This is a genomic window from Acetatifactor aquisgranensis (genome assembly GCF_943193215.1).
Classification (GTDB): Bacteria; Bacillota; Clostridia; order Lachnospirales; family Lachnospiraceae; genus Acetatifactor; species Acetatifactor aquisgranensis.
Genome location: NZ_CALPDH010000002.1, coordinates 230,686 through 288,356 on the forward strand (window position 1 = coordinate 230,686; position 57,671 = coordinate 288,356).

Genomic DNA, 57,671 nt, shown 5'->3' on the forward strand with positions numbered 1-57,671 from the left:
ATCGATCAGGAGAAATGCATCAAATGCGGGAAGTGCAAGGCTGTGTGCCCCTATGACGCCATCTGCCACAAAGAGCGCCCATGCAAGGCGGCCTGCGGCGTAAGCGCCATCAAGTCTGACAGATTCGGCCGCGCCTGTATAGACAACGATATGTGCGTATCCTGCGGGATGTGCATGGTCAGTTGCCCTTTCGGAGCCATTGCGGACAAGTCCCAGATATTCCAGCTGATCCGCGCCATGCAGTCAGGCCGGGACATCGTCGCCCAGGTGGCGCCCGCTTTTGCCGGCCAGTTCGGGCCCAAAGTCACGCCGGAGATGTTCAAGACGGCTTTGAAAGAGCTCGGCTTCAAGGATGTATATGAGACGGCCATCGGCGCGGACCTTGGCTGCATGGCGGAGGCAGAGCACTATGTCAAAGAGGTGGCCACCGGGAAACAGGACTTTGCCCTGACTTCCTGCTGTCCCTCCTGGTCCGTGATGGCGAAGCATCTCTTCCCGGAGACCATTGACAAAATCAGCAACGAGCTGACCCCCATGGTGGCCACGGCCAGAATCATCAAGCAGGAGCACCCGGATGCCCTGGTGGTGTTCATCGGCCCCTGCGCCTCCAAGAAGCTGGAGGCCAGCCGCAGGACGGTGCGATCCGATGTGGACTTTGTCATTACCTTTGAGGAACTGACGGGAATGTTCGAGGCGAAAGGGATTCTTCTCGAGGAAATCAAAGCCATGGACGAGATGACGGATGCCACCGGCGCAGGCCGCGGTTACGGCGTGGCAGGCGGCGTGGCCGGAGCCATCGAGGAGTGCATCAGGACCTATTACCCCGGCACGGAGGTAAAAATCGAGCATGCGGAAGGGCTCACAGAGTGCAAGAAGATGCTCCTCCTGGCGAAAGCGGGCAGGAAGAACGGCTGCCTGATAGAGGGGATGGCCTGTCCCGGCGGCTGCGTAGCCGGAGCGGGGACCAATATCGCCATAAACCAGGCTATGAAAGAAGTGGCGAAATTCAAGGCCCAGGCCAAAGAGAGCGTGCCCTCGGAATCGGATAATCCATAAAGGCGGATTTCAGCGCTATCCGGAATAAAATAATCCCTGCCTTTATAAATGCTGCCAGTGCAGTCGTTTATAGAAGCAGGGATTTTTTCAGCAAATCTGAGGAATCAGCTCCGCCAATTTCTCGGCGAGAAGCCTGTGGCTTTCCAGGCTTAAGTGCATATAGTCATAAGGGTACATCCCCATGCCGGGAATAGAGGCCGCATCCAGGAAATGACAGCCCAGGCGCTGGGCTACGCTGCGGAAAAGGGGTACGATGGCCCTGGACTTTTCTACGCAGTCAATTCCCATTTCTCCCTGGATTTCGGTTCCGTTATAGCCCTCTTCGATGGGGGGCGGCGCAATGACGAGAATGTTTGCCTTTTCCCGCCAGGCTTCGGTTGTGTGCAGGGCCTTTGTCACAAGGCGCTCCATACCCTTTGCTATGTTCGCCGGGGTAGCGGCAAAGCGCTGCTTTACATCGTTGGTGCCCAGCATGATAATCAGCAGATCAAGGGGCTCATGGGTCATCATGCAGGAATGGATGGCCGAGAAACCGTTCAGTCCCTCGAAAAGGGGATCTTCGAAGGATGTGGTCCTGCCGCTTAAGCCCTCCTCCCGGACAAGGTATCCTGAACCCAGCAAATCTGCCAGTATGCAGGGCCAGCGCTCTGCTTCTGTGAACCTTCCCATATTGGATGAATTGTAGCCATGTGTGTTGGAATCGCCGAAACATACGATTGTCTTACTTGTGCTTCCCATTTTTTCCTCCAATGCCAATGAATTTTCAGATAGATTTTCCGCCGGACACAGTGGTGAATTGTAATTAGGCCAGCGCTTCGGCGAAGCTTTTCGTGATAAGCTGCGGCCTGGTGATGATGGATCCCACTACCACGCTGAAAGCGCCCAGTTCGATTACCCGTTTTGTTTTCTCCGGCGTATTGATATTCCCTTCTGCGATTACCCTATGCTTTGCGGAAGTAATGATTTTTCTCAGAATTTCAAAGTCGTTCGCCTCGATTCTGTCCCCTTTGCTCTGTTCCGTATATCCCACCAGAGTGGTGCCTATGAAATCAAAGCCCAATTCGTCGGCATGGAGAGCCTCCTCCACCGTGGAGCAGTCTGCCATCCAAAGCTGATCCGGATAGGCCTCCTTAAGCTGTCGGAAGAAATCGTCCAGGGTGACGCCGCCAGGCCTGATGTCGCTGGTAGCGTCCAGAGCGATGATTTCCGGCTTTACCTCCATCAGTTCCTCCACTTCCCTCATGGTGGGGGTTATGTATATTTTGCTGTCTTCGTAATCGCGTTTTACGATGCCGATGATGGGCAGGTCCACCTGGGACTGGATTTCTCTGATATCTTCTTTTGTGTTGGCGCGGATGCCCAGGGCGCCGCCCTGCTTCGCAGCCAGGGCCATTCTGCCCATGATGAAAGAGGAGTGCAGGGGCTCATGTGGGAGCGCCTGGCAGGATACGATTAATTTTCCGTGCAATTGTTCTACTTTTGGATTCATGATTTTGATTGCTCCTTTCGCTTCTCATATTCTTTCAGCGCCGCTTCTGCCGCACCCAGCATCCCGGCCACATTTCCAAGAGCCGCGGGGAGGATCTCCACGTTCAGGAAAGAGGGGATAAGCTGGGTCTGCAGCATACGGCGCACTTCGCCTATGACATATTCCTGTTCCATGACGCCGCCTCCCAGGATGATAAGGGATGGGTTAAAGATGTGGGTGAGGCTAATTAATCCGCAGACAATCTCAGCAATCCACTCGGTGATAAGTTCCCGCACGCCGGAGTCGCCCAGGCGGGCGAAAATTTCCCTCCCATTGTTCAATTCAGGAAAGCGGGAACGGACGCGCTGCACCAGGGCTGTGGTGGAGGCATATCTTTCATAGCATCCGCTGAACATGTCGAGGGCAGGATTCCTGTCCTCAGGATGGGTCACGATGCCGCCGAACTCCCCCGCGGAATATCCGGATCCCACATAGACCTGGCCGCCCATGACGATAGCGCCTCCTACACCGGTTCCGTAAGTGAGGCAGAGGAAATTGTCGTGCCCCTTTCCTGCGCCATAGCGGGCCTCGCCCAAGGCGGCGCTGTTCACGTCGTTCAGTACCGCCGCGGGGACATGAAATTTATTTTCAATCATCTCTCTGATCCTGGTTCCGGTGTAGCCGGGGATGTTCTCATTTGCGTATAAAATCATACCTTTTTCCGTGTCCACCTGGCCGGCGCTGCTGATGCCTATGGCCTGGAAATTGTGGTATCCATCCAGTATTTTCAAGACTTTTTCCATCACATGGGCGCCTCCGCGATGTGCCTCGGTATCCTGCTCACGGATGTCTTTGACAGTACCGTCCTCCCACAGGCCCGACTTGATGCAGGTGCCTCCGATATCTACTGTCGCGATTCTGATATTTTCTTTATTCGGAATGTTTGTTGACATGATTTCGTTTCCCTTTCGAGCAATCATTTCCGTGAATGCTTTTCTTCATTTATATAACATGACAAGAAAAATGTCAATAGCGGGATGGAAGATGGCATGATATTGTCAAAATGCCTGCGTACCGGAATAAAGAAGTGCCAAAAATCGTGAAGACGCCCTTTGACATACGAAAATGAAATTTATTTTCAAAAACTTGACGAATATTATTGTAAAAATGTTGTGGATCTGATAAAATAGAAAAAGATTTACAATTTGATTAAATATGGATTTCAAAGGAGCCGATATGAAGAATTTCAAAAAAATGACATTTCCTATGCTGAACGAGATATGGGTCTTTACAGGAGGGAGCCATGCCGCAGGAGGATTCGCCGAGAACAGGGGATTCAGGAACAGCGCGGGGCTGTTTGAGGAAGTGATCCGCTGGGACATGTGCGGACAGGAACTGGCCGGCAGAGAGAATTTCGTCATCAATACGGCCAGGGCGGGATACAGTATAGTCGATATCGTGCGGGAATTCGGCAAGAAAGTGGCCGATTACCGTCCTTCCGTGGTGGTCTATCTATCGGGAGATGAGGACGCGGCGCTGTCGGCGGAGGCGCTGCGGGAGGGAACCGATAAGCTGGAACGTCTGACAGAGGAGATTGGAGCGCAGCTGATTGTGGTTTCGGAAAAAGAGGGGGAGCGGGATTCTCTCACGGAGGCGAACAGACTGCTGACATTGATAGGCGCCGGAGAATCGAAAGCGGGAGCGGAGGACAGAGGGCGCCTGACCCTGACGCAGGCTGCGGAGACCTTTGAGCGAAAGGGAAACATCGTCCTCAGGAAAGAACCCATGAAATGGCTTTTCGTGGGCGACAGCATCACCCATGGGGCGTTACATACTTTTGGCTACGACAGCATGTGTCAGCTGTGGGAGAAATACATCCGGGAGGACTGGGGGCGCGTGGACGATGTCGTCGTCAATACAGGAGTGTCGGGCGCCACCGCCAGGGAATTTCTGGAAAGGCTGGACGTGCGCTATGAGCCATATGCGGACGCGGACGTGGTCGTCATCATGTTCGGGACCAACGATTGCTGTTTCCCGGGTGTCATCGACAGGGCACAGTTCAAGGGCCATCTGGGCGAGATTATCGACCTTGCCCGCGGACATGGCAGCCAGATCATCCTCCGGGCGCCGCAGCCTCAGCGGGAGGACGCGGGGGAACGTGCCACGGCAATCGTGCCTTTCGTTCAGGCGGTGAGAGAGGTGGCCCTGGAAAAGGATGTGCTGCTGGTGGATCATTTCCGGAATTTCACCGAGCTGAGGGAGAAGGACCCACAGGCTTTTCTGTCCTGCATGAGCGACGCGGTCCATCCCAATATCCAGGGACATTACCGGATGTTCCGCGAGATGGCATATGCAATAGATATGATTTTGGAGGATTCCATGGTGTCACTGGACTATCCTGTTTCGGCAAAAAGCTAATAAAATGGAAAATGAGACTTTATTTTTGGGCATTGCGCATAATAAACAATTTTGACCATGGGAATTTGTTAGTAATTTACAAAAATAGAAAATCTGAAAAGATTTTTCATTTTTTTATTGAAATTTCGAAAAAATTAAAATATAATAAATTTACTATTAAGAAAAGCGGAGGGATCTATGAAAATGGAGTCTTGAAAGCCGAAAAAATAAGGCCTGGAGATTCCGGGAGTAAATCCAAAACAAAAGGAGGGAATCCAATGAAACAAGACGCTTCAAAAAAACGAAACCAGCGTATAAAGCAGATGAAGCATTACCTGCCATTCTACTTATTTACGCTCCCGGCTGTGGTTCTTCTGATTCTGTTCAGCTATATGCCCATGCCGGGAATTGCCATCGCCTTTAAGGATTTCAAGATGGCGCGGGGAATCTGGGAGAGCGACTGGATCGGCTTTAAGCAGTTCCAGAAAGTGTTCACCGACCCGAACTTTTCCAGGGTGCTGCTGAACACGGTGAAGATCAGTCTGTTGTCGCTGATTACGTCCTTCCCGGTCACCATCATATTTACCCTGATGGTGAACGAGCTGATGAACCTGAAGTTCAAAAAGGTTGTACAGACAATCACCTATATGCCCCATTTCCTGTCCTGGGTTGTGGTAGGTACCTTTGTCTACCAGATACTGTCCCCGACCAACGGCATCGTGAACGCGGTTCTGGTGGGGCTGGGTATCTTTGAGAAGCCGCTGTACTTCATGGTGCAGCAAAAGATGTTCATCCCGATTTACCTGATCGTGAACCTGTGGAAGAGTACAGGATACAGCATCGTCATCTACCTGGCGACGATTTCCGGCATCGATACCCAGCTCTATGATGCGGTCATGATCGATGGGGCCAACCGTTTCCAGAAGATTCTCTATGTGACGCTGCCGGCCATGATGCCTACGATGTGCACCATGCTGATCCTCAGCATCGGCAGCCTGATCAGCGTAGGATTTGACCCGATTTTCAACCTGTATAACGATGCGGTATATTCCACGTCCGATGTTATTTCCACGTTCGTATACCGGAAAGGTCTGGTGGACAGCCAGTACGCGTTCTCCACGGCGGTGGGCCTGTTCCAGAACGTAGTCAGTCTGTTGCTGGTGATGTTCGCCAACTGGTTCGCGCGCAAGGCGAATCCGGAATACAGGATTATTTAGGAAGGGGGATATGAAAATGGCAAAAAAGAACAAAGAAGAGCAATATAAGCCGCAGAAGATGCAGCAGTCAGTCTACAGCAAGGCGTTCGATATCTTCAATATCACGTTCATGGTTCTGTTCTGCATCACGATCCTCATCCCTTTCTGGGATATGATTGTGCGCTCCTTTTCCAGAGCTCAGGACATCTCTTTCATGCATGTGAACTTTTTCCCGAAGGTATGGTCGATAGAGGCCTACGCCTACTGTTTCAGGGATTCTGAGATTGTGCACGCTTTGTTTATATCAGTGGCCAGGACGATATTGGGAACCGCGTTCCACATCATCGTCACCTGTCTGGCGGCCTATACGCTGACCAGGGATCAGATGCCTTTCCGGCGCATTATAACGGGCATCCTGCTGATACCTATGTTCTTTTCGGGCGGCCTGATTCCCACTTATATTAATATGCGCAATCTGCACCTGACGAATAATTTCCTGGTGTATATACTGCCTACCGGCTTTTCGATTTACAATTGCATCATTATCCGCAACTATTTCTTCTCCATCGACAAGGGGATGGAGGAGGCGGCCAGCATCGACGGCGCTTCCCCGCTGCAGGTGTTCGTCCGCATCATCATGCCGCTTTCCAAACCGGTGCTGGCGACGGTCTCCCTCTGGCAGATTGTGGGTCAGTGGAATTCATGGTTCGACAATATGATTTATACCCGCAGCGAGGCGAAGCTGACTACCCTGCAGTACCTGCTGCGCAGGATGCTGGACACCATGCAGAAAAAGGATGCCCAGAACCTGATAGACGTGGCCGGAAGCAATATGGACATCAACCCGGAGACAGTCAAGGCCGCCACCACCGTAATCGTGGTGCTTCCGATCATCATGGTATATCCGTTCCTGCAGAAATATTTCGTAAAGGGTATCATGGTGGGAGCCGTGAAAGGCTGATGCCGGAAAATGGTTGATAATAATGTTTTGGACGTAAAATCGTCCGCAAGAGAAAGGAGAGAATGATATGAAAGACGGAATGCGGTATCAAAATCTCGGCGTGGTTGCGGCGGAACTGCCGCCGTCGGGCGGCAATCCGAGGAACAGCGAGGGGACTTTTCTGGAACTTGCGGACGGAGAACTGATTTTCGTGTACAGCAGGTTCAGGGGGGATTCGCCCAATGACCATGCTTTTGCGGATCTGGCCCTGATGCGCTCCGCTGACGGAGCCTTAAGCTGGACGGACGAGGGCGTGATTCTGACCTGCGATGGAGAGGGCGGCGTGAACATGATGTCGCCGGGCCTGCTGATGATGGAGGACGGAGAGGCGGGACTGTTCTATCTGGTGCGCATCACTTATGCCGTAACCAAGATATTCCTGCGCCGCTCCTCGGATGGAGGCCGGACCTGGGGCGAAAGGATCCTATGCACGGAACAGGAGGATTTCTTTGTCATCAACAATGACCGGATCGTGCGCCTGGCAAGCGGCAGGATTATGGTACCTGTGGCAAGCCACCGTTCCTGGGGAGGGGACGGGCGCATGGACGGCAATGCCAGGGCGATGTTCTTCTATTCGGACGACGACGGGCGGACTTGGGCCTGCTCCCGCTCCAGATGTTCGCTGCCCTGGGCCAATACCACTTCGGGGCTGCAGGAGCCGGGGCTGGTGGAAGTGGCTCCCGGAATCCTCTGGGCGTGGGCCAGGACCGATTTGTGCGCACAGTACGAGATGTTCTCCCTGGACAACGGGGAGACCTGGACAGCCTGTCAGCCATCCCGGTTCACTTCACCCTGCAGCCCTTTGAGCATGAAGCGGGACGGGGACGGAAAGCTGTACGCGGTGTGGAACCCGATTCCGGAATATAACGGGCGCGGGAGATCGGAGCGGGCTTTTACAGGAGGCAGGACGCCCATGGTCATCGCGTCCAGCGCGGACAATGGGAAGAACTTTTCCGTGCCTGTGGCCTTTGAGACGGATGAAACCAGCGGATATTGCTACTGCGCCATGTATTTTACGAAGGACGCGCTGCTGCTGGGATATTGCGCGGGAAGCGAGGCAGACGGGAGCTGCCTTGTCAAGACCCGCATCAGACGTGTGGAACGGCGGGAACTGGAAGAGATTTGAACTTTCCGGTTTCAGCGTTGCCATAAAACAAAAAACCAATAAGGAGGAATTGGTATGAAGAGAAAGAAGATAGTCAGTCTGCTGCTGGCGGGGCTGTTGACGGCCGGGATGATGTCCGGCTGCGGCGGCCAGTCTGGAAATGATGCGTCAGGGGGGGCAGAGTCTAAGGGAGACGCTTCTGCTGATACAAAAGAGGAAGATGCATCGTCGGAAGATGATGCGGCTGGGGATGACGCAGGGGCGTCGGCGGACAATGCCGCGGACGATGACATCCCGGCTCCCGACCCGAACGAGCATTACAGCATTACCTATACGGGGTACTGGAGCGACTCCACCTATGAGGACGGCAGCTACTGCGAGACCCTGCTGGAGGATGCGCTGGACTGCGACATCACCGTCATCAAGCAGGAGGGCAACGATGCGCTGAACGTTATGCTGGCATCCGGAGAAATGCCCGACTGTGCAACGCTTTCAGGCAAATCAAGCGCCTGGATGTACGAGCAGGAGCTGGTCCGCACCATCCCCAGAAAGATGGTGGAGAAGTACTGCCCCAGCCTGATTAAGGTCTATGACGAGAACCCGCTGCTGTACGCGCAGACCCTGAATCAGGACAATGACCAGGAGTTCAATTATCTGACAGGCGTGACTTTCCAGTTCGTGGGTTATTATCTGAACTGCGACTACTATCGCTATGACTGGATCCAGAACCTGGGCATCGACCTGGGCGTGAACGTGGAGCAGGTCTCCGACAGGCTGTATGTGGCGGACGACGGCATTGAGCTGAGCAAGTTCATCGAAATCATTGATGCTTTCGTGAACCAGGATCCCGACGGCAACGGCGAGAACGACACCGTGGGCATCACAGGACAGAACCTGACCCATGGCCAGTATTACAGCGCCTACGGTTTCCACAGCGGCGTCAATGACGTGGACGGCAAGGCCGAAATGTATTATGTGCTTCCCGAATACAAAGAGTTCTTAAAGGGCTTCGCAGAACTCAATGCCCGCGGCCTGGTGGATCCGGATATCATCCAGGGCAACCGCCAGCTCATGTGGGACAAGGTGAACAGCGGAAACGCCGGCTATTACATCGTCTCCACCAACGCGCTGCAGTCTTCCTGGGCTTTGGACCGCCCGCCTCTGCAGCTGCTGGAGAGAATCCCTGAGGCGACCATCCTGGCTACCCCTGGCATCAAGCCTGACGGCGGCACGGTGCAGTCCGTTGTGAACGCGTCTCCCGCTTATGAGAATTTCTTTGTCAGGGCGGACATCGACGACCAGAAGCTGGCCAAGATTCTGCAGTTCGTGGAGCTGGCCTGGTTTGGCGGCGGCGACAGGGATTTCCATGCATCTATGATTTATGGCGAGAAAGATGTTGACTGGAAGTGGAATGATGAAGGGACGGCTCCTGTGAAAATCAACAACCTGGCGAACGGTGAAAGGGGAACCTGGACGTTCGGTCAGCTGGGTCAGGATGCGGATGTGAGCGGCTGGATTGCGGACGATCCGCTGTTCAATGCGGGCGCTAAGTACTGGACCGGTCCCGACGGCTCCTGGATGAAGTTCCAGCATCCGGAGTACAAACAGGACATCTCCAATGTGACAGACTTGGCCGCCATCGGCGCGGAGGTTTCCGGGGACATCGACGCCTATGTGGGCGAGTACCGCACACAGGTCTTCCTGGGGCAGAAGGATTTGGATGCCACCTGGGACGAGTACCTGGCGGAGCTTGAGCGCCTGGGCTACAGCAAACTGATGGACGAATACGAGAAGCTGGATTCCCTTGAGGACATCATCGCCAGCTATAATTAATTGCGGTTCGGAACGGCTCCGGCCACAGAGGATTCTGAATGGAGCTGACTCCGGGACGCGGCCCTGACGGGCAGCTGGCCGAAGGTCTGGCCTGGGGGCCGATGGAGGCATAGAACCTATGTTGAGTCCCTGACAGATTTCCGTTTTGTCAGGGACTTTTCAGTGTTCCGTTTTGCAGGCTGATCGACTGTGGCATGACGGCAGAAAGACAGCCTGTAGAGAAAGGAGGCCTATATGAATTATGTAAAAGAGGGGGAGTTGGGAGTCGTGACGGCCAGCATAGGCCCGAGGGAGAACAACCCCAGAAACAGCGAAGGGACATTCCTGGAGCTGCAGGACGGTGAAATCATATTTGTGTACAGCCGGTTCCGGGGAGACAGCAGCTCCGACGAAGCCTTTGCGGATCTGAGCCTTATCCGTTCCACGGACGGCGGCAGGACCTGGGGCGAGGATGAAATCATCCTGACCTATCAGGGGGAGGACGGCGTCAACATGATGTCGCCGGCGCTGCTGATGATGCAGAACGGGGATGTGGGCCTGTTCTACCTGGTCAGGCTTACGTACAAGCGCACACAGATTTTCCTGCGCCGTTCTTCTGACAGGGGAAAGACCTGGGGGGAGAGGGTGGTGTGCACGCCCCAGGAAGACTTCTTCGTCATGAACAACGACAGGGTCGTAAGGCTCGCAAGCGGCAGGATCATCGTCCCAGTGGCCAGCCATCGCACCGGAGATCATTATATGGACGGCCGTTCCCTTGCAATGTTCTTCTACTCGGACGATGATGGAGCTACCTGGAACTGCGCCAGGGACAAATGCGCCATGCCCTATTCGTCGTTCTGCTACTCCGGCCTTCAGGAGCCGGGGGTGCTGGAGCTGGCGCCCGGGATACTCTGGGGATGGGCCAGGACGGATCTGGGGAACCAGTATGAGATGTTCTCCATGGACGAGGGGGACAACTGGACGGCATGCCAGCCGTCGCGTTTCACTTCGCCCAACAGTCCTTTAAGCATGCGGCGGGACAAGGACGGAACCATATACGCGGTATGGAACCCAATCCCCATCTACAATGGCCGCTTCGAGGCCTGGGAGCCTGTCACGGGCGGGAGATTCCCTCTGGTGATTGCGGCCAGCCGTGACAACGGCAAGACATTCTCCCATCCCGCCATCGTCGAGGGAGACGAGACCAGGGGATACTGCTATACGGCGATTCTGTTTACGGAAGAGGCCATGCTGCTGGCTTACTGTGCGGGAAATAAGGAGGACGGGCACTGCCTGACGAGGACGCGCATCCGGCGCATCGAGAAGAGCCAGCTTAAGGAGCTCTGCACAGGCGCATGGCTGAATCGCAGATGACAGATAAAATACTCAATTTTAAGTCATTATAATATATGTCAGAAAAAAGCGATCAAAGAAAGAAGGTAAACGATGGAAAATAGCAAAATAAAGTATCAGGGGATTATTCCGGCGTTCTATGCGTGTTATGACGGGGAAGGAAATGTGAGTGCGGAAAGGGTTGAGGCCCTGGCGGCATATTTCGTGGAAAAAGGCGTGAAGGGGCTCTATGTTGGGGGATCTTCGGGCGAATGTATCTATCAGGATGTGGAAGAGCGGAAGCTGACTCTGGAGCATGTGATGAAAGTGGCTGCAGGGAAGGTCACGGTCATAGCGCATGTGGCCTGCAATAATACCAGGGACAGCCGAGCGCTGGCCGCCCATGCGGAGAGCCTGGGGGTGGATGCGATTGCCGCCATACCGCCTATTTATTTCCGTCTTCCCGAATATGCCATCGCACAGTATTGGAACGACATATCCGCAGCGGCTCCCAACACGGATTTCGTGATTTATAATATCCCTCAGCTGGCCGGCGTGGCCCTGACGGTGCCCCTGTTCAGGGAGATGAAGAAGAACCCGAGAGTGAGGGCCGTGAAGAACAGCTCCGTGCCGGTGACGGATATCCAGACGTTCCGGATGGAGGGCGGCGAGGGATTCGTGGTGTTCAACGGTCCCGATGAGCAGCTCATATCGGGGCTGGCCATGGGGGCGGACGGAGGAATCGGCGGTACATATGGAGTCATGCCGGAGCTTTATAAGAAGATTATGGAGAGCTTCCAGGCAGGCGATATGGAGACTGCCATGGCGGTTCAGGATGAGGCTACCAGCATCATTTATGCCATGGGAGGATGCCATGGCAATCTGTATGCGGTGATGAAGGAAATCCTGAAGATTCGGACAGGAATCGACATCGGCACCGTGCGCAGGCCCATGCCCTGCCTGGCACCTGAGGACATGCCGCAGGTGGAGAAATGCGCGGCTATGATAGATGCCGCCATAAAGAAATATTGTTAAAGATGCCGCAGTCCCTGACAGTTTTACACTCTGTCAGGGACGTTATTTTGATAATGATTTCAATGGGAAAAGCAATGTTTTGAAAAAGCTATAATAATTTTCTGGAGACGGCTTCCGAGACTGCCACACGCATCGCCAGGGATTGTTCCGGATTCCGGAGGCAATATGCATGGAACAGGCAGTCGATGAGCAGTAGCTGTCCCATTTTCGCGGCAACCGATCCGGCATGGATAGGATTTTCGTTATAACCGCAGAACAGTACCACCTCTGCCAGCTCTGCGGCGGGGGAATTGCGGAAATGTGTGATGAGGATGATGGGAACCAAACGTTCCTTAGCCAGATTCAGGATTTCCTGGATATCTTTTGTAGAACCAGAATAGGAGAAGAATAAAATGACATCTTCCTGAGTGGCCAGCGCCGTGTGCACCATCTGCAGATGGGAGTCTGCGATATGAACGAAATTCTGTGAGACAGTGGAGAACAGCGCAGTAGTTTCCATTGCCATGACCATGCCGGCGCCCTGTCCGAAACAGTAGATATGTTTGGCAGAGGAGAGCAGTTCCACGGCGCGATGAAAGGAATCCGGCTCCAACTGCTCACAGGTTTCCTGCAGGGATACGCGGTAGGCATTGCATAATTCCCGGCAGACAGAACCAAGGTCATTGCCTGGGTCGGAGTTGTTTGAATCATCATCAGGGGGGCCCGAATGTATGGTGCGGTCAGATTTTGCCAGGGCGATTTTCAGGTTATTATAACCTGAGAGCCCCATTTTCTGGCAGAAGCGAGTGATGGTAGCCTCGGATACGCCGCTGCTTTCCGCAAGGGAGTTGATGGACAGGTACTGCACCTCCGTAGTGTTGGCGAAGATGTAACCGGCCAGTTTCTTTTCAGAACGGGTCAGGGTATTGTAACGTTCGGTCAGGGAGTCAAGAAAGGATTCCGCCATGTCTGAATTCTCCTTAATATTATGCTGAAAATCGCTCGTAAGTATAATTGGAACAATAGGAAAATCGTAAAATTTATGCTCTGTTATTGTATAAAACGACACATGCCATTATAATATAAGTCGTCACAAAAAGCAATCCCGAAAGAAAGAAGGTAAAGAAGTGGAAAAAAGCAAAGAGAGATATCAGGGAATCATCCCGGCGTTTTATGCATGTTATGATGAGGACGGTGAAGTCAGCGCCAAGAGAGTGGAGGCGCTTGTTTCCTATTTCGTGGAAAAAGGTGTGAAAGGGGTTTATGTGGGCGGTTCTTCGGGAGAGTGTCTTTATCAGAGCATTGAGGAGCGGAAACTGACACTGGAACATGTGATGAAAGTGGCTGCGGGAAAGCTGACGGTCATCGCCCATGTGGCCTGCAATAATACAAGGGACAGTCAGATATTGGCTGCCCATGCCGAGAGCCTTGGCGTGGATGCGGTTGCCGCGATTCCGCCTATTTATTTTCACCTGGCCGAACATGCCATCGCACAGTATTGGAATGACATATCGGCAGCGGCTCCGAACACGGATTTCGTGATTTACAATATACCGCAGCTGGCAGGAGTAGCCCTGACCATGCCGCTGTTCAGGGAGATGAGGAAGAACCCCAGAGTGAGGGCAGTAAAGAACAGTTCCGTGCCCGTGACGGATATCCAGATGTTCAAGATGGAGGGCGGCGAGGATTTCATCGTGCTCAATGGGCCTGACGAGCAGCTGATTTCCGGGCTGGCCATGGGGGCCGACGGCGGAATCGGAGGTACATATGGCGTCATGCCGGAGCTTTACATAAAGATGATGGAACTGTTTAGGGCAGGGAAGATGAAGACGGCCATGAGCCTCCAGGATGATGTGGACCGCATCATATACGCTATGTGCGGCTGTCATGGGAATCTGTACGCAGTGATGAAAGAGATTCTGAGGCGGCGCACAGGGATTGACATCGGCAGCGTGCGCAAGCCCATGCCGGGGCTGATAGAGGAAGATATGGCTCAGGTGGAGAAATGCGTTGGGATGATTGACGATGCGGTGAGGACATACTGCTGAAAAAATGCCGAGAAAATAAATGCTGAGAAAATAATAAAAAAATATTGACATCATTTCCGAAGTGGAGTAATATAATAAATCAGTTACAGGAATTTGTGACTTGTAAAACAGAATAGCGGAACCAAACCGAAGATGTGGAGATAAAAACGGATCGTGCACTCACAGAGAGACCGGATGCTGAGAAAGGTCAGGACGCAGGCTGTTAAATGGACCACGGAGGGTACAAGGAACGAAGCGATTCGCTTTTAGTATTTTGTAACGTAGGGCATACGTCAGTTGCCGGGGATATGATGGTATCCTGTTAAGAGCGCCTGGAGCACAGGTGAATCAAGGTGGCACCGCGGGAATTAGATATCGTGATAGAGATAATCCCGTCCTTGACAAAATTGTTATATTTTGTCAGGGGCGGTTTTTTATTGTATAAGCGATTCCTGCGAGGCATGGCAGTGCCGTTCACGGGGGCCTGACGCTTGCCATAGGGGAGGGAAAGCTGCGCTTTGGAAAGGAGCAGAATGTTATGAAGACACAGCCTACGCTGGAGGAATGCAAGAAGCTGGCGGAACAAAAAAGATATGGGGTCATTCCCGTCAGCACGGAGATTTTCTCGGATATCTTCACCCCTATCGAGGTATTGCGGATATTGAAGCGGGTCAGCGCCCACGTGTATCTGCTGGAGAGCGCCGAGGCGGATAAGAGATGGGGGAGATATTCTTTTCTGGGCTATGACCCGCTGATGGAGCTGACCTGTTACAATGGAAAGATTCGGGTCAAAACGCCTATGATGGACCTGGAGCCCGCACAGGACGTCCGAAACTGCATCAGGGAAGTGGTGGAGGAGAACCGCAGCCCGAAATTCGACTATCTTCCCTCTTTCACCGGCGGCCTGGTAGGATATTTCTCCTACGATTATATCAAATACAGCGAGCCTGGGCTGAAGCTGGACGCAAAAGACGAGGAGGGATTCCAGGATGTGAACCTGATGCTGTTCCACAAGATGATAGCCTTTGACAATTACAGGCAGAAAATCGTCCTGATCGTCAATGTGAAGACAGACGACATAGAGGCCAATTACAGCAAGGCGCTGCTGGAACTCCGGGAAATGAGCCGCCTGATCCGCTGCGGCGAAAAGGCGGCAGACGCTCCCCTGAAGCTGAAATCCGCATTCAAGCCTCTCTTCGATGAGGAGGAATATTGCAGGATGGTGGAGAGGGGAAAATATTATATCAAAGAGGGAGATGTTTTCCAGGTGGTGCTGTCCAACCGTCTGGAGGCGGAGATGGAGGGAAGTCTCCTGGGAGCCTATCGTGTGCTGCGCACTACCAATCCCTCCCCGTACATGTTCTATTTCTCCGGCACGGACGGTGAGATAGCGGGAGCGAGCCCTGAGACGCTGGTAAAGCTGGAGGATGGGAAGCTCCACACCTTCCCGCTGGCGGGCACCCGCCCCAGAGGCGCCAGTGAGGAAGAGGATGCCAGGCTGGAAAAAGAGCTTCTGGCGGACGAAAAGGAACTGGCGGAGCACAATATGCTGGTGGATCTGGGGCGCAATGATATCGGGAAGATCAGCAAAGTGGGAACGGTGGAGGTGGAGAAATATATGTCCGTGGAGAGGTATTCCCATGTGATGCACATCGGTTCCACGGTCAGCGGGGATATCCGGGAGGACAGGGACGCCCTGGACGCGGTGGATGCCATCCTGCCCGCTGGCACCCTCTCGGGAGCGCCGAAACTGCGGGCCTGTGAAATCATCAACGAGCTGGAGAACAACAAGAGAGGGATATACGGCGGAGCGATTGGATATGTCTCCTTTACCGGCAATCTGGACACCTGTATCGCCATCCGTCTGGCATTTTCAAAAAACGGCAAGGTGTTCATCCGCTCCGGCGCGGGAATCGTGGCGGACAGCCGGCCGGAAAAGGAGTACAGGGAGTGCATCCAGAAGGCGGCGGCTGTGAAGAATGCCATCCTGGCGGCAGCGGATTCCGAAAGAATGGAAGAATTTGAGTCAGAGCCTGAAATATGCCCTGATCGCAGTAAACTGGTCTGACATGGAGGATTAAAATGATTCTTTTGATTGATAATTATGACAGCTTTTCTTATAACGTATATCAGCTGACGGCTTCAATCGATCCGGATGTGCAGGTAATCCGGAGTGACGAGAAGACAGCGGAGGAGATTGAGGCCATGCATCCTTCCCACATCATCCTGTCGCCCGGGCCGGGCAAGCCTGCGGATGCCGGAGTCTGCGAAGACGTCATCCGGCGCTTTGCGGGGAGGATTCCCATTCTGGGCATCTGTCTGGGTCATCAGGCTATCTGCGAGGTGTTCGGCGCTGCCGTCACCTATGCGGGTCAATTGATGCACGGTAAACAGTCCATAGTGAAACGGGATACGGACAGCGTGCTTTTTGCAGGGATGAGCAGGGAGATTACTGTGGCAAGATATCATTCGCTGGCGGCAGCTCCGGAAAGCATTCCTGATGCGCTCCGGGTGACGGCTGTCACGGAGCAGGGGGAAATCATGGCGGTGGAGCACAGGCAGTATCCGGTTTACGGGGTACAGTTCCACCCGGAATCGATTCTGACGCCAAAGGGGAGGAGCATCATGGAGAATTTCCTGCGGTATGCGGGTAAGCCGGGAAAGCCAAAGGATATTCCGGAGCCTTTGGAAATACAGAACAGCGATGCCCGGGGACTTAAGGAGACGCAGGACGGGAAAAAGGGGGCGGAGACGATGTGGGAGATGGCTGGATCCGCGGCGGTGAAGACAGAAGAGAAGAGCGCAAGGGCAATCGCGGGAAGAAAGGAAAAGAGGATTGATGAGGCGATTGTGAAATTGACAAAGAAAGAAGATATCGGCTATGACATGGCGAAACAGGTCATGAATGAAATCATGAACGGAGAGGCTTCAGAAGTGGAGAAGAGCGCCTACCTGACGGCTCTTGGCATGAAAGGGGAGACCATTGAAGAAATCACAGGCTCTGCGGAGGCCATGCGGAGCCATGCCCTGCCTGTCAGCCATGACCTGGAGGTGATGGAAATCGTAGGCACAGGAGGGGACGGTTCCGATTCCTTTAATATCTCCACCACGGCGGCGCTCATCATCTCGGCGGCGGGAGTGCCCGTGGCAAAGCACGGAAACCGCGCGGCAAGCTCCAAATCCGGCGCGGCGGACTGCCTGGAAGCCCTGGGAGTGAACATTTCCCAGGAGCCGGAGAAAGCGGAAAAGCTCCTGCGCGATCCCGGCATCTGTTTCTTTTTTGCCCAGAAGTATCATGCGGCCATGAAGCATGTGGGGCCAATCCGCAGGGAACTGGGCATCCGGACGGTATTCAACATCCTTGGGCCGCTGACCAATCCGGCCAATCCCTCCATGCAGATTATGGGCGTGTTCGATGAAAGCCTGCTGGACAGCATGGCGCATGTGCTCTCCAATCTGGGAGTAAAGAAAGGCATGGTGGTGTTCGGAGAGGAAAGGCTGGATGAGATTTCCATCTCCGGGCCTACGAAAGTCTGCATGTTCAAGGGGGACAAATTTAAGCATCATACCATCACGCCGGAAGAGATGGGGCTGAAAAGATACGCAAAAGAGGAGCTGAAAGGCGGTACGCCGGAAGAGAATGCGGCTATCACCAGAGCGATTCTCTCCGGCGAGGAAAAAGGGGCAAAGCGGGATGCGGCAGTCATCAATGCGGGAGCGGCACTGTTCGTGGCCGGAAAGGCACCCGGCCTGAAAGAAGCTGCGAAACTGGCCCGGGAGATGATAGACAGCGGCAGGGCGTTGGAGCAGCTGGAGAAATTCATCCGGCTTTCCAATGAAGCATAAGGACAACAGCCTGTGCATGGCATCCCGGAGGCATGTACGGAACATAAGACAGAGATATATATATAGGTGTATGGATATGGAAGAAAAGAATGTCTTAAACGAAATAGCGTTAAAAACAAAGGAGAGAATCGATGCGGCCAAAAGGGAAGCGCCTCTTGCGGAAATCAGGGCGAAAGCCAGGGAGACGGCCGGCGCCGGAACGATTGAGTTTCCTTTTGAAAAGGCTCTTTCAAAGCGGGAAATGAGCTTTATCTGCGAGGTAAAGAAAGCGTCTCCCTCGAAAGGAGTCATAGCGGCTGACTTTCCTTATGCGGAGATCGGAAAGGAATATGAGCAGGCCGGAGCGGATGCTATCTCTATCCTGACGGAACCTTATTATTTCCAGGGAAGCAATCAGCATTTGACGGAAATACGTAAGAATGTGTCCATTCCGCTGCTGCGCAAGGATTTCACGGTGGATGAGTACATGCTCTATGAGGCAAAGGTCATAGGGGCCGACGCGGTGCTGTTGATCTGTGCAATTCTTTCCCCTGTGCAGCTTGCGGAATATGCAGGAATCGCGAAGGAACTGGGACTGTCCGCGCTGGTGGAGGCCCACGATGAGGCTGAGGTGCAGACGTCTCTGGAGGCAGGTGCGGGAATTATCGGGGTGAACAATCGGAACCTGAAGGATTTCAGGGTGGACATTTCAAATTCCCTGCGTCTGCGGAAACTGGTACCGAAAGATATCCTCTTTGTGTCGGAGAGCGGGATGAAGACAAGAGAGGATATCGCGAGGCTGGAGGAGAACGATACGGATGCGGTGCTGATTGGGGAGACTTTCATGCGGGCGGAGGACAAGGCGGAGATGTTGCGGCTGCTAAGAGGGAAAGGGGAATCGCGGGTAAAGCACCTGCCGGAAAGTCTGGGCCGGGAATGAGGGGATTCGGGGCATTTGCCGGAGCGGGAATCTGGTGGAGCCAAAGAGGCATGATGTCCGTTTTGGATTGGAGTGTGACAAAGTGGAGGATGCAATGGACAGGACAAGAATAAAAATCTGCGGGCTTTTCCGTCCGCAGGACATCGGCTATGCCAACAGAGCCAGGCCGGATTATGCCGGTTTCATCCTGTCGCCCGGGTTCCGCAGGAGCATAGACAGGGTGCAGGCAGCGGAGTTCCGCGGGGCGCTGGACGCCGGGATACCGGCTGTGGGTGTCTTTGCAGATGCGCCCTGCGGAGAGATTCTTTCCTATTTGAATGAGGGAATCATCCAGATGGCGCAGCTGCATGGCGACGAGACGGAAGAAGATATCCGATTTATCAAGGCCTGTTCCGGAAAGCCTGTGTTGAAAGCGGTGAAAGCGAGGAAGAGGGCCGATGTGGACGCATGGCTGGAGTCAGAAGCGGATTACCTGCTTTTCGATGCCGGAGCCGGCATGGGGAAGACTTTTGACTGGAGGCTGTTGGCAGATGTGGCCAGGCCGTATTTCCTGGCGGGAGGCCTGAATGCGGGAAACCTGACACAGGCGCTTGGGCTGCGTCCCTATGCGGTGGACTTAAGTTCCGGTGCGGAGACGGACGGAATCAAAGATTTGGAGAAGATGCTGGCAGTGACCTCTCTTGTGAGGGATTTTCCAAATAACTGATCTGGCAGGCGGGAAAAGATGGGGCAGGATGTCAGAGCGAGGCAGCAGCTCTGAAAGATAAAGATTATACTTAAAGCAAAAGAACAAATAAGAAAATGACACAGAAAGGGAAACAGGAAATGACGAAAGGACGATACGGAATACACGGCGGACAGTATGTCCCCGAGACTCTGATGAACGAACTGATTTATCTGGAGGAATGCTATGAGCGGTACAAAAACGATGCGGATTTTCAGGCGGAACTGGATGACCTGAACCGGGAATATTCGGGCAGACCCTCTCTGCTGTACTACGCGGAGAAAATGACAAAAGACCTGGGCGGCGCGAAAATCTATCTGAAAAGGGAGGACTTGAACCACACCGGCTCCCATAAAATCAACAACGTGCTTGGCCAGGCCCTGCTTGCCAAAAAGATGGGCAAGACCCGCATCATCGCGGAGACCGGCGCGGGACAGCACGGCGTGGCTGCTGCCACCGCGGCGGCGCTCTTAGGGATGGAATGCGAGATCTACATGGGAAAAGAGGACACGGACAGACAGGCCCTGAACGTATACCGGATGGAACTTCTGGGGGCAAAGGTGCACCCGGTCACCTCAGGTACTCAGACCCTGAAAGACGCGGTCAACGAATGCATGAGAGAGTGGACCAGCCGGGTGGACGACACCCTGTATGTGCTGGGCTCCGTCATGGGTCCCCATCCATTCCCCATGATTGTCCGTGATTTCCAGAGCGTCATCAGCCGGGAGGCAAAGGCGCAGATTCTGGAAAAGGAGGGAAAGCTTCCCGCGGCGGTGGTGGCCTGCGTAGGCGGCGGGAGCAATTCCATGGGCGCGTTCTACCATTTTATTGAAGACAAAGAAGTGGAACTGATTGGCTGCGAAGCCGCGGGCAAGGGCGTGGAGACAGCCCGGACGGCGGCGACCATCGCCACGGGAAGCCTCGGCATATTCCACGGCATGAAGTCCTATTTCTGCCAGGATGAGTATGGACAGATTGCCCCGGTGTATTCCATCTCCGCGGGGCTGGACTACCCCGGCATCGGGCCGGAACACGCCCATCTCCACGACACGGGCCGGGCAAAGTATGTTCCGGTCACTGACGACGAGGCCGTGGAGGCCTTTGAGTACATCGCCCGGACGGAGGGAATCATCTGTGCCATCGAGAGCGCCCACGCAGTGGCACATGTGATGAAGACAGCGAGGAATTACAGGACGGATCAGAGCGTCATCATCTGCCTTTCCGGGCGGGGAGACAAGGATGTGGCGGCGATAGCAAGATACAGAGGGAGGGACATCCATGAGTGACAACGGAAAGATGGAAAATAAACTGGGAAAAGCATTCGATACCCCTAACGGAAAGGCATTTATCGCATTCCTGACGGCGGGAGACCCCACTGCGGACGCTACGGTGGAATATATCCTGGAAATGGAAAAAGCCGGAGCCGACCTGATAGAAATCGGTATTCCTTTCTCCAATCCCACTGCGGAAGGGCCTGTCATCCAGTCTGCCAATATCCGCGCCCTGAATGGCGGCATGACCACGGATGGGGCCTTTGACATCGTGCGGCGGGTGCGGGAGCGGTCCCGGATTCCCCTTGCTTTCATGACATATGCCAATCCGGTGTTCCATTACGGATATGATAAGTTTTTCACAAAGTGCGGGGAACTGGGTGTGGATGCCATCATCATCCCCGATTTGCCATTCGAGGAGAAGCGCGAGATGGAGGAGCCTGCCAACGCCCACAATGTGGCGCTGGTGTCTATGATCGCGCCCACCTCCGAGAGCAGGATACAGGAGATTGCCTCCCGGGCAAAGGGATTCCTCTACGTGGTATCCTCCATGGGCGTGACCGGAGTGCGCAGTGAGATAAGGACGGATGTCGGAGCCATGGTGGAGAGTATCCGCAAGGTCACGGAAGTGCCCTGCGTCATTGGCTTCGGCATCAGCGTTCCGGAGCAGGCGAAAGCCATGGCCGCGGTGTCCGACGGTGCCATCGTGGGCAGCGCCATCGTGGATATCATCGCCCGGCATGGCGAGGGTGCCGCCCCGGAACTGTACCGGTATGTGAAAGCGATGAAGCAGGCTGTGGCGGAGGCCTGAGCCCGTATTGGAAAAAGGAAATCGGAACCCGAAAAAGGATTCTTTTACCGTGGAGGGGCGCATGACCGGACGGATTGCCGGTTAATACGGCGCTCTTTCGGAGATTGCGGGATGGCGAAGAAAAGTGAAAATAGTTGACACGGTGTGGAAAGTACCTTAAAATATTAGGAAATAATCAAAAGAACTACGAAATTGAAAGCAGGAGGAAAAACGTGTCAGAGAAGAAGATACTGCTTGGCAATGAGGCCATAGCGAGAGGAGCCTACGAGGCGGGCGTAAAGGTATCGGCGGCTTATCCCGGTACGCCCAGCACGGAAATCAGTGAGGCGATTGTAAAGTACGAAGAAGTCTATGCGGAATGGTCGCCCAACGAGAAGGTGGCCGCGGAAGTGGCTATCGGCGCGTCCATGGCCGGAGTGCGCTCCATGTGCTCCATGAAGCATGTGGGAGTGAACGTGGCCTCGGATCCGCTGTTCACCGCTGCCTACGCAGGCGTTGGAGGCGGCATGGTGGTGGTGGCTGCGGACGATCCGGGCATGTACAGCTCCCAGAATGAGCAGGACAGCCGGATGGTGGCAAGGGCGGCGATGATACCCGTGCTGGAGCCTTCCGACAGCTCCGAGGCCAAGGAATTCACGAAATTCGCCTTTGATTTGAGCGAAGACTATGATACGCCGGTGATGGTGCGTTCCACTACCAGGCTTTCCCACTCACAGGGCATTGTGGAACTGGCGGAACGGACAGAAAAGGAGCCGTTTCCTTATGAACGGAATACCGCCAAATATGTGATGATGCCCGGCAATGCCATCAAGCGCCATATCATAGTGGAGGAGCGCATGAAGAAGCTGGCGGAGTACGCCTGCACCTTGCCTGTGAACCGGGCGGAGTACCGGGATCTGTCGGTAGGCTTCATCACCAGCGGCATACCATATCAATATGTACGGGAGGCCATGCCGGAAGCCAGCGTGCTGAAGCTGGGCCTGGTGCATCCCCTGCCCAGGAAGCTGATTGAGGAATTTGCCTCTAAAGTAGATAAATTGTACATATTTGAAGAACTGGAGCCTGTGATCGAGGAGCAGGTGAGATCCTGGGGCATTTTAAAGGCCGTGGGCAAGGAGATTTTTACCGTCCAGGGCGAATACAGCGCGAATATGATCAGGCAGCGGGTGCCGGAATGCAATAGCCAGGGACAGCCGGACGCACCGGAAAAGGCGGCATCGGGTCAGGAAAAGGCATCCGCAGGACCTGCCGTGGAGCCGGCAGCCGTTCCGGCCAGACCGCCGATTCTGTGCCCCGGATGTCCCCACCGCAGCGTATACTCCGTCCTGAACCGCCTGAAAATCCACGCGGCGGGAGACATCGGCTGTTATACCCTGGGGGCTGTGGCGCCTTTGAGCGTGGTGGACACCACCATCTGCATGGGTTCCAGCATCAGCACCCTCCACGGCATGGAAAAAGCCAGAGGAAAAGAATATATCCAGGACTGGGTGGCCGTCATCGGCGACTCTACGTTCATGCATACGGGAATCAACTCTTTAATGAATATGGTCTACAACCAGTCCAGCGGCACGGTGGTGATTCTGGACAATTCCACCACGGGCATGACCGGCCATCAGGACCACGCAGCCACGGGCATGACCCTGAAAGGGGAAGTAGTTCCGGCAATCAACATCATGAACCTGTGCCGTTCCCTGGGCATTGAGCATGTGTATGAGATCAGTGCATTTGACCTGGAGGGGCTGGAGGAGGCTTTCAGGCGGGAGACGAAGCGGGACGCGGTGTCCGTCATCATCACCAAGGCGCCCTGCGTACTGCTGAAAGGTGTCGCATTCCCGAATAAATGCGTGCCGATTCCAGAGAAATGCAAGAAATGCGGAGCCTGTCTGAGACCTGGCTGTCCTGCGCTGACAAAGAATGAGGACGGAACGGTGTCCATCGACGAGACCATGTGCAACGGCTGCGGATTGTGCGCAAAGCTGTGCAGATTCGATGCCATAGAGACAAGAAAGGCGGACAAGGCATGAGCGTAAAAAATATCATGATTGTAGGCGTGGGGGGACAGGGTACTTTGCTCACCAGCAGGATTCTGGGGAATCTGGCTATCCGCGCGGGATTCGATGTAAAACTTTCAGAGGTACACGGCATGGCTCAGCGGGGCGGCAGCGTGGTGACTTTTGTGAGGTATGGAGAGGAAGTGGCGGAGCCTATCGTGGAGGAGGGCTGCGCGGACGTGCTGATTGCTTTCGAGAAGCTGGAAGCGCTGCGCTATCTCCATTTCCTGAAAAGTGACGGCGTAGTCATCGTAAACGATTGGCGCATTGACCCTATCACGGTGGTGACGGGAGCGGCCCGGTACCCGGAGGGCATTCTGGACACCCTGCGGGCCGCCAGAAAGACAGTCATCGTGGATGCTACCAGAAAAGCGGTGGAAATGGGCGCTCCCAAAGCGTTCAACGTGGTAGTCTTAGGCGCCGCCGCCAGATATATGGGCTTTGAAAAAGAGGATTGGCTCAAGGTGATTGAAGCCACCGTCCCGCCCAGGACTGTGGAAGTAAATCGGAAAGCCTTTGAGTCGGGATATCTGATGGGAGCATGAGAAAGGCAAAAGGAGGTATTTGCTATGAAATTTGGTATGAGCTGCTATTGTCTGGATCCCGCTATGAAAGACGGGACGATGTCGGTGGACGATGTGGTGGATTATGCGGTGGCGCATGGGTGCGAGCACATCGAATTCGTTCCTTTCAGACTGCCCTTTGTGACGCCGGAGAGGACGCTGGACTGGGAGCTGATTGATCATGTGCGGGAGAAATGTAAATCTGCCGGAATCGAAATCTCGACTTATTCGGTGAACGCCAATCTTCTGAAGACCGATTCAGAGGAAGAGGCGATGGAGATTGAGCGGGTGAAGCGCCATATTGATGTCGCCGAGGGCCTGGGCCTTTCCAGGATGCGCTTCGACGTGGCTTCTTTCGTGCGTCCTTTCTCCACCAACACCATCTATAATTTCAACCGGGAATTTCCCCAGATGGTCAAAAACGGCACGATTCTCTGCGACTATGCCGCCGAGAAAGGAATCAACATCGTGATGGAGAACCATGGCTTCTTTATCAATGGCTCTGAAAGGGTGCTGCGCCTGATTGAGGCCATCGACCGGCCGAACCTGAAGATGACGGTGGACGTGGGCAACTTCCTCTGCGTGGACGAGGATCCGGTGGCGGCTGTGAAGCGCTGTCTGCACCTGGCTGAGATGATACACCTGAAAGACTTTTATATCCGCAAGAAAGAACTGCTCCCTGACCAGACGGAGATGTTCAACTGCAACAACGGCAGCTGGTTCGAGACCATGGGCGGCAGGATGATCCGCGGCTCCATTTTGGGCCAGGGGGATATGGATATCTGGGAAATCTTGAGGACCATCAAACACTCGGACTTCGACGGCTACATATCGCTGGAATTCGAGGGCATGGAGCCCTGTGAGAAAGGCACGGAAATCGGACTGGCCATGGCGAGGGCAATCTGGGACAAGGTGTGAAACGCCGGAGCTTAACGGCGCAATGCAGAAGGAGAAAGAGATGAGAGAGGATAGATTGGCACTGACACATGTGGGAGAGCGACAGAGTGATTATCTGAACGCGGTGACTCCTCCGGTATTCATGAATTCGCTCCATATATTCGAGGATATGGACGGCTATCTGAATAACGGCAAGACCGGCGCTTATGTATATGGAAGGGTAGCGAACCCCACGGTACATATCCTGGAGGAAAAGGTGGCGGCTCTGGAGCAGGGCTGTACGGCGGTGGCTTTCGCCAGCGGCATGGCGGCTGCTTCATCGGCGATTCTGGCAGTGTGCAGGGCCGGAAGCCACATTATCTGTATGAGAGATGTATACGGTCCGGTAAAGGGAATCCTGAACGGGTACTTTATCCCCAAAATGAATATGACAGTCTCTTACTGGGACGGACGTGACCTGGACGAGCTGGAGAGCCTGATTTGTGACAGGACGGACATGATTCTTCTGGAGAGCCCCGCGACCTTTGTCTTCTGCGCGGTGGACATCCGGGGTGTTGCGAAGATCGCGAAGGAGCACGGAATCAGGACATATATAGACAATACCTATTGTACGCCGGTCTATCAGAAGCCCCTGACAATGGGAATAGATATCGTAATGCACACCATGTCGAAATACATCGGCGGCCACAGCGACATCATCGGCGGGATTCTGGCTGTAAAGGACGAGGAGCTGGGGAAAGAGCTTCTGAACAATATAAGGCCCTGGTTCGGCGGAATCATCGGCCCTATGGAGGCGTGGCTGGCGATTCGCGGCCTGCGCACCCTGAATCTGCGGGTGGAGAAACACCAGCAGACGGCCATGACGGTGGCGGAATTTCTGGAGAGCCATCCGAAAGTGGAGAGAGTGTATTATTCCGGCCTGGCGTCTCATCCTCAGGCAGAGCTGATCAGATCTCAGCAGACCGGCCACACAGGGCTCATGAGCTTCATCGTCAAGGGGACGCCGGATGAGGCCAAGAAACTGGTGGATTCCCTGAAAGTCTTTGAAATCGGATGCTCCTGGGGCGGCTTTGAAAGCCTTGCCCTTTGCCCTCTGTATACTGCCTCAAAGGAGGAGCTGGAGTTCCTGGGACTGGGCCAGGAGGGCAGATCTATGATCCGCATCCACTGCGGCCTGGAGGGAGCCGATGTGCTGATTGAGGACTTAAAGCAGGCATTTGACCGGATATAGAAATATGAAGCTTTTCTTCATTTTTATATTGACAAAAATAGTGTTTCTATGTATAATGAACCAGTATGTGGAAAGAAAATCTGCATGGGAGTCGCTATGTTAGTGAATTTATCTGATGTGTTGACATCTGAGGGCATGGAGATGGCAAGGGAGATTTCCCTTGAGATGACATGCTACGACAATGGGACAGAGAGCTTTGAAATCGCCTCCAAATCGCCCATATCCCTTACCGTTACAAACGCGGGGGAGGATAAAGCGGTGCTGAGAGGATGTGCGGATATCAGCTTTCGCGGAGCCTGTGACAGATGCCTGACAGAGGTGCCGGTGGCTTTGAAGCTGGACTTTGAGCGGACAATCCTTTCTCCCGAAGCATGGGGAGAGGAGGCGGACGACTTCGGCTTTATGGACGGTTTCTCATTGGATGTGGAGACGCTTGTGCACGATGAGATTTTGCTTAACTGGCCTGCGAAGATTCTCTGCAAGGATGACTGTAAGGGCATATGCCCTGTATGCGGACAGAATCTCAATGAGAGGGAATGCGGATGCGACACGTTCGTCCCGGACCCGCGCATGGCAGTGATACAAGATATCTTCAAGAAGAATAAGGAGGTGTAACGATGTCGATTTGTCCTAAGAATAAATCTTCCAAGAGCAGAAGGGATAAGAGAAGAGCAAACTGGAAAATGAAAGCTGCGACTTTAGTAAAGTGCAGCAGATGCGGCGCTCTTATGGTGCCTCACAGGGTTTGCAAGGCTTGCGGTTCTTACAACAAGAAGCAGGTCGTCAATGTTGATTGATTTTCCGGTAATTATACGGCATGCAGGGGTATTCTACGGAATACCCTTTTTATGTGTATATAAATATGTGCCAAAAAGTATGTGCAATATGCTTGTAAAACACCGGGAAAATTCTGTGGAAAAGACCTTGATTTTTAAGTAAGTTTACATTATCATAAGAGAAGTATAACGCAGAAGATGGAAGGGCAATCCAATGGCAGAGATGGTAAATGTAGCGGTAGACGCAATGGGCGGCGACAACGCGCCGGTTGAGACTGTAAAGGGCGCTGTGGAGGCCATAAATGCTGACAAGCGCGTGAAAGTGTTCCTTGCAGGGCGGGAGCCTCTGCTGAAAGAGGAACTGAAGAAGTATACCTACAATGCGGAGCAGCTGGAAATCGTCCACACGGAGGAAATCATCGAGACAGGCGAGCCCCCCGTGATGGCTATCCGCAAGAAAAAGGATTCGTCCATCGTAAAATGCATGTATCTGGTGAAGAATGGGGAATGCGATGCCCTGGTGTCGGCAGGGAGCACGGGAGCCGTCCTTGTGGGCGGTCAGGTCATCGTGGGCCGCATCAAGGGCGTGGAGCGCCCGCCCCTTGCGCCTGTCATTCCCAATATCAATGGCGTGAGCCTCCTCCTTGACTGCGGGGCCAATGTGGACGCCAGGCCGTCCCAGCTGCTGCAGTTTGCCAAGATGGGCAGCATCTACATGGAGAGCGTCATCGGTGTCAGGAATCCGAGAGTAGGGCTTGTGAATATCGGCACAGAGGAGGAGAAAGGCAATGCCCTGACAAAGGAAACCTATCCTCTGTTAAAAAGCTGCCCGGACATCAATTTCGCAGGCAATGTGGAGGCCAGGGACATTCCTTTAGGCGTGGCGGATGTGCTGGTGTGCGAGGCTTTTGTGGGCAATGTGGTCCTGAAGATGCTAGAGGGCGTCAGCGGCGCCCTGATTACGAAGATCAAGGCCGGCATGATGACGAACCTGCAAAGCAAGATAGGGGCCCTGTTGGTGAAGCCTGCCCTGAAGCAGACTTTGAAAGACTTTAATACCGAAGCCTATGGCGGAGCGCCGCTGCTGGGACTGAACGGACTTGTGGTGAAGACCCATGGGAGCAGCAAGGCGAACGAAATCAAGAATTCTATTCTGCAATGCATTGCATTCAAGGAACAGAAAATAAATCAAAAAATCAAGGAACAGATGATTCTTGAGGATTAGGGAAAGGAGGAAACCGTATGGAATTTGAAAAGCTGAAAAAGGTAATCGCGGATGTACTGAACGTGGATCCCGACGAGGTTTCTATGGACTCAACCTTTGTGGATGATTTGGGAGCGGATTCTCTCGATGTATTCCAGATTGTCATGGGCATCGAAGAGGAATTTGACATCGAGATTCCCGCAGAGGAGGCTGAGAAGATTCATACCGTAAGGGAAGCAGTGGATATGATCAAAGGCATGCTGGGCTGATACAGGTCTGGCTATATGGACTTTACAAGAGCAGTCCGTTATGTGGCTGCTCATTTGCGTCCATCTGCAGGTCATTTTCCTTTCGGAAAAGAGGATAAAATATGTTGGAAGATTACACGAATGGAAAGAAGGAATTCCAGGGATATACGGTGGAAGTATTGGAGGAGCGCATCGGATATCGGTTCAGGGACAGGACTTTGCTGAAGCAGGCCATGACCCACAGCTCTTTCACCAATGAACAGAAGATTCGCAGGGCACAGAATTACGAAAGGCTGGAGTTCCTCGGGGATGCGGTGTTAGAGCTGGTCTCCAGCGAATTCCTCTTCCGGGAGCATCCCAAGATGAGCGAGGGAGAATTGACGAAAAAACGTGCATCTATGGTCTGCGAGCCGTCCCTGGCGTTCTGCGCGAGAGATTTGGAGCTGGGCCGCTTCATGCTGCTTGGAAAAGGTGAGGAGAACACGGGAGGCCGCGGGCGCGACAGTATCGTCTCGGATGCCATGGAGGCCGTGATCGGGGCTATCTATCTGGACGGAGGCATGGAAAAGGCGAAAGCGTTCATCAACCGTTTCGTGCTCTCTGACCTGGAGGACAAGCAGCTCTTCTACGACAGCAAGAGCACCTTACAGGAGATGATCCAGGGGAAACTGAAGAGGGAGTTCAACTATGAACTGCTGGAGGAAAGCGGGCCGGAGCACGACAAGATGTTCTGCGTGTCGGTGAATATGGAGGGGGAAATCCTGGGCACGGGGGAAGGAAAGACGAAAAAAGCGGCGGAGCAGCAGGCTGCCTACAAGGCGCTGTTGCTTTTGAGGGATAGAGGATGTATTTAAAGAACATTGAGGTACAGGGCTTTAAGTCCTTTGCGAACAAGATAAATTTTCAGTTCCACAACGGAATCACGGGAATCGTAGGACCCAACGGCAGCGGAAAGAGCAATGTGGCCGACGCCGTCCGCTGGGTTCTCGGAGAGCAGCGGGTAAAACAGCTGCGCGGTGCAAGCATGCAGGATGTCATTTTCTCGGGCACAGAGAACAGGAAGCCACTTAGCTATGCCTACGTCGCCATTACACTGGATAATACAGACCATCAGCTCGCCACCAGCTTTGACGAGGTGACGGTGGCAAGGCGTATCTACCGTTCCGGAGAAAGTGAATATCTGATAAACGGAAGTCCCTGCAGACTGAAGGACGTGAACGAGCTGTTCTACGATACCGGCATCGGCAAGGAGGGCTACTCCATCATCGGCCAGGGCCAGATCGACAAAATTTTGAGCGGTAAGCCGGAGGAGAGGCGCGAGCTCTTTGACGAGGCGGCGGGAATCGTGAAATTCAAGCGAAGGAAAGCCGCGGCCCAGAGCAAGCTTGAGAACGAGAAGCAGAATCTGGTCCGTGTCAATGACATCCTGTCGGAGCTGGAGAAGCAGATAGGGCCTCTGGAGCGTCAGTCCGAGACGGCCAGGCAGTATCTGCGCAAAAGGGAAGAACTGAAGAAATTTGACGTGAATGTCTTCCTGCTGGAGAACGCCCGCCTCAGGGAACAGCTGAAAGGCGTGGAGGAAAAGCATGCCCTGGCCAGCAAGGAATTTTCCGAGACCAGCCAGGCCTATGAGGGCATCAAGGAGGAGTATGACCGGGTCCAGGAGGAATTGGAACAGCTGGAGCAGTCCATAGAGACGGCCAGGAGCACTGCCACGGACGCCGGGCTCACCAGGGGCAAGCTGGAGGGCGAGATGAATGTGCTGAAAGAGCAGATCAATTCCGCCAGAGGCAGCGAGGCCCATCTGAACAACAGACGCAGCGCCCTTCAGGAGGATATCGCCGCCAGGGAGCGGGACAGGGAGAACCTGCTGTCCGAAAAGGGCGATATAGACGCGAAAGTACAGGAAATCACGGCTCTGGCCAATGAGGCGAAAGGGAAGCTGGAGGAAATCCAGAATAGGATTGACGAACTGAGCGTCGGCATAGAGGCCGGGAAGAATACGATCATCGGCGAGCTGAACCAGCGCGCCACCATCAAGTCAAAATTAGGGCGCTTCGACACCATGATGGAGCAGGTGAAGATCCGCAGGGCGGAGCTGCAGTCCAGGCTGCTGAGGGTGAAATCCGACGAGGCGGCCAGAGAAGAGACGATGAAAGGCTTCGAGGCGGAATTTGCCTCTGTTACAGAAGAGATACGCCTCCTGAATGAGAAGGAGGCGGCCATGGAGCAGGAGCTGGGAGGCTTCCGGGAGGCGCTGACGAAAAAGGACGCGCGTCTGCAGGAAATCAAGAGCGCCTATCATATGGAGAAGTCCAGGCTGGAAGCCCTGGCCAATCTGGCCGAGCGCTATGAGGGCTACGGCGGCAGCGTCAAGAAGGTCATGGAGCAGAAAGAGAAAGCAAGCGGTATCGTGGGTGTGGTGGCGGACATCATCCATGTGGAGAAAAAGTATGAGGTGGCCATCGAGACCGCGCTGGGCGGCAGCATCCAGAATATCGTCACAGAGGATGAGGACACTGCCAAGCGGATGATTTCCTATTTAAAGACCAATCGGTTAGGGCGGGCTACTTTTCTGCCCCTGACCAGCATACGGAATTACCAGAGATTCAAGAACAGCGAAGCATTGTCCGAAAAAGGAGTTATCGGAACAGCGGATACTTTAGTGCGGACAGACGATAAATACAGCGATGTGGCAGGTTCTCTGCTGGGCCGCATCCTGGTGGTGGACACTGTGGACAATGCCCTGAAACTGAACAGAAAATACAATCAGAGCATGCGCTTGGTGACGCTGGAGGGAGAGCTGCTGGTGCCCGGCGGAGCCATCAGCGGCGGCGCTTACAGGAACAACAGCAATCTCCTGGGGAGACGCCGGGAGATAGAGGAACTGGAGAAAAAGGTGCAGAAGCTTCAGCTCTCCATGGAGGAAATCGATAAGGATATCGAGGGAACGAAAGCAAAGCGCACAAGGATGCGCGTGGACCTGGAGGCCGTCAAGAGCGATATCCAGCGCAAGTCCATCGAGCAGAATACAGCCAGGCTGAATATCGCCCAGGCAAGGGAGCGCATGGAGGAGGAAGTGGAGAGCGCTGCCTCCCTGCGCCAGGAAGAGAGGGAAATCGAGGAGAAGACTCTGGAAATCAGGAACGACAAGGAGTCCGTCCAGCAGGAACTCTCTGCCAGCGAGGAGCTGGAGGCCAGGACCCAGGAGAAGATTGTACAGTTCCAGCAGGAGCTTGAGGAGTGGAGGAAGGCAGAGACAGAGGCTGCCGCGTCTGTGGCCGAGTGGGATCTGAAAGTGGAGAAGATGCGCCAGTCCCTGGGATTCCGGCAGAGCAATGTAGACCGTATCAGCGGAGAGATACAGAGGGCCCAGGCTGAGCTGGCCGAGGTCCTGGAGGCTTTGCGGGAGAACAATCAGGCGGTGGAGAACAAGCAGCGTTCCATCGAGGAAATCGAGAAGACCATTACGGCCTCCTATGACGCCCAGAATGAATCCGAGGCAAAGCTGAAAGAATACATGGCTAACAGGGAAGAGCTGTCGGCCAGGCAAAAGAGCTTTTTTACAAGGCGCGAGGAGCTCTCCGAGCGGCAGTCCGCACTGGACAAGGAGGTATACCGCCTGAATGCCCAGAAAGAGCGGATGGAGGAATCCCTGGAATCCCAGATCAACTATATGTGGGATGAATATGAGATTACGCTGAGCGACGCGGCAGGTCTGCGGGACGAGAGCCTTTCGGATCTGGCTGCCATGAAGAAAGAGATTACGTCCCTGCGCGATCAGATCAAGAAGCTGGGAGACGTAAACGTAAATGCCATCGAGGACTACAAGAACCTGATGGAGCGTTACACCTTTATGGCAACCCAGAGGGACGATCTGGTGGAGGCGGAAAAGACCCTGGAGAATATCATCGAGGAGCTGGACACCGCCATGCGGAAGCAGTTCGCGGAGAAGTTCGCGGAAATCAGCCGGGAGTTCGACAAGGTGTTCAAGGAGCTGTTCGGCGGCGGAAGAGGTACCTTGGAGCTCATTGAAGACGAGGACATCCTGGAGGCAGGCATCCGTATCATCGCCCAGCCGCCCGGGAAGAAGCTGCAGAACATGATGCAGCTCTCCGGCGGAGAGAAAGCGCTGACGGCTATTTCGCTTCTGTTCGCCATCCAGAATCTGAAGCCCTCGCCGTTCTGTCTGTTGGACGAGATAGAGGCTGCGCTGGACGATTCCAATGTGGGCAGATTCGCGAAATATTTGCATAAATTGACAAAAAATACACAGTTCATCGTAATAACCCACAGAAGAGGCACCATGGAGCAGGTGGACAGGCTGTATGGCATCACCATGCAGGAAAAGGGAGTGTCCACTTTGGTCAGTGTGAATCTGATAGATAAGGATTTGACGGCTTAGTGTGAAAAGATTATCTAAGCGGCCCAAAGACGCCCGCTAAGATAATCTGAGTTTCACACGGGTAGGCGCATAAGGAGGTTTAAGGCATGGCAGAGGGGAAAAAGGGTTTTTTTGCCAGGCTGAAAGAGGGCCTGGCGAAGACGAGGAATAATATCGTCAGAGGAATTGATTCCGTATTCAGTGGGTTTTCCGCTATTGACGACGATTTTTATGAGGAGCTGGAGGAAATTCTGATCATGGGCGACATCGGCGTGAATGCCACCATGGAAATCATAGGACGGCTGAAGGCCCAGATAAAGGAACAGCATATCAAGGAGCCCCAGGAGTGCAAACAGCTTCTGATAGAGGGAATCAAGGAGCAGATGCGTGTAGACGAGACCGCCTATGAGTTCGAGAAGAGGCAGTCCGTCATCATGGTAATCGGCGTCAACGGCGTGGGAAAGACTACGTCTGTAGGTAAGCTTGCGGGCAAGTTCAAGGAGGACGGCAGAAAGGTGCTGATTGCCGCCGCCGATACGTTCCGGGCCGCCGCGGGAGACCAGCTGGCGGAGTGGGCCAGACGGGCGGACGTGCCCATGGTGGGCGGAAACGAGGGCGCAGACCCTGCCAGCGTGGTCTTTGACGCGGTGAACGCCGCCAAGGCCAGAGGGGTGGAAGTGCTGCTGATTGACACGGCAGGACGTCTCCACAATAAGAAGAACCTGATGGAGGAGCTGCGGAAGATGAACCGCATCGTGGACAGGGAATTCCCGGACGCCCACAGGGAGAATCTGATCGTGCTGGACGGTACTACGGGACAGAATGCGCTGGTACAGGCCAGGGAATTCGGCGAGGTGGCGGACCTGACAGGCATTATACTGACCAAGATGGACGGCACGGCAAAGGGGGGCATCGCTGTTGCCATCCAGTCGGAGCTGCGGGTACCGGTGAAATATATCGGAGTGGGCGAGACCATCGACGATCTGCAGAAATTTGACTCGGACGAGTTCGTGAACGCTCTGTTTGATGTGAAGACAGAGGAGCCGGAGTGAGGAAAGGGGCACTGCACGGGAGAAAGGCAGAGAGAAGGAGGGGCTGAAGATGGAGGAAAAGGTTCAGGCAACAAAGGAAAGAGAGGAGACGAATGCGGGACAAGGCGCAGAGGAGAGGCGGATGTTGGAGGAAGAGCAGAAGATGAATGAAGTGGAAGCAGGGGAAGAGGTAATGGAAGAGACAAAGGAGGGGGATATGGAAGTGGAAGAGGGATTGACGCTGGAGAAATTCGAGGAGGCATCGGAAGTCGTCAAGAATGTGACATTGGAGACCAAGCTGGTATTCAGCGAGTATTTAAGCGCACAGACCGGCAACAAGGTTTATCTGAAGCCCGAAAATATGCAGCTGACAGGCGCGTACAAGCTCCGCGGGGCATATTATAAGATAAGTACCCTGACCGATGAAGAGAGGGCTAAGGGGCTGATTACCGCCTCCGCGGGCAACCATGCCCAGGGCGTGGCCTATGCGGCAAAAGCCTACGGCGCAAAGGCGGTCATCGTCATGCCCACCACCACGCCTCTGATGAAAGTGAACCGCACCAAGGGCTACGGCGCGGAAGTGGTGCTGTACGGAGATGTGTACGACGAGGCCTGCGCCAAGGCTTACGAGCTGGCGGAGGAGAACGGCTACACCTTTATCCATCCTTTTGACGATCTGACGGTGGCTACCGGTCAGGGAACCATAGCCATGGAAATCGTCAAGGAACTGCCTCTGGTAGATTACATCCTGGTGCCCATCGGCGGCGGCGGGCTGGCTACAGGCGTGGCGACTTTGGCAAAACTTTTAAATCCCAAGATTAAGGTGATTGGAGTGGAGCCTGCCGGGGCAAACTGTATGCAGACATCTCTTGCCCAGGGCCATGTGGTGACCTTGCCGAAAATAAACACTATCGCGGACGGCACTGCGGTGAAGACGCCCGGAAGCAAGCTGTTCCCCTATATCCAGAAGAATCTGGATGACATCATCACCGTGGAGGACTCCGAGCTGGTGGTATCGTTCCTGGATATGGTGGAGAACCACAAGACTGTGGTAGAAAATTCCGGCCTGCTGACAGTAGCCGCGCTGCGCCATATGAATGTGAAAGGCAAAAAAGTGGTGGCTATCCTGAGCGGCGGAAACATGGACGTGACCACCATGTCTTCGGTGGTACAGCAGGGCCTGATCATGCGCGACAGGGTGTTCACGGTGTCCATGCTGCTGCCTGACAAGCCGGGCGAACTCTACAAGGTGTCCGGCATCATTGCCAAGGCCAACGGAAACGTGGTGGAGCTGGAACACAATCAGTTCGTCACCACTAACCGAAATGTGGCTGTGGAGCTGCGTATCACCATGGAAGCTTTCGGCACGGAGCACAAGAACCAGATTATGCAGTCTCTGGAAGAGGGCGGATATCAGCCCAAGCTGGTGAACGTAGGCGGCTGACGCCTGCGGGGGCAAGTATTGCGGCAAGCCTGATTCATTGCCTGCAACGGCGGATCGATTTACGCGGACATGACATGAATCCAGGAAACTCCGGCATATGCCATGATACATACTGTACATGATGGTACAGCTGGTTGATTTTAAGGGAGGAAAATTCAGGTCATGATAAGCAAAGAACAGGAAAAGGAGATTCGGTACGAGGAAGAGAAGACATTCAGAAGAAGAGTCAGGGACTACATGGTCATCACGGCTGCATCTGTGGTCTATGCTGTGGCGGTCAGTTTTTTCCTGGATCCGAATTCCCTGGCTCCTGGCGGAGTGACCGGTATAGCGATTATTTTAAATCGGATTATCGGACTAGAGACAGGTACCTGGATGTTCCTGATCAATATACCGATTCTGGCGCTGGGAATGTGGAAGTTCGGGTGGAAATTCATTCTCTCCACTTTGTACTGCACATTTGCCACCTCCTGTTTCACGAATCTGCTGACACCTGTGGGAGCGCTCACTGAGGATCCGCTGCTGGCGGCCTTAGTGGGCGGCTCTCTGATGGCTGTGTCTCTGGGACTGGTGTTCAGGGCAGGAGCCACTACCGGGGGCACGGATATCATCATAAAGCTTCTGCGGATGCGCTTTCCCCATCTGAAGACCGGTTCCCTCTTTCTGCTGACGGATGCATGTATCGTGACGGCATCGGCTTTCGTGTTCCAGAACCTGGACACGGCGCTGTATGCGGGAGTGGTGGTTTTCATCAATTCCGTGCTGCTGGATCTGGTGCTGTACGGGCGGGACGGCGCGAAGATGTTCTTCATCATCAGCGACAATCACGCAGCCATCGTAAAGCGCCTGTTAGAGGAGCTGGACATCAGCGCCACTTATATCTCGGGCAGCGGCGCCTACACCGGAATGGATAAAAAAGTGATACTCTGCGTGGTCAAGAAGCCCCTTTCCCCAAAGCTGGAGGAGATCGTCCGGCAGGAGGATTCCAGGGCCTTTACGATTATCACCAGTGCCTCGGAGATTTACGGCGAGGGTTATAAGAATATTTTCAGTCAGAAATTATAGAGCGGAGGAATCTGTCAGGCGGGTTCTTCCGCCTTTTTTTGCGTTTTGCCATATGCCCGGAAAGTTCTTAAGAAAATATGAACACTACTCCAGTAGTGTTGACAGAACTGTAAGACTGTGGTAGTGTATAGAAAACGTTAAACTACTGCAGTCTTGTAAAGGAGGAAAAATGGATATCAAACTATTTGATTCTGAATTGAAGGTTATGGGTGTGCTCTGGAAAGAGGGGGACACCACGGCGAAGCACATTTCGGATGTACTGAAAGAGGAGACGGGCTGGAACATGAACACCACCTATACGCTCATCAAGCGCTGCATCAAAAAAGGAGCCATAGAGCGCAGGGAGCCCAATTTCATGTGCCATGCGCTGATTCCCAAGGAGGCGGTTCAGGAGGCGGAGACCAATGAACTGATTGACAAGATTTTCGATGGCTCCACGGATAAACTGTTCGCCTCGCTGCTTGGAAGGAAGAATCTGACGGCAAAGCAGATAGAGAGTCTGCGGCAGATTGTCGGGGAATTGGAATGAGGTGAGGGCATGAGACTGTTGCAGATGAGCCTGGCCGGCGGGATGCTGATTCTCGCGGTTACGGCTGTGAGGGCGGTTTTTATCAATAAGCTGCCCAAGAGGACCTTTTTGGTTCTGTGGGGCGTGGCGCTGCTGCGGCTGCTGGTTCCGGTGTCGGTTCCCTCTGCGCTGAGCGTGTATACCCTGCTTGGACAGGGGATGGAATCGGAGGGGAGAGCTGGTGCGGCGGGTTCGGCAGAGGGAGGAGTGTCAGCGGATATATCAGCAGATATTGGGAACCGGATAGAAATGGACGGACTGCAGGGTGCTGCCGGTCAGACAGCGGGACGATTAGTGTCTGAAGCGGGAAATCCTCTGGTCACGGCATCGGATTCCCCGGGCGGGGAGGCAGGGCCAGGACTTTGGGGCTTGGGCACAAGCACCTGTGCCTGGCATGGATTTCAGGGCAGGCTGCGGACAGCCGGTATCATATGGTGTATAGGAGCCATGACATGGGCGGCCTATTTTGCGGCATCCTACTGTTATCTCCGATGGAAATACAAGACAGCGGTTCTTGTCCGGAATGATTTCCTGGAGCAGTGGCTGGAAGGGCATGAGTTTTGGCGGAAAGTGAAGATATGCGCTTCCGACCGGATTTCGACGCCCATGACCTACGGAATCTTCCGCCCGGTCATCCTTCTTCCCGGGAACCTGGACCTGACCGAAGAAGAGCAGTTGAACTGCGTCCTGACACATGAATACATGCACATCCGGCGTTTCGACACAGTGACGAAACTGGTGGCCACCCTTGCGTTTTGTATTCACTGGTTCAATCCCCTTGTCTGGATACTATATATTCTGATCAACCGGGATGTGGAACTGGCCTGTGATGAGGGGGTGGTAAAGCGGCTCGGCATAGCGTCGCGTTCGGCTTATGCGCTTACTTTGATTCAGATGGAGGAGCGAAAAAGCTGCCTGGCGCCCCTGGGCAATCATTTCAGCAAAAATGCGATTGAAGAAAGGATTACGGCAATCATGAAAATAAAGAAGACATCTTTTTGGGCCATCCTGCTGGCAGTGGCGCTGGTATCCAGCGTGACCACGGTATTTGCCACCTCCGCGCTCGGCGGGGAGGAAAGGATGGGCGGAATATCGGAAACGGATACGCAGATTCCCCTATCCGACAGAACCTACACACAGGAGGAATGGGAGAAGCTGCAGGCACTTCGTTTTGACGGTTATGAGCATATGAGTGTACGGGATTTTCAGAATAAGGTCTGGGAGCTGACGGATTCGGAAGAGTACTGGGAGATTATAGAACGTTTTTCCCTGGACGCGACATTGTATGAACAGAGGGACCGTAATGACACGGCAGCGTTTCTGTTCTATGTGCTGAGTCCGCTGACTGCGGAGAAATGGGAGACCAGGAGTTTTGACGGAAGCGTGTCCAAGGCATATCCGGAGGCGGCGGACAATGCGCTTCTGGAATATAATATCATCCTGACAATCCAGGATGCGGAAGAGCTGACGGTTGGGGAATACCGGGACGCCCGTGCGGGAGTCGCAAAAGGACTGGAGAGCTGGATGGCCGGGAGGACGGAAGCGGAACTTCAGGAGGAAGACCTGATGAAGGCGGCCATCGATTCGGAGGTTGCGGATCTGGCGAGGCAATGGGGCTCCGAGAGCCTGCGGATACAGGTGAAGCCTTATTACATTCCTTTGGAAAACGCGGACATACCAGAGAATCAGGCGTTGGAGGACCAGGCGCTGGAGATGAGACAGAGCCAGTGGGACAAAAACCTGACACCCTATGTGCCCTTTGGACTGAGCTATGAGTACGATCAAACCACCGATGATTTCAGACTGTATTTTCAGGGAAAAGAAGTTCGGGGACTGGTGGACGAGGAAGAGGGGATATGGTTTTCGGAGCATGCGGGAATCAGCATCTATGGCGAGGGCGCGGTGGAGCTGTATGCAGTCTATGAGGACGGACAGCTGACAGGCTTGAGGGAGGCCACAGAGGAGGAGCAGGAGACATGGACACAGATGCGGCAGGAGAATACAGATAGCCTGAAGACAGGAGGTGAGGAAGAAAGAGGAAATCCGGGCACAGAGGAGGACTACCGGTCTCTGCTCGCCCTGATGGCGCCGGACTATGAGGCTATGTCCCTGACGGAATTCAATGCGGCCCTGCTGGAATGGGCCAATGAGGATTATGACAGGATGGAGCGGATTGGCAAGGACGCCGCATGGAATGACATCCGGGTATTTCTTCGGGAGGATGAGCTTTCTTTCGCGAAACTGACCGTGGTCCTGTCCGGCCTGGAGAACGGTACAGAGATTCGGAATCAGTACAGGGGACGGGAGGAGGATCCTGTCCATGATTGGAACTTTCCGGATAAGATAGTGGCCGAAAGCGGCATGGCGGCATGGTGCAGCCTGTACTACCAGTTCTCTTATCACATCGACGATAAAGACGCGGTAACCGTGGGGGAGCGCGACCGTCTCGTCGGAGGATTCATGGAGGCCGTGCAGGCATTCTGGGAGGATACGGATGTGGAAGGCATGCTGAAGATGGAAGAGAAAGATGTAGTAGAAGAGCTTCAGCGGATTGCCGCCCGGTGGAGCGACGGGCAGATTGCGATTACCGTCCGTGAGGATCAAGTAAGCTTTGAGCGGATGGATGAGAGGGGAAGGCAATAGCTCCATGGTTTTTCTGATGCGGCGCGCGCCAAAGTGAGTATCTCAATGGGATGTAGTGTCCCTGCCTCTGACGCTGGCAGAAAAGACAGAACCGTCCAGCCGTGGGGATATTGGCTGGACGGTTCTATTTGAGTATCATGCTGTTCAGTTTTCTTTACAATCTCGGATATTTGAAGCATTGCTGTGTCCTCCTTAAAATTATGTTTTAATTCTGTGTGACACAGCTAACACGGATTTTGTGTAAAAGCAACCTGCTTCTGGTGCGAGGTACACATGACAGCAGAGGAATACAGCTATGAGGGAAGCGTGGATGAGCTGCAGAAACTCCATGAAGAGGAAATCCAGGAGAACCAGGCGCCTGCCATCCAGGAAAAAAGATGCCGCGGCGTCCCCGGCATCTTCCGCTCGTGAGTGGTCTTGCCAGGAAGAAGGAAGGACAGCCTTCCTGGCAAGCCTCAGCAATCGGCAGTTATAATGTGAAGCCGACCTTCCTCTGGGCAGGCCAGGGGCAATCGCGCCACTGGCCGCTGCCCTGCCCTGCCTTTCCGGTCAGGAGGTCGGTGGCGGCGTCTGCGAGGTAGCCCAGGTAACTTGCGGCGGAACTGTCGCCGCACAGCAGTTTCCACATGAGGCCGCCAAAGAGATAGGACTGGGCAAATTCACGCCAGCTATGCAGTTCCTCCGCCGCCTTGTGGGAGAGGTCCCAGAGGATGCCCACGGCTTCGCTTTCCGTGAGCCAGCCGATATAGCACCCCCAACGGGTCAGCATCGCCGCCCTGCCCACATCCCAGCCGGCCATAAAGCCGGGGGCATAGCGGCTCTTATACCGCTGTGCGAACCTCCACGCCCGGCAGGCGGACGCACGGTCGTCCTCGTCCATGGTTTCGTCCATCAGCTCCTCCGGAGAAGAGGCCTCGCCATAAAGCTGATACCGCAGGATATAGCCCTCCTGCGCCAGATAGCGGATTATATCCAGCAGGTCGCTGCGCCCGTCTATGCCCCAGGAGCGGCGCACGAGGGACACGATTTTCTGTTCCATGACAGGGATATGTTCCTCCACGTCCATGCTGTCCAGATTGTGGCTGTTAAGGGTGGACAGGATGCCGGACAGCAGGATGCCGAACCGTTCCCATTTTATGTCGTCTTTTTGATAGGGGATGGGCTCCGGTTCCGGCATGGCTTCGATTCGGGCCATTGCTTCTTCCAGGGTGGTATAGAGGCTTTCTTCCAGTTCCGGGCTAAAGGACAGTTCTTCCTCCTCCTCTGCATCCTCCAGCTCCAGGGTCTCCAGAGCCGCCGCAAGGACGCCCATATCCTCTCCGAACAGTTGCCCCATGATGCCCTCCGCAGTGGATGCGGTGGCTTCGGCTACTTTGTCGTTTACCATTTTTTGCAGCAGTTCCTCATTGACAGCCATTTGAGCCATGCTGTCCGGCGGGAACATCTGGCCGAGGATTTCCACCTGGCGCTGGGTGTTGGCGGCAATCTGTTCTTCCGCTTCGGCGGCAGATACGGATGGGCTGTCTTCAGAATCCGGAACCTGGATTCCGTCAAGGATTTCCTGGCTTTTATCCAAAGTCTTTTTCATGCTGTCCGCAGCCTGTTCGCTGGCCTGCTGTGCCCGTTTTCTGATTTCGTTTAAATCAAACATGGTCAGTCCTCCTGTTTTGAATTGGCGATTGACATTTCCTGGCTGGCACCTGTCATTTCCCGGCCGGACTATCCGGGGGGAGCGGGTGCCATGGTGGAGGTTCTCTGTGGCGCGAAAACAGCTTTTTCAGCCGTTTCAATATGGCTTCTATGAAACGGAACCATAAATTGCCGAAGACAAATACGCCCACAAGAAACAGCAGGAACGCTCCGATTTCTCCAAAAGGCATCTTTTACCTCACTTAGTCGCGAATCGATGCAGGAAGAAGTCGGTAAAAGCGGCCAGTTCCGCATCCTGTGACACATAGACATACAGCTTTTCGTCTTCCAGCCAGTCATAGGCGTTGATGGCGATGTAGCCTTTTTTGTCCGGGTAAATGATAAAGGCGTCTGTGGGGTACTTGTTCCGATAGGCCTTCAAAATCTCGGAACGGCGATAATAAGTGGGGTCGCCGCAGCCGGAAAGGTCGGGAACCGTGGGCACGGCCACGATTGTCTGGCTGGCCTCATTCCAGCCCACGAGCAGGTTCCCGATCTTCGATTTGCTCCCATGGACAAAACCGTAGTTGAAGCGGCTTACGTCCTCGGTATATCCGAAGATCAGCCTGTAACTGTCTCCGTCTTCTACGACCTGGTTGAACAGGGCGCGCATTTTCTTTGCGTTTGCATTGCTCTTTTCCATGTCGATTTCGGGCCCCTTAAATAACTTGCTGAAAAATCCCATCTTTTTCCTCCTAAGTTTTTTGTGAAAATAAAGTCAAATATCCAGATTTGTTTTTATTTTGCCTGAAAAGTAATCCGTCAGAATATGACATGCTATCCGGACGGATTGACTCCTTCCCTATGATTAGGACATGATAATCAGGACATGGGGGCTGTCCTCAACTTCTCCAGGGCATCCACAATGGCGTTGAGCTGGAAATCCACCGTTTCATCCGCGGCTTCGGGGACGAACAGGGGGAGCGTATGGGGAATCGCCTTGCACACCACTATCACGGCCAGGCTCAGGTTCGTAAATAAGCCGACCCTTGCCGGGGCTGCCTCAATCCCGAACGTCTCTAAGATTTCTCCGAAGAGACGGCGCTGCTTTTGGCGGAATACCTGATAGCTTTCCTCTGACAGGCGCTTGAAAATGAGCTGCTGTTCCTCGATGGTCAGGATGGCGATTCCGTTTTTCTCTCCATAGCAGCAGGTGTGGAGAAATTGCTTTACAGCGTCCCGCCAGCTTAGGGCAGGATCGGCCATGAGCTTTTTCGCATAGGCGATGAGCCTGGGCTGCTGCAGGTACAGGGTCTCAACGATCAAATCTTCTTTCGTGGCGAAAAAAGAATAAAAGAAAGTGCGGGAAATCCCCACTTTTTTATATATCTGCTCCACGGTGGTACGCTGTATGCCCTGTTTTGCCATCAGCTCCAGCCCCGCTGTGACAAGTTCCGTCCTGATGCGTTCCCTGTCCTCCTCAGAGTAGGCTACCTTGGGCACTCCATCACTCCCTTCTTGAAATAAAAACAAATTATAGAATTTGACTTTATTCTAGCATATCCGATAAGAGATTGCAAGAGGGAGATGCCGGAATCATTTTCAATCATATTTGGGATAGGCGGCCGCGCCGTTTTCTTTTGGCGCACGCAGGATGTCTTGGTGCGGGGAGCGCGGAGGTGCGGGCTTTTGGGGCTGCTTTCGTGATGCGTGGATATAGGGCACAGGAGGCGGGTAAGTTTTTCCGGCTCCCGCATTGATTTGCAGGCGGGGCGGCGGTATAATGGAACTGTCAGCGGCATAAGCCGAATACGGCAGCAGCAGGCGGCAGGGCTTCGGCGGTATCGGCACATGGCGGTCGGCGGGGAGCCCGGCGGATGCCGGAAGGCGGCCGGAGATGGCTGAAAGGAGAAAATGGATGAAAACATTTGACAAAAATTATAAGCTGTTGGAAGAAATGTATCAGGACGGATACTTTCCGGATTTTCTGGTGGACAAGGTGAAGGCAGAGCTGCAAAAGGTCATCGATTTGCTGGAGAAGGGCGAGACGGACAGGGAAGCGGTTCAGGAGAAGCTGGACGAAGCGGTCTGCGCCATCAATGACCTGCAGGAGGAGTTCGATGAGAACGACAGCGAGATAGAGACGGTGGCTCGGGACTGCATTGGGGAAAGCGTGGGCTACATCCTGGCGTGGTTCGGCATTCCCATTGATGTGGAGGAAGCCATCCGGGAGCGGGACTGGTGAGGGAGGAAACGTTTACAATGGAACGTACGGAAAGGGTGGAGCTTACAGCGTTATGCCTATTGCATCAATGACGGATAAGAGGACAGCAGACAAGAGAGGGGAACTGTCCGGTATGCCGGGACGGATTCAGGAGAAGGAAGTGAATGCTGCAAAAGCTATTGACAATGCAAGAAAAGTCAATTATATTTAAGTAAATCGTAAACCACTAATTTGGGAGGCGCACCGATGTTTATAGGCAGGCAACAGGAACTGGATACACTCAATAAGCTATACCATTCCGGCAAGTTTGAATTTGCGGTTATCTACGGTCGCCGCCGGGTCGGCAAGACCGCCCTTATCAGCGAGTTTTCAAAAGAGAAAGACACCATTTTCTTTACCGGTGTTGAAACCAATGCAAAGCAGAACTTAGACAACTTTTCCAGATGTATTGTGGAATATGACACGGGAATCGCCGCCGGTCTGTCTTTTGCATCCTTTCAAGCGGCGCTGGAATATGTATTTGAACTGGCAAAGACGAAAAGACTCGTGCTTGTCCTCGACGAATACCCCTATATTGCCCGTGCGTCCAAGAGCCTTGCATCCACGCTCCAGCTTTTGATCGATAAAAATAAGGACAGTTCTAAGCTCTTCCTGATTCTCTGCGGTTCTTCCATGTCTTATATGGAGGATCATGTCCTGGCGTATAAAGCGCCCCTTTACGGAAGAAGAACGGCGCAGCTTAAAATCAATCCCTTCGACTTTTTTGAAGCCTGCCGCTATTTTACAGGATTTTCTGATATCGACAAGGCGTTTGCATACGGGGTTGTCGGCGGAACGCCTCAGTATCTGATGCAGATGGATGACAGCCTTTCCATTGAGGAGAATATTAAAAACACTTACTTGAATCCCGCTTCCGCTATGTTTGAAGAGCCGAACAATCTCTTAAAGCAGGAAGTGCGCGAACCGGCGATTTACAATGCAGTCGTTACGGCGATTGCCATGGGCTGCTCCAAAATGAATGAAATCTCCAACAAAATCGATGAAGATACCAGCGTGTGCGCTACCTACATGAAGAATCTCACCGCCCTGGGCATCGTAAAAAAAGAATCGCCCTACGGCGAAAAATCCAGCCGCAAGACGATCTACTCTATTGAGGATAATATGTTCCGGTTTTGGTACCGCTTTGTCCCGGAAAATACCTCGATTATTTCCCGCGGTGCAGCCGATCTTGCCTATAAGAGGATTGCTCCCGAGCTTTCAGCCTATATGGGCGGCGTGTTTGAGGAAATCTGCAGGCAATACCTTTGGAGACTGCTGCTTGACGGAAAATGCGCCGTGGATTTCTGTGACCTCGGCCGCTGGTGGGGGACGAACCCCAAGACCAGGACACAGGAAGAAATTGACATCATGGGCACGGATAGGGACTCCGCACTGTTTGCCGAGTGCAAGTGGACAAACGAAAAAGTTGACCTAAGCGTTCTGGAAACCCTTGTAGAGCGCAGCAATTTGTTTCATTATAAACAAAAGCATTTCTATCTTTTTGCAAAAACGGACTTTACAAAGGGCTGTATGGATAAGGCGGCAGAACTGGGGAATGTGACGCTTGTTGCATACTCGGATATGCTGAAATAATGGATACTGCTTGACGATTTCATATGCCGCTTCTGTAAAGATGTCGGATTTTGAACCGGCACAGGAAGGGCTGGAATCCCTATTTGATATTTGAAACAGGGTGTTTTATGGAGCCTGCAGGCAGGGGAAAGGAGCGTTTGATTGGGCGTTAGACATATCAATTTCGATCCATTGATCCATAAAATAAAGGAAAATAACTGGGAAGTCCACGGAATGGAAGTGTATTACATCGGGCATGGCGGACAAGCGGCAGGCTCTGACAAGCCATGTTCCGGGCAGGAGAGGATCTGTGTGTACGGCGACACCACGGCGCATAGATACCCCATCTATTCCGCAACAAAGACCATAACCTCCCTGGCAGTGGGGATGGCGGCGGATGAGGGAAAGATGGATATAGGCCGTTCCGTCCTGGCCTATATTCCGGAAAAGACCCTTTCCGCATTGCCGGAAGAGGCAAAAGAACGGTATCGGAAAGTGACCATAAAGCGTCTGCTCACCATGTCCGTCCCCGGCTTCCCCTTTCGGCCGGAAGGGGAAAGCTGGCTCCGGAATTCCCTGCAGTATCCTGTGGAGCCGGAGAAGACGGTATTTGACTACAGTAATGTCTCCGCCTACCTGGCCGGAGTGGCGGCGGCAAATGCTCTGGAGGAAGATTTGTATGCGTATCTTCAGAGACGGCTGTTCCAGCCCCTTGGAATCGAAAACCCGCCCTTCCAAAGATGCCCCGACGGTTACTTTTACGGGGCTTCCGGAATGGAGCTGACGGTAAATGAGCTGAGCCGCATCGGATTTGTGCTGATGGACGAGGGCTTGTATCAGGGGACAAGGATCCTGTCGGAAAAATATGTAAAGGAAGCCTGCGGCATCCAACAGATGAACCGGGAGGGCGGGTACGGATATTTCGTCTGGAAATATCAGGACGGCTTCCGGATCAGCGGCAAATGGGGGCAGAGATGCTATATTTTCCCCAGCAGAGGGCTGATGGTCACTTATCTGGCGCACATGGAAGAGGATTCGGGACAATTGGCGGACTGTATGTGGGAAATGATTGGCGATTGTGAGCATTGAAATTCATGCCCGGCGGCAATCTTAAGGAGGAGCGGAACATGGATGACAGATTTCCTCAAAAACAGGAAACCAGCGAGAAGCTGAAAGCGAAACAATACGGAGCTGCGGCACTGACCTGTATTCTGGCTGCTGCCATCATGACGGTCATCCGCCTGATATGGGGCAGTGTCATGTTAAGCGGAGAAGCGGATGGAATCTCCCTGGGAATGGCCATTTTTTATGTCCGTAATCCCGTGCTGCTTTTTGGAGCCATAGACCTCGTCTCTGCAATCTATCATTTTATGATTTGGAACCGGAACGGGCGGTGCAGCATGGATGATGACAACAACAGCCTGTTTTCCGACTGGAAAAGCGGGGAACGTTCTCCGGTTAAGGTTTCGCTGGTTCTGATGGCTGGTATCATGGTGCTGGCGCTGGTGATCATCCTGCAAGGATAAGGATGCCGTTCAGGTGAGTATTGGCGGCATGCCAGGAACACTGCTGGCAACAGCAGCGCTGATGAAGTCCGCTGAAGAAGGAAGTCCGGATGAGGTCTATGAGATGTTTTGCCTGACGGCAAAGAGAGACTTGAGGAGATTACAGGAACAAGTAGGGAAACCTGTGCCTGGAGCCGGGAGAATATGGGGATTTCTGTAGTTGTATTGGCAAGAAAGTTGAGGTGCATATAATGATTTTTCAAATGTCGGGTACATCAGCTTATGATAAGAATGAAGTTCAAGTATATATTATCGCTGAAAAAGGAGAAAGCATTAGAATTGGAGACATTATCACAATACCAATGAATGACCATACTTTTGAACAACGTGAGATTACGGCTATGTATAGAGATAGAAAAAAGTGGGAAAAAGGAAAATGCCTATTCTCTGAAATAAAGGATGGCGAATGGGCGGTATGTATAATTCATAATATCCATTCGGGGATGATTCATACAATTAGTTCTCCTTATAATGAAGATTTGTTAAAAGATGGTTGGATATGCTTTAGGAGAGATGGAGGTATAGTACAGTGATACTGGAGGAACTGTGTAAGATAAAGTCTTTCGGCAGCAATATGGAAAGTTCCGTGACACCACAGGATATCGCAGACAAGGAGGCAGAACTGGGATTCGCTCTGCCCCAGGCTTTCAAGGAATTATATCTGACCTTTCATCCGGATGACCCTGCCTTTTCGGGAAAGGGAAATCTGATTCCTTTTGAGGAACTGAAAATTTATAAACGTATCTACTGGACAGATACCGTGATTACGATTCTGCCCATTTGCCGGCATGAAAGGTATGGTTATGGATTTGAAGTAAGCCGGTATCACAAAAGCAAGGACATTATGAGCAACGACAATCCGGACGATCCCCCAATGTGGGGCCTCTATGTATCGCCGGAAACACGCAAGGAAGAAAAGCACCTGGAAGGCCATGAAGTGCCCTGTAACCAGTCAAACCTTTCCAGATGGATTGTGGAGTGGCTGGGATACCAGCAGACCCTGGCGCAGCCCAGCGTTATAGGCGTCAACCGGGATAAGACGGAAGACTTTTGGAAAAGACTGAGGGAACTTCCCCTGAATGCTTTTTATCATATCCCATTAGAACAGCTTTCCAGTGTCAGAATAAATTTTAACGTAAACTTTATGGAAGAGCCATTCCGGCTTTTGTGCGGATGCATTACTTATTCAGGAACGGCCTATTTTGGCGGTAAGACCGACAAAGAACTGGAGCAGCTCATGAAGCGGATGGGCTTCAAATATGTCTGGATAAAGAGCCAGGACGGGCATCCCATCTTTCATTCGGCTCCGCCCAGTCCGCCCCAGGAACGGGAACTGGAATCTATTGCCCCGGTATTGCAGTTTCTTTGTGAATTTGCCGGGATGGAGGGCAGGGGAGCAAAGGAGGAAAGCATCGGCCGGGCAGAAGCCCGCCTGGGGACTTCCCTTCCGCTGCCATTGGCAGAGTTTTACCGCTATCTGCCAAGTAAGTTTTACAGTAGTTATAACGTAATCCGTCCTCTTTCCGGCCTGAAACAGACAAAGGACGGCAAGCTGAATTTTCTGGAAGAAAACCAGGCGGTGTATCACTGGGCAGCAGAATTGAACAGTCCATTTCTATACCGCCGTGCCAATGACGGCGTTTCCGGATGGGGCGCATATGGCATTCTGGACGGTTTCCTTGCGGCGGAATTTTTGTGGGCGCTGGCCTGTGATGAGACATTGGATCTGTTTCTTTGGGAGCTTCTGGATTTTGAACCGGCAATGCTGCTTGAGGGCGGGAAGCTGCATCCGCATCTGTCCCCCATTGCGGGCATTACAGACAGAATAGCTGCAGGCAATACCCGGACGCTTTATCAGGCTATGGACGGACAGGCTGTTGGGCTTTACGACAGGGAAGAATGTACCTTTTGGTTCGTGACAAAGGAGGAGGCGGTACAGGAACGGTTGGAAGCATTATTTGATGTTTGAAACAGGTAAGTTTTTATAGATGCGGAACTATAATAAAGGAGAGAAACGATATGGGATTATTCGGTAAGAAGAAAGAAGACAAATCGGCTCAAGGTAAATCGGTACAAAAATCCGGGCAGAAAAAGGAGCAAGAGCTGGCAGAAAAGCAGCTGACAGAAGAACGGTCAGCAGAAAAAGAGACGACAGAAAAACAGCCGACAGAAAAGCAATCAGCAAAGAGACAGCCGGAAGAAAAGCAGCCAACAGAAGGACAGACGAAGGAACAAGGACAAAACGAAAGGAAGGTATACATCCAGGGCGCCGGAGGAACCATCGTCACGAAGTCCATCCTGGACGGCACATCAAAGCTGAAATGGCTGTTCCGCCAGGAGGGCGGACATGGGAACGGATGGGTGGCATTCGGGGACAGGGACAGCCAGGAATACGTGGATGACGCCAACAACATGGCGATTGTGGATTTCAATACCCTGGCAGACATAGAGCCCACAGTGGTGAATGTGTTCTACATGCCCATGGGCAGCGACCTGGAATTCTGCTGCGACAAAACGGGGAAATATTTCGTGGACACAAGGACGGGGAAGGAAATCCGGGAGCCGGTGAAGCATCCGGCTCAGATCGCCTTTGAGAAGAACCTGAAATTCCTGAACCAGGATACCTACCCGCCAGCGTTTTTCCAGAGCCTGTTTACGGAAAGCCCGAAAATCAAGGTAGTCCGGGCGGGAGAAGCGGACTTCCCCACAGGGGAGGTGGTGCTGGCAGACCCCATTGCCTATCTGGGCAGCCGGTACGAGACAGTCCTGGACAGGAAGATTCCGGCCGGGAGCTACCCCGTGGAGCTGTCGGTGTGCCTTTCCCGGATCGCAGGCCTCAGAATTGCCGCCGCAAGGCTTCCGGTCAGCCCTCAGGCGGCTGTCCGGTATGAGATTGCCATGCCCAAAGGAAAGGAACGGGAGGAGTTGGGAAAGCCGGGTATCTTTACCTTTTTCGGCGTGGATACGGGGCTTGCCTGTATTGCGGACGGGAAGGTCTCCCAGGAGAACCGGCTGTTCTTTGAAAAGTGGGAAAAAGAGAATCCAAGAAAGAACAAGTATACGGACTACTTCGCGGCACTTTTCCAGGAAAGCTTCCAGGCGAATCCAGAATTCCAGAACCAGGGCGGGAGCTTTCTGGAGTGGCGGCTGCCGGGGAGCGGCTTAAGGACAGTCCTTTTTTCCAGCGGCATGGGGGACGGCATCTACAGCGGCTACTGGGGGCTGGACGCAGAGGGGGAGATTGCCTGCCTGGTGGTGCTTTTCCTGAATCCGGCGTATTTCTGAGGGGAGACCATTCGGCTGTAAACCGAAGGATTGTTGGTTCGATCCCTACTCGGGGAGTTTGAAAAGCTTGTAAACATCAAGGTTTGTGGTGATAAGGAAGTAATTTCAGATTAGGAGGGATTACCCTATGAGGATAAGGCCATATATAGAGAGCAGAGATTATGAATATATAGAAAAATGGGTTGATAATGAAAAAATTCATGCCTTGTGGTGTGCTAACTTAATTCTATATCCGGTTACAAAGGAAAATCTTCATGCTTTCTTAGAAAAAACTGCGATTGAATGGACGGACAGCGCGTATGTAGCAACGGAAACCAATGGAAAAGTCATAGGTTTTTTCTGCTACTCTATCAATGTTAATGATGATACAGGATTTATTAAATTTGTTGTGGTTGACAATAATTTGCGGAGAAAAGGCTATGGAAAAGCAATGATTAAATTAGCTTTGAAATATGCTTTTGAAATAACAGGGGCTAAATTAGTCCAATTAAATGTATTCGATGAAAATACTGCGGCAAAGTATTGTTATGAAAAAGTTGGCTTTATTGAGGAAAGTATAACCCAAAATGTATTTACCTATAAAAATGAATTATGGAGTAGATGTCACATGGTGGCAACAAAATAGAAGTGGCTCTTTAAAAGAAAAAAGCCATCGTTCAGTAGATACATATTTTGAACCATCTGCTATGGACAGCTGCTTTGAAAAGCAAGACAAGCCGACGGCATTTCTTGCTTTTATAACGTAACAATATAAAAAAGTTGTTAATTTCGTAAATCCTGCTATAATAAAGATATGGTCACTTGATGTGAAAAATTGTAGGCAGAGAGGGGAATTATGGCAATAGAAAATTTAATTGAAAATGTGGATAGTCAGATTATAAAAATTAGAACAAAAAGTTTAGATGTTTCATTTAATGAATTGTACGATATGTATAAAAATAATGAATTGACAATTTCACCAGATTATCAAAGACTCTTTAGATGGGAAGAAGAAAAGCAATCACGTTTTGTAGAGTCATTAATCTTAGAAATGCCTGTTCCACCGATTTTTGTTATAGAGACAGATGACGGAGTTTATGAGCTGATTGATGGATTGCAAAGAATATCCAGTTATTTGCATTTTAGGGGAGAACGGTTAGGAGAAACCGAGGATGATTTTTTAGAATTGCATGGATGCGATATAGTCAAGGATTTAAATGGACTAACATTTGATAATTTGCCCAAAGCTTTGCAGATAAAAATAAAAAGAAGTTTTGTTCGTATGGAAGTTATCAAGAAAGAGAGCGAGCCTTCTCTAAAATACCATATGTTCAAACGACTGAATACAGGCGGCGAAATCTTATCTGCACAAGAAATACGGAATTGTACCATTAGACTATTGGGCTCGAAGGCAATAGATTTCCTGGAAGAGTGCAGTAAAAATGCAGATTTTCAGTCTGTAATTAATAGAATCGCATCAGATAAAAGAAAAACCAAGTATGATCAGGAACTTGTTTTAAGATTTTTTGCCATTAAAAATGATATTGAAAACTATAGATATCCTGTAACGGAATATTTAACAAGATATTTAGAAAAAATCACAACGGAAGAAATTCATTTTGAATACCAAAAAGAGAAGGATATTTTTGAAAAAACCTTTAAGTTTATAAATGAAAATGGGGGTGAAGAGGTTTTTTCGGGAAGAACAGCTAATGGAACTATAAAAAATGAATTCGTACTATATTATTTTGACGGAATTTCAATTTCGCTTGCGTCTTTGATGGAACAGATAATATCATATGATTGTGCCAAAACAATTATGGATGCTGTTGATCAAGTCAAATATGGGGCAGAACTTCAATCATATAAGACGGGAAGTGTCAATGGAGTAAAAGCAAGAATACGGTTGTTTACGGAAGGGGTGAGTAGGATTCTTGACGGCAGATGAATTGAGGGCGGCTCTTGAAGTAGAGTTAGCCTGGAGACAAGAGGAACTTGCTTTTTTCAAGAATCAATTAAGCGATATTACAGAAGAAAACAAAAACAAGTATAGAAAATGTTTAGTATTAATACTGTATTCACATTTGGAAGGATATATTAAAATTTGTTTGCAGACGTATGTACAGTATATAAACTCACAAGGATTAACTCGCAGGGATGTAAATACGGGCTTGATGGTAGCAAGTATGCATAAGGAATTTATCGCATACGAAAATTTGGATAGAAAATGTGAAATTTTCCGTAAGGAATTGCCAGATGATGCCCGCTTACATCGTTTATATCATCGCGTTGATTTTATGGAGAAGGTTGAGGATTTTAAAGAACAGGAATTAAATATTGATGATCAAATAATAGACACGGAATCTAATTTATGGTACATAGTGTTGCAGAAAAATTTGTATAAAGTAGGATTACCCATAGATTTGTTTGATGATTGTCAAAGCCATATTGATGCATTGGTAAATCGGAGAAACTCTATAGCCCATGGGAATTTTCGTTCAGGAGTGACAGCAGAGGAATTTTCCAATTGGGAAACTAAAGTTTCTGAAATTTTGTCAGCAGTAACAAGATTGCTTTATGACTATGCTAATAATGAGAAATATTTAGCTTAAGCAATGTTCTAAGGATGAGAACAGGTGCAAGATTGGATTTTTTCAAAAGTCGCACTGCAAATTTAATCGGTGCGCAGTATATTTTACTAACGAAGCAGAGAATTGATTACTGATAGTGTGATGTATTCTCTGCTTTGTTTGTATGACGAGTTTATGTTTTGGAAGTTCTTTTTTGCGCGGAATGATGATAAGTCTGCAGGAAAGTGGCATCTCGATTCCTTTCCGGCTGCGGATTATGTAGTTGCACAATGCCCAGAAGTTCTTCTGTTCATAGTAGCTGACCTCGATGTTCCATTGGGGATCATAGCACAGCATGGTGAGAGGACTTTGACACGTCCTTGAGCGAGGGGCTTTCTAAAAAATGAATTGACAATTTTATATTTTGTTAGAGATGATTTTACGGTATGTAACTGTATCAATGGGAGACCACGGAACAATGGGGCTCCATTTCGTGTGTCGTGTTTGTTCAGAGTAAGAGGGATTGGAGGAGGAATACAGGATGGAACTGGCAAAAATCACAATAGACCCCACGCTGCTTACCTATGTGGCGCAGGCTCTCGGCAGGGTGCCGGAGAGCCTTTATGACTTACAGAAGATTAAGAACCTGTCCTGCGGCGGCAGGCCGGTGTACCAGAAGGTGGTAGATCCCTTCAAAGACGCCCTGCCTGAGCGGATCGAGCTTGCGGAGGGCGATTTCAGCGTGATTGGAAAGATGGCAAGGCTGAAGAAACTGGCGATCTCCGCGATGCCTGTGAAGGATTTTTCCTTTTTGGCCGCCTGTACCGCCCTGGAGAGCCTGGAGATTTCGGCCTGCGGCGTGGTGGACTGCGCTTTCCTGGGGAACCTGTATAGTTTGAGGAGCCTGAGCCTGCTTGACTGCTCCGGGCTGGAGCATATGGAGGAGATCCTGAAGCTCTTCCGCCTGGAAATGCTTTCCCTGGAGGGCAGCCAGATTTCCAATGCGGACTGCTTCCTGAACTGCCGAATCAAAGAAGTCCGCCTGCCCGAACATATCCTGAAGGAAAAGCAGGCAGAGCGGGAGAAAGAGGCGGAGCTGAAAAAGCAGGCGGAGCGGGCAAGGAAGGCAGAGCCCTGCCCCGCTGTACCCTTTCAACCAGCGGAACGGGGGCAGAACCAGCATCCTTACGAGCTGCATGACTTCAACTCGCCCCTGTGGGAAAGCTACAGGGGCGCATACGGGAACATAGAAGACTATCTTGTCATCTTGATGGGTGAGAGGGACAAGGCGCCCGAAACCTTCAAGCTGCGCCGCCTGGAAAGCATCCCGAAGACGAACTATGAACTTGCCTTTGACAATCTCTGCGAGAACCTGTGGCACCAGATGAGCTTTTATCCGGCCACCTGGCTGGCGCTGCCCTATCTGGCCAGGCTCATGGAGGGCTGGGAAAGGGAGAAGGAGCTGGAATGGATGTTCCGGGGCATCCTGGCGGCAGGCAGCATCCTCGCCACGGACGTATTTGGGGACAGGCCGGGCGAGGAGGACATCTGTGAAAGCTACCGGAATGCCGGACTGCAGATCCGCGCCATGACCATTGATGTCCTGGCGGGGAACCTGGAGGACATCCGGCAGAAGGGTGTCCAGTGGAGACGGGAATTTTCCATTGCCGTCACGGCGATTCTGGGGGAGCGGAAGCTGGCGTATATGCTTTATCTTTCTGGCTTTCAATCGTACTATATCGTCTGCCCTGCATGCGAAAACTGCGATGAAGAGATGGAAGTGGGCTATTTTGAGCTTTCGGAGCGGATGAAGAAGATGAGAATGTCTTCCGGCAAATGGGACGGCAAAAGCCTGGAGGATGTCAAGCTGTGGCTGCCCAACCTGCTCCACCTGCTGGAGGACGAAGAGGGGGAGGAGCTCCTTTCCTATTATTTCGGAACCTATGTATGCCCGGAATGCGGGGAGGAGATGCCGGTGCTTGCGGGGATGGAGGAGTATTATTTGGCAGAGTAGGATGTAGGCTGGGGGCTTATAGGACAGAAAGCTGGCAGGGAAGAGAGCGGGCAGGGCAGAAAGCCTGCGGCTGTCGGAGCAGCCTTTTCGGTCGAATGGGGCGTGTGGAAAAAGGGAGAAGACGGACAGAGCGGGAATGGGCATGGAAAAGCGAAGGGAACCGGGCGACAGCGGGAAATCTCCCGGCCGGATGATGGGCAGGGCTGCGGTGGTATTGCTGGCCCTGGCTCTGCTGACCGGGTGCAGCAGGGAACGGATGGAGACCCGCAGGGAGATTGCGCGCATAAAGAAAGCGGCAGAGAGCGTGGCGGAGGACAGGGCTGCGGCGCATATTCTGGAAAAATACGGCATAGAAGCCCTTGCGGAGGGGTACTGGGTTCAGGCGTACGATGACTTTTTTGCCCCCAATGTGAATTCCAACGTGGTGGTCTTCCTGGAACATGGGGACAGGAAATTCTCTGTACTTAAATCTTAAGGAGATAGAGTACAAGGGAATGCTTGTACTTTGGGTATATGTTCCGGTCAGTTCGCATATTGAAATCTGTTGTGGAAAGATATATGACCGTAACGGAGATGCAGACCAGGATGTGACTACATCTGCGGATTTAGTAGCAAATATTTCTAATAGGAAATCGGCAGCATATATTGAGCGTAAGATATTTCCATATGCCGCAGAAGAAGATTTGTGTATGGATTTAGTCAGGAAAGCCCGGCAGATGGCAGTCAATAAATTTAAAGACCATCCTTGGGGCAATATGACGGACATGGAGCTGTTACGAAGTGCCGGGCTTTATGAAAAAGACATGGAAAGCGGAAAAGAAGGCTTTAACATGGCGTGTATTCTCTTATTTGGAAAGCCGGAAACCATTCAGTCCTGTGTGCCGGGATACAAAACAGATGCCATTTACCGTGTAGAGAACTTAGACCGTTATGATGACCGCTTGATTGTGGAAAACAATTTGATGGAGAGCTATGACCTGTTAATTGACTTTATTCCCGCGAGCAATGAGTCAAGTGGGCATGCTTGCATGCACATTTGACGAATGCCGCGAGGGTCAAATACCCCGCTGCTCTGCAGCGCTGCAAGATTGATACCCCGTTGCTTGCAGCGGGGTATTTGATTAAGAAACACACCGATGATAAGTTTTTCCTGATTGACGGTGTCAATGTAAGCTTAAGAACTGCCATAGCCAGAGAGATTGTCAGCAATCTGCTTGTGCATAGGGAATTTAAGAGTGCGTTTCCGGCAAAGCTGATTATTGAAAAAGACAGGATATGGACGGAGAACTGGAGCAGGACACAGTGGAAGGGGAGAATCAGTCTTGAGAATTTCACTCCTTATCCGAAAAATCCCATAATAGCGAAATTTTTTGTAAACATTGGATATGCGGATTCACTTGGTTCTGGTGTTCGGAATTTGTACAAATACACGAAAATCTATTCCAATGCGGAACCGGATTTTGAAGAAAATGATGTTTTCAAGTTGATCGTGCCTATGCGGCCAGCGGGGGCAACGTTGACAAACAATGGAAAAAGCAGCGAGGTTACAAAAGTTACAGAAAAAGTTACAGATGTTACAGAAAAAAGGATTCTTGAATTATTAAAAGATAACGCAAAATATAAAACTGTAGAACTTGCTGAAATGCTTGATATAAGCAGAAAAACGGTATCTGTTAAGCTTAAAAACTTAAGGGAAAAGGGCATTATAGAAAGAGTGGGGTCTGATAGAAAGGGATATTGGAATATTTATCTGTAACTCTTAGGTTACAGAAATTGAAGAAAAAGGAAACATCATATTTTTGAGACTTGATATTAATAAAAGCAGTGATTTTAGAACGTAGAGGAAAAGTTTACAAACACACTTGACAATCTTTCTCTGAAGGGGAGCGTCCCACAGAAGCGGGGCAAACCACAGAAGAACCGCATCCCACAAAGACAGGAGAAGTGAGGGTTGTAAAACAAATCCTCTCACAGGAAGAGCTGGACGTCCTGCCCGGGGATGCCCCCCGCAGGGACTATCAAATCTATTCCAACGGTACATGCGGCATGAGCGCGGGCTATCAGTACGCAGTGGCGGTAAGGCAGGGAAAACAGTGAGCATAAGGATGGGCTTTCAGCATCTGAAAGTGCATCCGAAGACGCAGAACGCCCCGGAGCCGCCATGGCGACAGCGCCCCGCAGGGCGCAAATTCCCAGTCCCTTTCCATGAAAAAGCGCGGGCGATATAGATAGGAGACCAACTGTTATGAATAAGGATTCTATGGATAATGAAAAATGGTGGAAGCAACTAAAACCTCTTCGTCTCGCACCAAACTGGAAAATGATGTGGAACAAATTGAGAGACATAGAACCAGATAATCTGAAAGAAGACGATGACGCATGGCTCTTTACCTTTGTAGAGGATATGGTCTACATGACAAACGAATACACGTATAAGAACAATAAGAAAAACGTTAAACATATTCTTGCAGTTGACCTGGGCTGGTATCCTGAAGGTGACAGGAATGGCGGCTATCATCTTGTAGCGATTTTAGATAATAACTGGAACGAACCAATCCTTGAGATGAGAACACGAAGCACACAAAAAGTCGTGGATACGATAGAATTATGGTTATTTGAAACACTGAAAAATTGGGAAAACAGGATATATAAGTCTGGATCCATAACCTGAATTTGGACGCATCTATAAACACATTTTTTCATGGCAACAG

55 protein-coding genes (1 of these 55 running past the window's edge) are annotated in these 57,671 nt (G+C 52.2%); 48 read left to right on the top strand and 7 right to left on the bottom strand.

Annotated features, from left to right (window positions below):
• Positions 1-1,056, top strand: partial view of a 4Fe-4S dicluster domain-containing protein gene (locus tag NFS35_RS02730; RefSeq protein ID WP_251205678.1) — the 3' portion only. 441 nt of this gene lie to the left of the window's left edge; only the last 1,056 of its 1,497 coding nucleotides appear in the window; the start codon falls outside the window, past its left edge; it ends in the stop codon at positions 1,054-1,056.
• Positions 1,057-1,143: 87 nt separating this feature from the next.
• On the opposite strand, the gene NFS35_RS02735 is transcribed toward NFS35_RS02730, so the two are convergent.
• The 3 genes from NFS35_RS02735 to NFS35_RS02745 all read right to left on the bottom strand — a co-directional run bounded on the left by NFS35_RS02735 (position 1,144) and on the right by NFS35_RS02745 (position 3,477).
• On the bottom strand, positions 1,144-1,794 hold the full coding sequence (locus tag NFS35_RS02735) for a GDSL-type esterase/lipase family protein (protein WP_251205605.1): 651 nt from the start codon (positions 1,792-1,794) through the stop codon (positions 1,144-1,146).
• A gap of 64 nt (positions 1,795-1,858) precedes the next feature.
• Positions 1,859-2,545, bottom strand: a complete 687-nt coding sequence (locus NFS35_RS02740) for an N-acetylmannosamine-6-phosphate 2-epimerase (RefSeq protein WP_251205606.1) — start codon at positions 2,543-2,545, stop codon at positions 1,859-1,861.
• Positions 2,542-3,477 (bottom strand): ROK family protein, encoded by a 936-nt coding sequence (locus tag NFS35_RS02745; RefSeq protein WP_330639972.1) that lies wholly within the window; start codon positions 3,475-3,477, stop codon positions 2,542-2,544. The genes NFS35_RS02740 and NFS35_RS02745 overlap by 4 nt, the downstream gene beginning before the upstream one ends.
• Before the next feature lie 283 nt (positions 3,478-3,760).
• Between NFS35_RS02745 and NFS35_RS02750 the strand changes: the two genes are divergently transcribed.
• The 7 genes from NFS35_RS02750 to NFS35_RS02780 all read left to right on the top strand — a co-directional run bounded on the left by NFS35_RS02750 (position 3,761) and on the right by NFS35_RS02780 (position 12,401).
• Complete coding sequence (locus NFS35_RS02750; RefSeq protein ID WP_251205607.1) at positions 3,761-4,942, top strand: SGNH/GDSL hydrolase family protein; 1,182 nt, start codon at positions 3,761-3,763, stop codon at positions 4,940-4,942.
• A gap of 257 nt (positions 4,943-5,199) precedes the next feature.
• Complete coding sequence (locus tag NFS35_RS02755) at positions 5,200-6,138, top strand: ABC transporter permease (RefSeq protein WP_251205608.1); 939 nt, start codon at positions 5,200-5,202, stop codon at positions 6,136-6,138.
• Positions 6,139-6,154: 16 nt separating this feature from the next.
• On the top strand, positions 6,155-7,078 hold the full coding sequence (locus NFS35_RS02760; RefSeq protein ID WP_251205609.1) for a carbohydrate ABC transporter permease: 924 nt from the start codon (positions 6,155-6,157) through the stop codon (positions 7,076-7,078).
• A gap of 67 nt (positions 7,079-7,145) precedes the next feature.
• Positions 7,146-8,243 carry a sialidase family protein gene (locus tag NFS35_RS02765; RefSeq protein WP_251205610.1) on the top strand — a complete coding sequence of 366 codons (1,098 nt, stop codon included), beginning with the start codon at positions 7,146-7,148 and terminating at the stop codon, positions 8,241-8,243.
• A 54-nt stretch (positions 8,244-8,297) separates the two neighbouring features.
• Complete coding sequence (locus NFS35_RS02770; RefSeq protein ID WP_251205611.1) at positions 8,298-10,055, top strand: type 2 periplasmic-binding domain-containing protein; 1,758 nt, start codon at positions 8,298-8,300, stop codon at positions 10,053-10,055.
• Positions 10,056-10,289: 234 nt separating this feature from the next.
• Positions 10,290-11,408 carry a sialidase family protein gene (locus tag NFS35_RS02775; protein WP_251205612.1) on the top strand — a complete coding sequence of 373 codons (1,119 nt, stop codon included), beginning with the start codon at positions 10,290-10,292 and terminating at the stop codon, positions 11,406-11,408.
• Positions 11,409-11,480: 72 nt separating this feature from the next.
• Positions 11,481-12,401 carry a dihydrodipicolinate synthase family protein gene (locus NFS35_RS02780; protein ID WP_251205613.1) on the top strand — a complete coding sequence of 307 codons (921 nt, stop codon included), beginning with the start codon at positions 11,481-11,483 and terminating at the stop codon, positions 12,399-12,401.
• Between the two features lie 88 nt (positions 12,402-12,489).
• Here the strand turns inward: NFS35_RS02780 and NFS35_RS02785 are convergent, their stop codons facing one another.
• Positions 12,490-13,347 carry a MurR/RpiR family transcriptional regulator gene (locus NFS35_RS02785; protein WP_251205614.1) on the bottom strand — a complete coding sequence of 286 codons (858 nt, stop codon included), beginning with the start codon at positions 13,345-13,347 and terminating at the stop codon, positions 12,490-12,492.
• A 160-nt stretch (positions 13,348-13,507) separates the two neighbouring features.
• Here NFS35_RS02785 and NFS35_RS02790 point away from each other — a divergent pair, with 160 nt between their 5' ends.
• The 23 genes from NFS35_RS02790 to NFS35_RS02900 all read left to right on the top strand — a co-directional run bounded on the left by NFS35_RS02790 (position 13,508) and on the right by NFS35_RS02900 (position 40,494).
• Positions 13,508-14,428: a dihydrodipicolinate synthase family protein gene (locus NFS35_RS02790; RefSeq protein WP_251205615.1), complete on the top strand. Its 921-nt coding sequence runs from the start codon at positions 13,508-13,510 to the stop codon at positions 14,426-14,428.
• 517 nt (positions 14,429-14,945) lie between these two features.
• The gene (gene trpE / locus NFS35_RS02795) at positions 14,946-16,475 is read left to right on the top strand and encodes an anthranilate synthase component I (protein ID WP_251205616.1); all 1,530 of its coding nucleotides are present in this window, start codon (positions 14,946-14,948) and stop codon (positions 16,473-16,475) included.
• A gap of 14 nt (positions 16,476-16,489) precedes the next feature.
• Complete coding sequence (gene trpD / locus NFS35_RS02800) at positions 16,490-18,253, top strand: anthranilate phosphoribosyltransferase (RefSeq protein WP_251205617.1); 1,764 nt, start codon at positions 16,490-16,492, stop codon at positions 18,251-18,253.
• A gap of 76 nt (positions 18,254-18,329) precedes the next feature.
• A complete protein-coding gene (trpC, locus tag NFS35_RS02805) occupies positions 18,330-19,172 on the top strand; it encodes an indole-3-glycerol phosphate synthase TrpC (RefSeq protein WP_251205618.1) in 843 nt (280 codons plus the stop codon).
• A gap of 94 nt (positions 19,173-19,266) precedes the next feature.
• Positions 19,267-19,878 (top strand): phosphoribosylanthranilate isomerase, encoded by a 612-nt coding sequence (locus NFS35_RS02810; RefSeq protein WP_251205619.1) that lies wholly within the window; start codon positions 19,267-19,269, stop codon positions 19,876-19,878.
• A 119-nt stretch (positions 19,879-19,997) separates the two neighbouring features.
• A complete protein-coding gene (gene trpB / locus NFS35_RS02815) occupies positions 19,998-21,182 on the top strand; it encodes a tryptophan synthase subunit beta (protein WP_251205620.1) in 1,185 nt (394 codons plus the stop codon).
• Entirely contained in the window at positions 21,175-21,978 is an 804-nt protein-coding gene (gene trpA / locus NFS35_RS02820; RefSeq protein WP_251205621.1) for a tryptophan synthase subunit alpha, read from the top strand. The genes trpB and trpA overlap by 8 nt, the downstream gene beginning before the upstream one ends.
• 212 nt (positions 21,979-22,190) lie before the next feature.
• Positions 22,191-24,002, top strand: coding sequence for an indolepyruvate ferredoxin oxidoreductase subunit alpha (gene iorA, locus NFS35_RS02825; RefSeq protein ID WP_251205622.1), 1,812 nt, complete (start codon positions 22,191-22,193; stop codon positions 24,000-24,002).
• On the top strand, positions 23,999-24,574 hold the full coding sequence (locus NFS35_RS02830) for an indolepyruvate oxidoreductase subunit beta (protein ID WP_251205623.1): 576 nt from the start codon (positions 23,999-24,001) through the stop codon (positions 24,572-24,574). The genes iorA and NFS35_RS02830 overlap by 4 nt, the downstream gene beginning before the upstream one ends.
• Before the next feature lie 24 nt (positions 24,575-24,598).
• Positions 24,599-25,510 (top strand): sugar phosphate isomerase/epimerase family protein, encoded by a 912-nt coding sequence (locus NFS35_RS02835; protein WP_251205624.1) that lies wholly within the window; start codon positions 24,599-24,601, stop codon positions 25,508-25,510.
• Positions 25,511-25,550: 40 nt separating this feature from the next.
• A complete protein-coding gene (locus tag NFS35_RS02840) occupies positions 25,551-26,720 on the top strand; it encodes a trans-sulfuration enzyme family protein (RefSeq protein ID WP_251205625.1) in 1,170 nt (389 codons plus the stop codon).
• 96 nt (positions 26,721-26,816) lie between these two features.
• Positions 26,817-27,335, top strand: coding sequence for a YceD family protein (locus NFS35_RS02845; protein ID WP_251205626.1), 519 nt, complete (start codon positions 26,817-26,819; stop codon positions 27,333-27,335).
• Between the two features lie 2 nt (positions 27,336-27,337).
• A complete protein-coding gene (gene rpmF / locus NFS35_RS02850) occupies positions 27,338-27,517 on the top strand; it encodes a 50S ribosomal protein L32 (RefSeq protein WP_251205627.1) in 180 nt (59 codons plus the stop codon).
• 193 nt (positions 27,518-27,710) lie between these two features.
• Positions 27,711-28,721, top strand: coding sequence for a phosphate acyltransferase PlsX (gene plsX, locus NFS35_RS02855; RefSeq protein ID WP_251205628.1), 1,011 nt, complete (start codon positions 27,711-27,713; stop codon positions 28,719-28,721).
• 17 nt (positions 28,722-28,738) lie between these two features.
• On the top strand, positions 28,739-28,969 hold the full coding sequence (acpP, locus tag NFS35_RS02860) for an acyl carrier protein (protein ID WP_251205629.1): 231 nt from the start codon (positions 28,739-28,741) through the stop codon (positions 28,967-28,969).
• Between the two features lie 101 nt (positions 28,970-29,070).
• Positions 29,071-29,802: a ribonuclease III gene (rnc, locus tag NFS35_RS02865; RefSeq protein WP_251205630.1), complete on the top strand. Its 732-nt coding sequence runs from the start codon at positions 29,071-29,073 to the stop codon at positions 29,800-29,802.
• Positions 29,793-33,353 carry a chromosome segregation protein SMC gene (gene smc / locus NFS35_RS02870; RefSeq protein WP_251205631.1) on the top strand — a complete coding sequence of 1,187 codons (3,561 nt, stop codon included), beginning with the start codon at positions 29,793-29,795 and terminating at the stop codon, positions 33,351-33,353. Before rnc ends, smc begins: the two co-directional genes overlap by 10 nt.
• A gap of 86 nt (positions 33,354-33,439) precedes the next feature.
• Entirely contained in the window at positions 33,440-34,384 is a 945-nt protein-coding gene (gene ftsY / locus NFS35_RS02875) for a signal recognition particle-docking protein FtsY (protein ID WP_251205632.1), read from the top strand.
• 196 nt (positions 34,385-34,580) lie between these two features.
• Positions 34,581-35,807 (top strand): threonine ammonia-lyase, encoded by a 1,227-nt coding sequence (gene ilvA, locus NFS35_RS02880; protein ID WP_251205680.1) that lies wholly within the window; start codon positions 34,581-34,583, stop codon positions 35,805-35,807.
• A 162-nt stretch (positions 35,808-35,969) separates the two neighbouring features.
• A complete protein-coding gene (locus NFS35_RS02885; RefSeq protein ID WP_251205633.1) occupies positions 35,970-36,872 on the top strand; it encodes a YitT family protein in 903 nt (300 codons plus the stop codon).
• Between the two features lie 169 nt (positions 36,873-37,041).
• Positions 37,042-37,401: a BlaI/MecI/CopY family transcriptional regulator gene (locus NFS35_RS02890; RefSeq protein WP_251205634.1), complete on the top strand. Its 360-nt coding sequence runs from the start codon at positions 37,042-37,044 to the stop codon at positions 37,399-37,401.
• Between the two features lie 9 nt (positions 37,402-37,410).
• Positions 37,411-40,083 carry a M56 family metallopeptidase gene (locus tag NFS35_RS02895; RefSeq protein ID WP_251205635.1) on the top strand — a complete coding sequence of 891 codons (2,673 nt, stop codon included), beginning with the start codon at positions 37,411-37,413 and terminating at the stop codon, positions 40,081-40,083.
• A gap of 273 nt (positions 40,084-40,356) precedes the next feature.
• Positions 40,357-40,494: a hypothetical protein gene (locus NFS35_RS02900; protein ID WP_251205636.1), complete on the top strand. Its 138-nt coding sequence runs from the start codon at positions 40,357-40,359 to the stop codon at positions 40,492-40,494.
• A gap of 58 nt (positions 40,495-40,552) precedes the next feature.
• Here the strand turns inward: NFS35_RS02900 and NFS35_RS02905 are convergent, their stop codons facing one another.
• The 3 genes from NFS35_RS02905 to NFS35_RS02915 all read right to left on the bottom strand — a co-directional run bounded on the left by NFS35_RS02905 (position 40,553) and on the right by NFS35_RS02915 (position 43,215).
• Positions 40,553-41,734 carry a DUF1266 domain-containing protein gene (locus NFS35_RS02905; RefSeq protein ID WP_251205637.1) on the bottom strand — a complete coding sequence of 394 codons (1,182 nt, stop codon included), beginning with the start codon at positions 41,732-41,734 and terminating at the stop codon, positions 40,553-40,555.
• A 237-nt stretch (positions 41,735-41,971) separates the two neighbouring features.
• Positions 41,972-42,457 carry a hypothetical protein gene (locus NFS35_RS02910; protein ID WP_251205638.1) on the bottom strand — a complete coding sequence of 162 codons (486 nt, stop codon included), beginning with the start codon at positions 42,455-42,457 and terminating at the stop codon, positions 41,972-41,974.
• A 137-nt stretch (positions 42,458-42,594) separates the two neighbouring features.
• Complete coding sequence (locus tag NFS35_RS02915; RefSeq protein WP_251205639.1) at positions 42,595-43,215, bottom strand: TetR/AcrR family transcriptional regulator; 621 nt, start codon at positions 43,213-43,215, stop codon at positions 42,595-42,597.
• Positions 43,216-43,630: 415 nt separating this feature from the next.
• Between NFS35_RS02915 and NFS35_RS02920 the strand changes: the two genes are divergently transcribed.
• The 17 genes from NFS35_RS02920 (at position 43,631) to NFS35_RS03000 (ending at position 57,631) form a co-directional block, all read left to right on the top strand.
• Complete coding sequence (locus NFS35_RS02920) at positions 43,631-43,957, top strand: DUF5713 family protein (RefSeq protein WP_251205640.1); 327 nt, start codon at positions 43,631-43,633, stop codon at positions 43,955-43,957.
• Positions 43,958-44,009: 52 nt separating this feature from the next.
• On the top strand, positions 44,010-44,147 hold the full coding sequence (locus NFS35_RS02925; protein ID WP_251205641.1) for a hypothetical protein: 138 nt from the start codon (positions 44,010-44,012) through the stop codon (positions 44,145-44,147).
• Positions 44,148-44,182: 35 nt separating this feature from the next.
• Positions 44,183-45,568, top strand: coding sequence for an ATP-binding protein (locus NFS35_RS02930; RefSeq protein WP_251205642.1), 1,386 nt, complete (start codon positions 44,183-44,185; stop codon positions 45,566-45,568).
• Positions 45,569-45,781: 213 nt separating this feature from the next.
• On the top strand, positions 45,782-46,636 hold the full coding sequence (locus tag NFS35_RS02935; RefSeq protein ID WP_251205643.1) for a serine hydrolase domain-containing protein: 855 nt from the start codon (positions 45,782-45,784) through the stop codon (positions 46,634-46,636).
• A 38-nt stretch (positions 46,637-46,674) separates the two neighbouring features.
• The gene (locus tag NFS35_RS02940) at positions 46,675-47,073 is read left to right on the top strand and encodes a hypothetical protein (protein WP_251205644.1); all 399 of its coding nucleotides are present in this window, start codon (positions 46,675-46,677) and stop codon (positions 47,071-47,073) included.
• A 230-nt stretch (positions 47,074-47,303) separates the two neighbouring features.
• The gene (locus NFS35_RS02945; RefSeq protein WP_251205645.1) at positions 47,304-47,645 is read left to right on the top strand and encodes a hypothetical protein; all 342 of its coding nucleotides are present in this window, start codon (positions 47,304-47,306) and stop codon (positions 47,643-47,645) included.
• The gene (locus NFS35_RS02950; protein WP_251205646.1) at positions 47,642-49,081 is read left to right on the top strand and encodes an SMI1/KNR4 family protein; all 1,440 of its coding nucleotides are present in this window, start codon (positions 47,642-47,644) and stop codon (positions 49,079-49,081) included. The genes NFS35_RS02945 and NFS35_RS02950 overlap by 4 nt, the downstream gene beginning before the upstream one ends.
• Before the next feature lie 50 nt (positions 49,082-49,131).
• Complete coding sequence (locus tag NFS35_RS02955) at positions 49,132-50,397, top strand: immunity protein Imm33 domain-containing protein (protein WP_251205647.1); 1,266 nt, start codon at positions 49,132-49,134, stop codon at positions 50,395-50,397.
• A 127-nt stretch (positions 50,398-50,524) separates the two neighbouring features.
• Positions 50,525-51,022, top strand: a complete 498-nt coding sequence (locus tag NFS35_RS02960) for a GNAT family N-acetyltransferase (protein ID WP_251205648.1) — start codon at positions 50,525-50,527, stop codon at positions 51,020-51,022.
• Between the two features lie 210 nt (positions 51,023-51,232).
• Positions 51,233-52,324: a DUF262 domain-containing protein gene (locus NFS35_RS02965; RefSeq protein WP_251205649.1), complete on the top strand. Its 1,092-nt coding sequence runs from the start codon at positions 51,233-51,235 to the stop codon at positions 52,322-52,324.
• A complete protein-coding gene (locus NFS35_RS02970; protein WP_251205650.1) occupies positions 52,311-52,988 on the top strand; it encodes an MAE_28990/MAE_18760 family HEPN-like nuclease in 678 nt (225 codons plus the stop codon). The genes NFS35_RS02965 and NFS35_RS02970 overlap by 14 nt, the downstream gene beginning before the upstream one ends.
• A 499-nt stretch (positions 52,989-53,487) precedes the next feature.
• Positions 53,488-54,960 (top strand): leucine-rich repeat domain-containing protein, encoded by a 1,473-nt coding sequence (locus NFS35_RS02975; protein WP_251205651.1) that lies wholly within the window; start codon positions 53,488-53,490, stop codon positions 54,958-54,960.
• A 142-nt stretch (positions 54,961-55,102) separates the two neighbouring features.
• Complete coding sequence (locus NFS35_RS02980; RefSeq protein ID WP_251205652.1) at positions 55,103-55,435, top strand: hypothetical protein; 333 nt, start codon at positions 55,103-55,105, stop codon at positions 55,433-55,435.
• The gene (locus tag NFS35_RS02985) at positions 55,401-56,000 is read left to right on the top strand and encodes a hypothetical protein (RefSeq protein WP_251205653.1); all 600 of its coding nucleotides are present in this window, start codon (positions 55,401-55,403) and stop codon (positions 55,998-56,000) included. The genes NFS35_RS02980 and NFS35_RS02985 overlap by 35 nt, the downstream gene beginning before the upstream one ends.
• A gap of 77 nt (positions 56,001-56,077) precedes the next feature.
• Complete coding sequence (locus NFS35_RS02990) at positions 56,078-56,716, top strand: winged helix-turn-helix transcriptional regulator (RefSeq protein ID WP_251205654.1); 639 nt, start codon at positions 56,078-56,080, stop codon at positions 56,714-56,716.
• A gap of 188 nt (positions 56,717-56,904) precedes the next feature.
• A complete protein-coding gene (locus NFS35_RS02995) occupies positions 56,905-57,057 on the top strand; it encodes a hypothetical protein (protein WP_251205655.1) in 153 nt (50 codons plus the stop codon).
• A 148-nt stretch (positions 57,058-57,205) separates the two neighbouring features.
• Positions 57,206-57,631: a hypothetical protein gene (locus tag NFS35_RS03000; protein WP_251205656.1), complete on the top strand. Its 426-nt coding sequence runs from the start codon at positions 57,206-57,208 to the stop codon at positions 57,629-57,631.
• Positions 57,632-57,671: the final 40 nt, after the last annotated feature.

Coding starts and splice junctions, on each gene's coding strand:
- NFS35_RS02735 (WP_251205605.1), bottom strand. CDS start 1,794: ATGGGAAGCACAAGTAAGACAATCGTATGTTTCGGCGATTCCAACACA.
- NFS35_RS02740 (WP_251205606.1), bottom strand. CDS start 2,545: ATGAATCCAAAAGTAGAACAATTGCACGGAAAATTAATCGTATCCTGC.
- NFS35_RS02745 (WP_330639972.1), bottom strand. CDS start 3,477: ATGTCAACAAACATTCCGAATAAAGAAAATATCAGAATCGCGACAGTA.
- NFS35_RS02750 (WP_251205607.1), top strand. CDS start 3,761: ATGAAGAATTTCAAAAAAATGACATTTCCTATGCTGAACGAGATATGG.
- NFS35_RS02755 (WP_251205608.1), top strand. CDS start 5,200: ATGAAACAAGACGCTTCAAAAAAACGAAACCAGCGTATAAAGCAGATG.
- NFS35_RS02760 (WP_251205609.1), top strand. CDS start 6,155: ATGGCAAAAAAGAACAAAGAAGAGCAATATAAGCCGCAGAAGATGCAG.
- NFS35_RS02765 (WP_251205610.1), top strand. CDS start 7,146: ATGAAAGACGGAATGCGGTATCAAAATCTCGGCGTGGTTGCGGCGGAA.
- NFS35_RS02770 (WP_251205611.1), top strand. CDS start 8,298: ATGAAGAGAAAGAAGATAGTCAGTCTGCTGCTGGCGGGGCTGTTGACG.
- NFS35_RS02775 (WP_251205612.1), top strand. CDS start 10,290: ATGAATTATGTAAAAGAGGGGGAGTTGGGAGTCGTGACGGCCAGCATA.
- NFS35_RS02780 (WP_251205613.1), top strand. CDS start 11,481: ATGGAAAATAGCAAAATAAAGTATCAGGGGATTATTCCGGCGTTCTAT.
- NFS35_RS02785 (WP_251205614.1), bottom strand. CDS start 13,347: ATGGCGGAATCCTTTCTTGACTCCCTGACCGAACGTTACAATACCCTG.
- trpE (WP_251205616.1), top strand. CDS start 14,946: ATGAAGACACAGCCTACGCTGGAGGAATGCAAGAAGCTGGCGGAACAA.
- trpD (WP_251205617.1), top strand. CDS start 16,490: ATGATTCTTTTGATTGATAATTATGACAGCTTTTCTTATAACGTATAT.
- trpC (WP_251205618.1), top strand. CDS start 18,330: ATGGAAGAAAAGAATGTCTTAAACGAAATAGCGTTAAAAACAAAGGAG.
- NFS35_RS02810 (WP_251205619.1), top strand. CDS start 19,267: ATGGACAGGACAAGAATAAAAATCTGCGGGCTTTTCCGTCCGCAGGAC.
- trpB (WP_251205620.1), top strand. CDS start 19,998: ATGACGAAAGGACGATACGGAATACACGGCGGACAGTATGTCCCCGAG.
- trpA (WP_251205621.1), top strand. CDS start 21,175: ATGAGTGACAACGGAAAGATGGAAAATAAACTGGGAAAAGCATTCGAT.
- NFS35_RS02830 (WP_251205623.1), top strand. CDS start 23,999: ATGAGCGTAAAAAATATCATGATTGTAGGCGTGGGGGGACAGGGTACT.
- NFS35_RS02835 (WP_251205624.1), top strand. CDS start 24,599: ATGAAATTTGGTATGAGCTGCTATTGTCTGGATCCCGCTATGAAAGAC.
- NFS35_RS02840 (WP_251205625.1), top strand. CDS start 25,551: ATGAGAGAGGATAGATTGGCACTGACACATGTGGGAGAGCGACAGAGT.
- NFS35_RS02845 (WP_251205626.1), top strand. CDS start 26,817: ATGTTAGTGAATTTATCTGATGTGTTGACATCTGAGGGCATGGAGATG.
- rpmF (WP_251205627.1), top strand. CDS start 27,338: ATGTCGATTTGTCCTAAGAATAAATCTTCCAAGAGCAGAAGGGATAAG.
- plsX (WP_251205628.1), top strand. CDS start 27,711: ATGGCAGAGATGGTAAATGTAGCGGTAGACGCAATGGGCGGCGACAAC.
- acpP (WP_251205629.1), top strand. CDS start 28,739: ATGGAATTTGAAAAGCTGAAAAAGGTAATCGCGGATGTACTGAACGTG.
- rnc (WP_251205630.1), top strand. CDS start 29,071: ATGTTGGAAGATTACACGAATGGAAAGAAGGAATTCCAGGGATATACG.
- smc (WP_251205631.1), top strand. CDS start 29,793: ATGTATTTAAAGAACATTGAGGTACAGGGCTTTAAGTCCTTTGCGAAC.
- ftsY (WP_251205632.1), top strand. CDS start 33,440: ATGGCAGAGGGGAAAAAGGGTTTTTTTGCCAGGCTGAAAGAGGGCCTG.
- ilvA (WP_251205680.1), top strand. CDS start 34,581: ATGGAAGTGGAAGAGGGATTGACGCTGGAGAAATTCGAGGAGGCATCG.
- NFS35_RS02885 (WP_251205633.1), top strand. CDS start 35,970: ATGATAAGCAAAGAACAGGAAAAGGAGATTCGGTACGAGGAAGAGAAG.
- NFS35_RS02890 (WP_251205634.1), top strand. CDS start 37,042: ATGGATATCAAACTATTTGATTCTGAATTGAAGGTTATGGGTGTGCTC.
- NFS35_RS02895 (WP_251205635.1), top strand. CDS start 37,411: ATGAGACTGTTGCAGATGAGCCTGGCCGGCGGGATGCTGATTCTCGCG.
- NFS35_RS02900 (WP_251205636.1), top strand. CDS start 40,357: ATGACAGCAGAGGAATACAGCTATGAGGGAAGCGTGGATGAGCTGCAG.
- NFS35_RS02905 (WP_251205637.1), bottom strand. CDS start 41,734: ATGTTTGATTTAAACGAAATCAGAAAACGGGCACAGCAGGCCAGCGAA.
- NFS35_RS02910 (WP_251205638.1), bottom strand. CDS start 42,457: ATGGGATTTTTCAGCAAGTTATTTAAGGGGCCCGAAATCGACATGGAA.
- NFS35_RS02920 (WP_251205640.1), top strand. CDS start 43,631: ATGAAAACATTTGACAAAAATTATAAGCTGTTGGAAGAAATGTATCAG.
- NFS35_RS02925 (WP_251205641.1), top strand. CDS start 44,010: ATGCCTATTGCATCAATGACGGATAAGAGGACAGCAGACAAGAGAGGG.
- NFS35_RS02930 (WP_251205642.1), top strand. CDS start 44,183: ATGTTTATAGGCAGGCAACAGGAACTGGATACACTCAATAAGCTATAC.
- NFS35_RS02935 (WP_251205643.1), top strand. CDS start 45,782: ATGGAAGTGTATTACATCGGGCATGGCGGACAAGCGGCAGGCTCTGAC.
- NFS35_RS02940 (WP_251205644.1), top strand. CDS start 46,675: ATGGATGACAGATTTCCTCAAAAACAGGAAACCAGCGAGAAGCTGAAA.
- NFS35_RS02945 (WP_251205645.1), top strand. CDS start 47,304: ATGATTTTTCAAATGTCGGGTACATCAGCTTATGATAAGAATGAAGTT.
- NFS35_RS02955 (WP_251205647.1), top strand. CDS start 49,132: ATGGGATTATTCGGTAAGAAGAAAGAAGACAAATCGGCTCAAGGTAAA.
- NFS35_RS02960 (WP_251205648.1), top strand. CDS start 50,525: ATGAGGATAAGGCCATATATAGAGAGCAGAGATTATGAATATATAGAA.
- NFS35_RS02965 (WP_251205649.1), top strand. CDS start 51,233: ATGGCAATAGAAAATTTAATTGAAAATGTGGATAGTCAGATTATAAAA.
- NFS35_RS02975 (WP_251205651.1), top strand. CDS start 53,488: ATGGAACTGGCAAAAATCACAATAGACCCCACGCTGCTTACCTATGTG.
- NFS35_RS02980 (WP_251205652.1), top strand. CDS start 55,103: ATGGAAAAGCGAAGGGAACCGGGCGACAGCGGGAAATCTCCCGGCCGG.
- NFS35_RS02985 (WP_251205653.1), top strand. CDS start 55,401: ATGGGGACAGGAAATTCTCTGTACTTAAATCTTAAGGAGATAGAGTAC.
- NFS35_RS03000 (WP_251205656.1), top strand. CDS start 57,206: ATGAATAAGGATTCTATGGATAATGAAAAATGGTGGAAGCAACTAAAA.